This window comes from Nonomuraea composti, assembly GCF_012034275.1.
Taxonomy (GTDB): domain Bacteria; phylum Actinomycetota; class Actinomycetes; order Streptosporangiales; family Streptosporangiaceae; genus Nonomuraea; species Nonomuraea composti.
Genome location: NZ_JAATEP010000057.1, coordinates 1 through 57671, shown reverse-complemented (window position 1 = coordinate 57671; position 57671 = coordinate 1). Strand labels below are relative to the sequence as shown.

47 protein-coding genes and 3 pseudogenes (1 of these 50 running past the window's edge) are annotated in these 57671 nt (G+C 73.4%); 24 read left to right on the top strand and 26 right to left on the bottom strand.

Going from position 1 to position 57671, the window contains the following annotated elements; translation table 11 throughout:
• Positions 1 to 67, top strand: partial view of a SulP family inorganic anion transporter gene (locus tag HCN51_RS47450; RefSeq protein ID WP_168018492.1) — the end only. The gene continues 1652 nt to the left of window position 1, outside the view; 67 of the gene's 1719 nt are visible here — the last part of the coding sequence; its start codon lies off the left edge, out of view; it ends in the stop codon at positions 65 to 67.
• Positions 68 to 114: 47 nt separating this feature from the next.
• On the opposite strand, the gene HCN51_RS47445 is transcribed toward HCN51_RS47450, so the two are convergent.
• Together HCN51_RS47445 and HCN51_RS47440 are read right to left on the bottom strand one after the other, a co-directional pair.
• Entirely contained in the window at positions 115 to 1026 is a 912-nt protein-coding gene (locus HCN51_RS47445; RefSeq protein WP_168018491.1) for an ADP-ribosylglycohydrolase family protein, read from the bottom strand.
• Positions 1027 to 1077: 51 nt separating this feature from the next.
• Positions 1078 to 1398 (bottom strand): hypothetical protein, encoded by a 321-nt coding sequence (locus HCN51_RS47440; RefSeq protein ID WP_168018490.1) that lies wholly within the window; start codon positions 1396 to 1398, stop codon positions 1078 to 1080.
• Between the two features lie 10 nt (positions 1399 to 1408).
• Here HCN51_RS47440 and HCN51_RS47435 point away from each other — a divergent pair, with 10 nt between their 5' ends.
• A complete protein-coding gene (locus HCN51_RS47435) occupies positions 1409 to 2752 on the top strand; it encodes a hypothetical protein (RefSeq protein ID WP_168018489.1) in 1344 nt (447 codons plus the stop codon).
• Here HCN51_RS47435 and HCN51_RS47430 read toward each other — a convergent pair whose 3' ends face one another.
• Entirely contained in the window at positions 2753 to 3742 is a 990-nt protein-coding gene (locus HCN51_RS47430; RefSeq protein ID WP_168018488.1) for a sugar-binding transcriptional regulator, read from the bottom strand.
• Positions 3743 to 4116: 374 nt separating this feature from the next.
• Between HCN51_RS47430 and HCN51_RS47425 the strand changes: the two genes are divergently transcribed.
• The 9 genes from HCN51_RS47425 to HCN51_RS47385 are packed head-to-tail and all read left to right on the top strand — an operon-like array spanning position 4117 to position 14317.
• Positions 4117 to 5118: a sugar phosphate isomerase/epimerase family protein gene (locus tag HCN51_RS47425; protein ID WP_168018487.1), complete on the top strand. Its 1002-nt coding sequence runs from the start codon at positions 4117 to 4119 to the stop codon at positions 5116 to 5118.
• A complete protein-coding gene (locus HCN51_RS47420; RefSeq protein ID WP_168018486.1) occupies positions 5115 to 6008 on the top strand; it encodes a transketolase in 894 nt (297 codons plus the stop codon). Before HCN51_RS47425 ends, HCN51_RS47420 begins: the two co-directional genes overlap by 4 nt.
• Positions 6005 to 6964 (top strand): transketolase family protein, encoded by a 960-nt coding sequence (locus tag HCN51_RS47415; RefSeq protein WP_080045871.1) that lies wholly within the window; start codon positions 6005 to 6007, stop codon positions 6962 to 6964. The genes HCN51_RS47420 and HCN51_RS47415 overlap by 4 nt, the downstream gene beginning before the upstream one ends.
• Positions 6957 to 8465 carry an FGGY family carbohydrate kinase gene (locus tag HCN51_RS47410; protein ID WP_206068719.1) on the top strand — a complete coding sequence of 503 codons (1509 nt, stop codon included), beginning with the start codon at positions 6957 to 6959 and terminating at the stop codon, positions 8463 to 8465. The genes HCN51_RS47415 and HCN51_RS47410 overlap by 8 nt, the downstream gene beginning before the upstream one ends.
• Positions 8462 to 9085, top strand: coding sequence for a DUF2291 family protein (locus HCN51_RS47405; protein ID WP_168018485.1), 624 nt, complete (start codon positions 8462 to 8464; stop codon positions 9083 to 9085). The genes HCN51_RS47410 and HCN51_RS47405 overlap by 4 nt, the downstream gene beginning before the upstream one ends.
• Positions 9082 to 10602, top strand: a complete 1521-nt coding sequence (locus tag HCN51_RS47400) for a sugar ABC transporter ATP-binding protein (protein ID WP_168018484.1) — start codon at positions 9082 to 9084, stop codon at positions 10600 to 10602. The genes HCN51_RS47405 and HCN51_RS47400 overlap by 4 nt, the downstream gene beginning before the upstream one ends.
• Positions 10599 to 11741: an ABC transporter permease gene (locus HCN51_RS47395; RefSeq protein WP_168018483.1), complete on the top strand. Its 1143-nt coding sequence runs from the start codon at positions 10599 to 10601 to the stop codon at positions 11739 to 11741. Before HCN51_RS47400 ends, HCN51_RS47395 begins: the two co-directional genes overlap by 4 nt.
• A gap of 30 nt (positions 11742 to 11771) precedes the next feature.
• Positions 11772 to 12767 carry a D-ribose ABC transporter substrate-binding protein gene (locus HCN51_RS47390; RefSeq protein WP_168018482.1) on the top strand — a complete coding sequence of 332 codons (996 nt, stop codon included), beginning with the start codon at positions 11772 to 11774 and terminating at the stop codon, positions 12765 to 12767.
• Between the two features lie 14 nt (positions 12768 to 12781).
• Positions 12782 to 14317 carry a DUF1593 domain-containing protein gene (locus tag HCN51_RS47385; RefSeq protein ID WP_168018481.1) on the top strand — a complete coding sequence of 512 codons (1536 nt, stop codon included), beginning with the start codon at positions 12782 to 12784 and terminating at the stop codon, positions 14315 to 14317.
• Positions 14318 to 14338: 21 nt separating this feature from the next.
• On the opposite strand, the gene HCN51_RS47380 is transcribed toward HCN51_RS47385, so the two are convergent.
• Positions 14339 to 15556 (bottom strand): FAD-dependent monooxygenase, encoded by a 1218-nt coding sequence (locus HCN51_RS47380; protein WP_168018480.1) that lies wholly within the window; start codon positions 15554 to 15556, stop codon positions 14339 to 14341.
• Between the two features lie 14 nt (positions 15557 to 15570).
• The gene (locus tag HCN51_RS47375) at positions 15571 to 16518 is read right to left on the bottom strand and encodes a zinc-binding alcohol dehydrogenase family protein (protein ID WP_240973996.1); all 948 of its coding nucleotides are present in this window, start codon (positions 16516 to 16518) and stop codon (positions 15571 to 15573) included.
• Between the two features lie 69 nt (positions 16519 to 16587).
• On the opposite strand from HCN51_RS47375, the gene HCN51_RS47370 reads away from it, so the two are divergent.
• Complete coding sequence (locus HCN51_RS47370) at positions 16588 to 17223, top strand: TetR/AcrR family transcriptional regulator C-terminal domain-containing protein (RefSeq protein WP_168018479.1); 636 nt, start codon at positions 16588 to 16590, stop codon at positions 17221 to 17223.
• Between the two features lie 17 nt (positions 17224 to 17240).
• Here the strand turns inward: HCN51_RS47370 and HCN51_RS61880 are convergent, their stop codons facing one another.
• Complete coding sequence (locus tag HCN51_RS61880; protein ID WP_277350267.1) at positions 17241 to 17369, bottom strand: hypothetical protein; 129 nt, start codon at positions 17367 to 17369, stop codon at positions 17241 to 17243.
• Entirely contained in the window at positions 17366 to 17542 is a 177-nt protein-coding gene (locus tag HCN51_RS61875) for an SDR family oxidoreductase (protein WP_206068718.1), read from the bottom strand. The genes HCN51_RS61880 and HCN51_RS61875 overlap by 4 nt, the downstream gene beginning before the upstream one ends.
• Before the next feature lie 70 nt (positions 17543 to 17612).
• On the opposite strand from HCN51_RS61875, the gene HCN51_RS61870 reads away from it, so the two are divergent.
• On the top strand, positions 17613 to 18059 hold the full coding sequence (locus HCN51_RS61870; RefSeq protein ID WP_168018478.1) for a LysR family transcriptional regulator: 447 nt from the start codon (positions 17613 to 17615) through the stop codon (positions 18057 to 18059).
• 165 nt (positions 18060 to 18224) lie between these two features.
• Positions 18225 to 18527, top strand: coding sequence for a type 2 periplasmic-binding domain-containing protein (locus HCN51_RS47350; protein ID WP_168018477.1), 303 nt, complete (start codon positions 18225 to 18227; stop codon positions 18525 to 18527).
• Here the strand turns inward: HCN51_RS47350 and HCN51_RS47345 are convergent.
• The 4 genes from HCN51_RS47345 to HCN51_RS62725 all read right to left on the bottom strand — a co-directional run bounded on the left by HCN51_RS47345 (position 18517) and on the right by HCN51_RS62725 (position 22231).
• The gene (locus HCN51_RS47345) at positions 18517 to 18762 is read right to left on the bottom strand and encodes a hypothetical protein (RefSeq protein WP_168018476.1); all 246 of its coding nucleotides are present in this window, start codon (positions 18760 to 18762) and stop codon (positions 18517 to 18519) included. The two genes, HCN51_RS47350 and HCN51_RS47345, sit on opposite strands and share 11 nt — an antisense overlap.
• A gap of 36 nt (positions 18763 to 18798) precedes the next feature.
• Positions 18799 to 20106 carry a phospholipase A2 gene (locus HCN51_RS47340; protein ID WP_168018475.1) on the bottom strand — a complete coding sequence of 436 codons (1308 nt, stop codon included), beginning with the start codon at positions 20104 to 20106 and terminating at the stop codon, positions 18799 to 18801.
• Between the two features lie 287 nt (positions 20107 to 20393).
• A complete protein-coding gene (locus HCN51_RS47335; protein WP_168018474.1) occupies positions 20394 to 21056 on the bottom strand; it encodes a response regulator in 663 nt (220 codons plus the stop codon).
• A complete protein-coding gene (locus HCN51_RS62725; RefSeq protein ID WP_168018473.1) occupies positions 21053 to 22231 on the bottom strand; it encodes a histidine kinase in 1179 nt (392 codons plus the stop codon). Before HCN51_RS62725 ends, HCN51_RS47335 begins: the two co-directional genes overlap by 4 nt.
• A gap of 150 nt (positions 22232 to 22381) precedes the next feature.
• Between HCN51_RS62725 and HCN51_RS47325 the strand changes: the two genes are divergently transcribed.
• Complete coding sequence (locus tag HCN51_RS47325; RefSeq protein WP_168018472.1) at positions 22382 to 23488, top strand: serine hydrolase domain-containing protein; 1107 nt, start codon at positions 22382 to 22384, stop codon at positions 23486 to 23488.
• 3 nt (positions 23489 to 23491) lie between these two features.
• Here the strand turns inward: HCN51_RS47325 and HCN51_RS47320 are convergent, their stop codons facing one another.
• From HCN51_RS47320 to HCN51_RS47305, 6 genes and pseudogenes are all read right to left on the bottom strand, one after another.
• Complete coding sequence (locus HCN51_RS47320) at positions 23492 to 24292, bottom strand: hypothetical protein (protein ID WP_168018471.1); 801 nt, start codon at positions 24290 to 24292, stop codon at positions 23492 to 23494.
• 48 nt (positions 24293 to 24340) lie between these two features.
• Positions 24341 to 25315 (bottom strand): threonine ammonia-lyase, encoded by a 975-nt coding sequence (locus tag HCN51_RS47315; RefSeq protein ID WP_168018470.1) that lies wholly within the window; start codon positions 25313 to 25315, stop codon positions 24341 to 24343.
• On the bottom strand, positions 25312 to 31104 hold the full coding sequence (locus tag HCN51_RS47310) for an amino acid adenylation domain-containing protein (protein WP_428981579.1): 5793 nt from the start codon (positions 31102 to 31104) through the stop codon (positions 25312 to 25314). The genes HCN51_RS47315 and HCN51_RS47310 overlap by 4 nt, the downstream gene beginning before the upstream one ends.
• Positions 31087 to 32325, bottom strand: a pseudogene (locus tag HCN51_RS63210) (amino acid adenylation domain-containing protein); the annotation flags it as partial. The pseudogene HCN51_RS63210 and the gene HCN51_RS47310, both read right to left, overlap by 18 nt.
• 138 nt (positions 32326 to 32463) lie before the next feature.
• A pseudogene (locus HCN51_RS63205) lies at positions 32464 to 33627 on the bottom strand (condensation domain-containing protein); the annotation flags it as partial.
• Between the two features lie 134 nt (positions 33628 to 33761).
• The gene (locus HCN51_RS47305; RefSeq protein WP_168018468.1) at positions 33762 to 38717 is read right to left on the bottom strand and encodes a non-ribosomal peptide synthetase; all 4956 of its coding nucleotides are present in this window, start codon (positions 38715 to 38717) and stop codon (positions 33762 to 33764) included.
• A 901-nt stretch (positions 38718 to 39618) separates the two neighbouring features.
• Between HCN51_RS47305 and HCN51_RS47300 the strand changes: the two genes are divergently transcribed.
• Positions 39619 to 40164 (top strand): DUF4365 domain-containing protein, encoded by a 546-nt coding sequence (locus HCN51_RS47300; RefSeq protein WP_168018467.1) that lies wholly within the window; start codon positions 39619 to 39621, stop codon positions 40162 to 40164.
• A gap of 93 nt (positions 40165 to 40257) precedes the next feature.
• Positions 40258 to 40941, top strand: coding sequence for an FCD domain-containing protein (locus HCN51_RS62720; RefSeq protein WP_206068717.1), 684 nt, complete (start codon positions 40258 to 40260; stop codon positions 40939 to 40941).
• Positions 40942 to 41127: 186 nt separating this feature from the next.
• Here HCN51_RS62720 and HCN51_RS47290 read toward each other — a convergent pair whose 3' ends face one another.
• Positions 41128 to 43464, bottom strand: coding sequence for a beta-galactosidase (locus tag HCN51_RS47290; RefSeq protein ID WP_346434051.1), 2337 nt, complete (start codon positions 43462 to 43464; stop codon positions 41128 to 41130).
• A gap of 97 nt (positions 43465 to 43561) precedes the next feature.
• Here HCN51_RS47290 and HCN51_RS61855 point away from each other — a divergent pair, with 97 nt between their 5' ends.
• Complete coding sequence (locus tag HCN51_RS61855; protein WP_277350266.1) at positions 43562 to 43684, top strand: hypothetical protein; 123 nt, start codon at positions 43562 to 43564, stop codon at positions 43682 to 43684.
• An 8-nt stretch (positions 43685 to 43692) separates the two neighbouring features.
• Here the strand turns inward: HCN51_RS61855 and HCN51_RS47285 are convergent, their stop codons facing one another.
• From HCN51_RS47285 to HCN51_RS47275, 3 genes are all read right to left on the bottom strand, one after another.
• Positions 43693 to 44082: a hypothetical protein gene (locus HCN51_RS47285; RefSeq protein ID WP_080045892.1), complete on the bottom strand. Its 390-nt coding sequence runs from the start codon at positions 44080 to 44082 to the stop codon at positions 43693 to 43695.
• 193 nt (positions 44083 to 44275) lie between these two features.
• A complete protein-coding gene (locus HCN51_RS47280; protein ID WP_168018466.1) occupies positions 44276 to 44506 on the bottom strand; it encodes a hypothetical protein in 231 nt (76 codons plus the stop codon).
• Positions 44507 to 44658: 152 nt separating this feature from the next.
• Positions 44659 to 44865 (bottom strand): cold-shock protein, encoded by a 207-nt coding sequence (locus HCN51_RS47275; RefSeq protein ID WP_080045894.1) that lies wholly within the window; start codon positions 44863 to 44865, stop codon positions 44659 to 44661.
• A gap of 360 nt (positions 44866 to 45225) precedes the next feature.
• Between HCN51_RS47275 and HCN51_RS47270 the strand changes: the two genes are divergently transcribed.
• Genes HCN51_RS47270 through HCN51_RS47260 form a run of 3 tightly spaced genes read left to right on the top strand, consistent with a single transcriptional unit; the run spans position 45226 to position 48263 of the window.
• Positions 45226 to 46182: a D-alanine--D-alanine ligase gene (locus tag HCN51_RS47270; protein WP_168018465.1), complete on the top strand. Its 957-nt coding sequence runs from the start codon at positions 45226 to 45228 to the stop codon at positions 46180 to 46182.
• A complete protein-coding gene (locus tag HCN51_RS47265) occupies positions 46179 to 47555 on the top strand; it encodes a UDP-N-acetylmuramoyl-tripeptide--D-alanyl-D-alanine ligase (protein WP_168018464.1) in 1377 nt (458 codons plus the stop codon). Before HCN51_RS47270 ends, HCN51_RS47265 begins: the two co-directional genes overlap by 4 nt.
• A gap of 15 nt (positions 47556 to 47570) precedes the next feature.
• Complete coding sequence (locus HCN51_RS47260) at positions 47571 to 48263, top strand: aspartate/glutamate racemase family protein (protein ID WP_168018463.1); 693 nt, start codon at positions 47571 to 47573, stop codon at positions 48261 to 48263.
• 92 nt (positions 48264 to 48355) lie between these two features.
• On the opposite strand, the gene HCN51_RS47255 is transcribed toward HCN51_RS47260, so the two are convergent.
• The 4 genes from HCN51_RS47255 to HCN51_RS47240 form a co-directional block, all read right to left on the bottom strand.
• Positions 48356 to 49444 carry a D-alanyl-D-alanine carboxypeptidase family protein gene (locus HCN51_RS47255; protein WP_168018462.1) on the bottom strand — a complete coding sequence of 363 codons (1089 nt, stop codon included), beginning with the start codon at positions 49442 to 49444 and terminating at the stop codon, positions 48356 to 48358.
• Positions 49445 to 49671: 227 nt separating this feature from the next.
• A complete protein-coding gene (locus HCN51_RS47250) occupies positions 49672 to 50091 on the bottom strand; it encodes a hypothetical protein (protein WP_168018461.1) in 420 nt (139 codons plus the stop codon).
• Between the two features lie 691 nt (positions 50092 to 50782).
• Positions 50783 to 51163, bottom strand: a complete 381-nt coding sequence (locus HCN51_RS47245; protein WP_168018460.1) for an anti-sigma factor antagonist — start codon at positions 51161 to 51163, stop codon at positions 50783 to 50785.
• 165 nt (positions 51164 to 51328) lie between these two features.
• On the bottom strand, positions 51329 to 51736 hold the full coding sequence (locus tag HCN51_RS47240) for a pyridoxamine 5'-phosphate oxidase family protein (RefSeq protein ID WP_168018459.1): 408 nt from the start codon (positions 51734 to 51736) through the stop codon (positions 51329 to 51331).
• A gap of 280 nt (positions 51737 to 52016) precedes the next feature.
• Between HCN51_RS47240 and HCN51_RS47235 the strand changes: the two genes are divergently transcribed.
• The 3 genes from HCN51_RS47235 to pta all read left to right on the top strand — a co-directional run bounded on the left by HCN51_RS47235 (position 52017) and on the right by pta (position 57210).
• A complete protein-coding gene (locus tag HCN51_RS47235; RefSeq protein WP_168018458.1) occupies positions 52017 to 54434 on the top strand; it encodes a phosphoketolase family protein in 2418 nt (805 codons plus the stop codon).
• A 129-nt stretch (positions 54435 to 54563) separates the two neighbouring features.
• Positions 54564 to 55094, top strand: a complete 531-nt coding sequence (locus HCN51_RS47230; RefSeq protein WP_168018457.1) for a DoxX family membrane protein — start codon at positions 54564 to 54566, stop codon at positions 55092 to 55094.
• 76 nt (positions 55095 to 55170) lie between these two features.
• Entirely contained in the window at positions 55171 to 57210 is a 2040-nt protein-coding gene (gene pta, locus HCN51_RS47225; RefSeq protein ID WP_168018456.1) for a phosphate acetyltransferase, read from the top strand.
• Between the two features lie 7 nt (positions 57211 to 57217).
• On the opposite strand, the pseudogene HCN51_RS47220 reads toward pta, so the two are convergent.
• Positions 57218 to 57671, bottom strand: a pseudogene (locus HCN51_RS47220) (acetate kinase); the annotation flags it as partial.

Below are 57671 nucleotides of genomic sequence, written 5' to 3'. Positions count from 1 at the left end.
GGAGGCCATCGCCGCGGCCCGCCGCCATCTCCACCAGGCCGGCATCCTTCCCTCTTCGGCCGGCTGAACCTCGTCACACCGTTCCGCCGCGCGAAGGGATCGGGAAGGCCGAGGTCATACCCGGCCCTGGAAGGGGTGGAGTGCGGGAGCCCCGGCCCAGTCCGGCAGGGGCTCGCAGCGGCTCTTCCACCGCGGCGGCAGGTGGACGTCCTCGGCGGCGGCGACGATGCCTCCGACGATGGCGCACGTGGTGTCGATGTCCCCGCCGGCCGCCGCCGTGGTCCACAGGGCCGCCTCGTAGTCGTGGCGGTGCCGCGCCGCCACCCACAGCGTGAACGGCACCGTGTCGTGCGCGGCGACCCGCCGTCCGTTGCCGAGCGCCCGGGCGGCGAGCAGGGGGTCGCTGATGGTGAGGAGCCGCCGGGCCCCCTCGATGCCGTCGCGGACCAGGCTCGCGGGCACGTGCCGGCTGATCCGGTCGAGGAAGGGCCCGGCGGGCAGGCCGGGCTCGGTCGCGGTCACGGCGGTCGCCACCGCGACGGCCACGGCCCCGGCCACCGCCTCGGGGTGGGTGTGGGTGACCTGCGCCGACAGGCCGGCCTGACGGACGGCTTCGGCCAGGTCGCCGGCGAACCAGGCGCCGAGCGGCGCCACCCGCATCGCGGCGCCGTTGCCCCACGAGCCCTTGCCGTCGAAGAGCCCGGCGGCCAGCGCCCGCCAGCCGGCGCCTTCGCGGACCAGCCGGAGCATCCGGTTCGTGGAGGGGCCGTATCCGCGGTCGAAGTCGTGGCGGGCGGCGAAACTCGCCGCGAGCTCGTCCTGGTCGATGGTGCCGTGCTCGGCCAGGACGCGATAGACGGAGCACGCCATCTCGGTGTCGTCGGTCCACTGCCACGGGCCTGGTGGCAGGGAGCGAGAGGAGAGGGCGTGCCGGTTGGCGGGGACGAAGAACTGGGAGCCGAAGGCGTCACCGAGGGCCAGGCCATGGAGCGAGGCCGTGGCCCGGGCGAGGGGATGTGCTGACATCGCTTCTTATTGTGGCGGATGCCGGGCCCCGCTTCCCCGGCGCCGCTTCCGTCAGGAGAAGGCGTTCGACAGACGCTGCAGGTCGGCGGCGTGGCCGAGCGGTGAGCCGTCCTCGACCCATCGGGGAAGCGTCGCGGGGTTGAACAGGTGCTCGGCGGCGAGCAGCGCCGCCCCTGTGACGCCCTCCATGTGGTCCATCGACGCGGCCCTGACCTCCAGGCCCTGCCCGGCCAGATCGGTGACGCGCCGCAGGATGACCTCGCGGAACACGTCGAGGAAGTAGCCGCCGGTGCGCAGGACGCCGCCGCCGAGCAACGGGCTGAGCGAGGAGGCGATCGAGGAGGGCTGGCGCAAGCCGCTCGCCGTCCCCATGGAGGATCTGGTGGCGGTGCTGCCGTACGTCGCCTTCGTGCAGGCCAAGTTCTTCGACATCGACGAGGAGCTGAACGACCCGCACATCCCGTGGCGCGAGATCCTCCGGACCCTGGTCGAGCACGGCTACGACGTCTACCTGTCCAGCGAGTACGAGGGGGATCGGGCGCCGTACCGCTCGATCGAGCAAGCCGGACAGGAGATCCACGATGATGTGAGCGCGTTATGGGGCCGCCTATTGGCACACGCTGATCAAGGCCATGACGCGGATGGAGGCATTGCCGTGACAATAGCTCCAGGCCGGTGGAAGAGGATGACCGCGATTATGCTGGTCGCCGTGCCCATGGCCCTGTTCAGCGCCATACTCGCCGGGCAGGCGACCGCGCACGTGTCTCCGCGCGAAGGCATTTCCTGGGACTTGGGTGCGGCGGATGCGTTGCTCTATGACTCCGAGTCGGCGGCGCCGGTCACGCAGGACGGCAATGGTTATGAGTTGTACCCGCTGAAAGACCGCTCCGAGCCGCGGAAGCCCTACACCCGTGACGAGATCGAGGGCCTGTTTCCTGAGGGCGGCAGGGCGATACCCGTCAACGTCGACGACGGGCCCCGGCAGGACTGGCCCGGCGTGGTCGCGGAGCTGGACCTGAAGGATCCGTTGACGCGTGGAATGTATCCGCTGGAAAGCGGCAGGTATCCGGCGGCCAAAGGCGAGCTTCTCGTCGTGGCGAGCGAATATGACGATATTCGAGCGGCTGTGGGCGGATTCCAGCCCGGGAGCAGATTCGCCGAGACGGTGAAGATCGTGGGGGTGGCCAAGGACATTCGACGGCACTGGCTCCCTTCCACTGTCTCCTTTCCCGGCAGCGGGCTGGTGGAGAACGGCGGGCGCCGGCACCAATGGCTGGTGGACACGCCGCAGCCCCTTGGCTGGGAGCAGGTAGGCGCGCTGAACCGAAAAGGGCTCTACGTCAGGTCCCGGGCGGTCGTCAACAACCCGCCGCGGCCGGATGAGCGAGCCGAAGCCTTGGACCGGGAATATCACCTGACGCAGCCGGACTATTCGAAGGCCCTCATCTGGGGTGTGGCGGTCTGTGTGGTGCTGGTGTATCCGGGTCTGGTCTTTCTGCTGCGGGGCCGGCGGCGGCTCATCGTGGTCCAGCTGATTCTGGCCGTCCCCGTGAGCATCGGGCTCGGCCTTTTGTGCGCGTCATGGCTGATGCCTTCTTTCGCGGAATCGGCCACCGGCCCTTTCGAAGTGCCTTGGCAGCAGGTTCTGGTCGTGGCCGCCGTGGGGGAGGCCGTCATCGCGCTCGCGCTCCCCAGGGCGATCGGCCGGGCCGTGTTCGGGAGCTGACTACGGCGTTCCCTCGTCGAGGAGCGCGCGGGCGGTCGCCACGTCGGTGATCAGGACGTTCACCCAGCCGCCGCTGATCGCCGCGCGGATGGCCGCGTGCTTGCGCTCGCCGCCGGCCATGCCGATGCGGCGGGGGATGGCGCGCAGGACCTCCGGGTCGATGCCGACGACGCGGCTGTTGAGGTCGCTGTGGATGAGCTGGCCGGCGGTGTCGAAGTAGCGCTGGCAGACGTCGCCGACCGCGTGGGCGGCGATGAGCTGGTCCTGGTCGGCGGGGGCGATGGCGTTGCCGCTGTCGCGCAGCAGGGGGGAGGGCTGCACGCTGCCGATGCCGACGAGGGCCATGGTGAGGCTCTGCCACTCCTTGGTGATCGACTGCATGGCGGTGTCGGCGACCAGGCTGCGGCGGGTCTCGGCGGTGCTGACCAGGCCGGGGGCCTGCACGTAGACGGGCTCGGCGCCGATCAGCTCGGCGAGGTGGCTCAGCAGCCGGTTGGCCTTGGCCTGGACGGCGCCCTCGCCGACACCGCCGGCGAGCTGGACGACGCGGTCGGCGCCGGCCACGCGCAGCGGGTGCAGCCGCTCGGCGACCGACAGGAGGGTCTGGCTCCAGGGGGAGATGCCGATGCGTTCGCCGCCGGCCAGGGTCGATTCGAGGTAGGCCGCTCCGGCGGAGCCGATGCCGGCGATGATCTCCGACTCGTCGCCCTCGACGTCGACGACGACGGCCTCCCGTAACCCGTACCGGCTCTCCAGGCCCTGCTCCAGGGCCAGGTGCACGCCCTGCGAGACGACGACCACCGTGCGGACGATGCCGATCTCGCCGGCCCGCTTCAGCAGGCGGGACACCTTCGTCTGGGAGATGTGCAGGGCGTCGGCGATGTCGGCCTGGCGGATGCCCTGTTCGTGGTACATGTGCGCGACCTTGGTGATCAGCCGCACCCTGCCGTCGGAGGCGGACCGGCCGGCGCCGCTCGCATGGACAGCCATCAGGATCCGTCCCCTTCGTCGTCGCGGAGTTTCCTCGCCTGACATTGTCCACGCGCGGCGTCACTCCTCGTACATGCCGCACTGAGGCGTTCGCGGCCCGCTGCTCCGCGTTCTGCGCGGCGGGCAGGTCGGGGCCGCGTGTCGCGTCGGGAACGAGCGGTTCTCACTACGGAAGGTCGCTCAGAGTCATTGACAGACATGCACGGATCAGCCAATCTACGGACACGGAAAATTATGCACTATCGCATAATTATGCACCACTGGGAGACTGCGATGCGCCGGCACTGACGGGGTGGAGGAGCCTCCACCCGGCCTGCTCCTGGAAGACCTGCCCGCCGAGCGACAAAGCGGATGACGAGCGAGGAGTGATCGACATGACTGATCTGCCCACCTTTGGTGCTGGTATCTGGCATTTCGCCACCTACAAGGACCGTTACGCCACCGACGGCTACGGGCCGCCGGTCGGGCTGCTGGAGCAGATCGACCGCGCGGGCGCCGTGGGCGAGCTGTCGGTGGTGGACCTGAACTGGCCGTTCGTGGGTTTCGACGGGACGCTCGACGACGTCAAGGCCGCGCTGGCGAACAACGGCCTCAAAGCGATCGCGGTCACGCCTGAGATCTACACGCGTGACTTCGTGAAGGGCTCGTTCACCAACCCGGATCCGGCGGTGCGCAAGAAGGCGCTGGCGTTGATGCACGACGCCACCGAGGTGGCGCTGGAGCTGGGCTGTTCGTACGTGAAACTGTGGCCGGGCCAGGACGGCTGGGACTACCCGTTCCAGGTGAACTACCACGACGTGTGGCAGCTCGCCCTCGACGGCCTCAAGGAGCTGTGCTCGGCCCACCCCGAGATCAACTACGTGATCGAGTACAAGCCGCGCGAGCCCCGCGTGAAGATCGTCTTTCCGAGCGTGGCCCGCACGCTGCTCGGCATCGAGCGCATCGGCCTGCCGAACCTGGGCATCCTGCTCGACTTCGGACACTCCCTCTACGGCCAGGAGACCCCGGCCGACGCCGCCCAGCTCGCCATCGACCACGGGCGGCTGTTCGCGATCGACGTCAACGACAACATGCGCGGCTGGGACGACGACATGGTGGTCGGCTCGGTGCACCTGGTGGAGACGTTCGAGTTCTTCCACACCCTGCGCAGGAACAACTGGGACGGCGTCTGGCAGCTCGACCAGTTCCCCTTCCGCGAGGACAGCGTGCAGGCCGCCAAGCAGGCGATCCGCTTCCTGAAGGCGATCCACCGCGCGCTCGACGTCCTCGACGACGACGCGCTCGCGCGGGCGCAGGCCGCGCACGACGCGCTGGCCGCCCAACGGCTCGTGCAGAACGCGCTGCTGACCTCGATGGCCGGGCTGGAGAGCGCATGACGGACCTGGCCGTGCACGAGCACGTCGGCCTGCCCGTCTTCGAGCGGCTCGGCCCGCACGCGAGCCGGGCCGAGCAGGTCGCGCACCTGGCCGAGGCCGCCCGCCAGATCCGCATCCAGGACCTCAAGCTCGTCCACCACGCCCGGGCCGGGCACATCGGCGGCGACTTCTCCGCCATCGACATCCTGACCACCCTGTACGGGGCGGTGCTCGACATCAGCCCCGACCGGGTCGCCGACCCGGAGCGCGACCGGTTCATCCTGAGCAAGGGCCACGTCGCGGGCGCGCTCTACACGACGCTGGCCGCGTTCGGGTTCCTGCCGGTGGCCGAGCTGGCGACGTTCCTGCAGCCGCTGTCGGCGCTGAACGGCCACCCGAACCGGACGAAGGTGGCGGGCGTCGAGGCCAACACCGGCCCCCTCGGGCACGGGCTGCCGGTCGCGGTCGGGCACGCGCTGTCGGCCAAGCTGGACGGCTCCCCGCGCCGCACCTACGTCCTCGTGGGCGACGGCGAGCTGCAGGAGGGCAGCAACTGGGAGGCGATGATGGCCGCCTCCCAGCACCGGCTCGACCGGCTCACCGTGATCGTCGACCGCAACCGGCTCCAGCAGGGGGCGGCGGTCAAGGAGACCAACGACCTCGACCCGCTGCACGACAAGGCCACCGCCTTCGGGTTCGCCGTGGCTGAGGTGGACGGGCACGACCACGGAACGCTGCTGGACGTGCTGGCGCAGGTGCCGGCCCAGCCGGGCAGGCCCACCTTCGTGATCGCCCACACGCACAAGGGTCATCCGATCTCGTTCATGAGCGACAACGTCGCCTGGCACCACAAGGTGCCGGACGAAGCCGAGTACCACCAGGCGCTCGCCGAACTGGAGGACAAGCCATGACCCCGCCCCCCTCGGTCGCCGACCGGCCCCGCTTCGACTGCCGGGACGCCTACGTGGCGACCCTGTCGGAGCTGGCGCACGAGGACCATCGGATCGTCGGCGTGGTCAACGACTCGGTCGGCTCCAGCAAGCTCACCGGCTTCCGCAGCTCCTTCCCCGATCGGCTGATCAACGTCGGCATCGCCGAGCAGGATATGGTCGGCGTGGCCGCCGGCCTGGCCAACGGCGGGCGCATCCCGTTCGTCTCGGCGGCCTCCTGCTTCCTGACCGCGCGGGCGCTGGAGCAGATCAAGGCCGATGTCGCCTACTCCAACCACAACGTCAAGCTGTGCGGCATGAGCCCCGGCCTGGCCTATGGCGAGCTGGGTCCCACCCACCACTCCATCGAGGACATCGCCTGGCTGCGGGCGATCGACAACCTGACCGTCATCGTCCCGGCCGACCCGGTCGAGACGAGCGCCGCGCTGCGCTGGGCCGCCCAGGTGGAGGGGCCGGTGTTCGTCCGGGTCAGCCGCATGAGCGTGCCGCAGGTCAACGCCGACGACTACACCTTCACCCCCGGCCGGGCGGTGACGTTGCGCGACGGCGGCGACGTGACGCTGATCGCCAACGGCACCGTGCTGTGGCGCGCCCTGGTGGCCGCCGAGCAGCTCGAAGCCGAAGGGATCTCGGCGCGGGTGCTGTCGATGCCGACGGTCAAGCCGCTCGACGTGGACGCGGTGGTGGCGGCGGCGCGGGAGACCGCGGGCATCGTCACCGTCGAGGAGTCGACCATCGCCGGCGGCCTCGGAGGTGCCGTCGCCGAGACCGTCGTCCAGCACCACCCGGCCCGCGTCACCATCCTCGGCATCCCCGGGTTCGCCCCCACCGGCTCCGCGGCCTTCCTGCTCGACCGTTACGGCATGTCCCCCGAAGGCATCGCCGACGCCGCACGGAGCCTCGCCCGCCATGGCTAGCCCGCTCATCCTGGCCATCGACCAGGGCACCAGCTCCACCAAGGCCCTCCTTGTGGACGGCGAAGGGCGCGTGCTCTCCCGCGCGTCCGCACCGCTCGCCGAGACCCAGCCCCGGCCGGGCTGGGTGGAGCAGGACCCGGAGGAGCTGTGGCAGAGCGTGCGGCAGGCGGTCGCCGCATGCGTCACCCCCGACCGGGCCCGCCGGGTCGCCGGCGTCGGGATCAGCAACCAGCGCGAATCCCTCGTCCTGTGGGAGCGCCGCACCGGCAAGCCGCTCGGGCCGCTGCTGAGCTGGCAGGACCAGCGCACCACCGGCCGCTGCCGCGAGCTGGCCGCCGAGGCCGAGCTGGTGCGCTCGGTCAGCGGGATGCCGCTGGACCCGATGTTCTCCGCGCTCAAGGCGCGCTGGCTGCTCGACACGTACGGGCGGAGCGAGGTCTGTCTCGGGACGGTCGACTCGTGGCTGCTCAGCCGCTTCGGCGGGGAGCACGTCATCGAGGCCGGCAACGCCTCCCGCACCCAGCTCCTCGGCGTCGAGACCGCGCGGTGGGACCCGGGGCTGCTGGAGCTGTTCGGGGTGCCGGCCGAGGTGCTGCCGCGCGTCGTGTCCTCGTTCGGGCCGTTCCCCGCCGTCCGCGACCTCGCGCCGCTGCCGGACGGGGTGCCGGTGCTGGCCGTCCTGGGAGACTCGCACGCGGCGATGTTCGCCCACGCCGGCTGGCGGCCCGGCGTCGTCAAGGCGACCTACGGGACCGGCTCGTCGGTGATGGCCATCGGCGGTGGACGGTCGGCGGGGCTGTGCCGCAGCATCGCCTGGGACCTCGGCGACGGGCCCGTCCCGGCCGTCGAAGGCAACATCCGCGCCACCGGCCGGACCATCACCTGGCTGTCGGAGCTGCTGGGCGTGCCCGCCGAGACGCTGCTGGCCGAGGCGGAGGGCGCCGACGCGGACGGGGTGACGTTCGTGCCCGCGTTCGGCGGGCTCGGCGCCCCCTGGTGGGAGCCGGACGCCACCCCCGTCATCACCGGCTTCTCCCTCGGCACGCGGCGCGCCCAGCTCGCCGCCGCCGCGCTGGAGGCCGTCGCCTTCCAGGTCGAGGACGTCGTGACCGCCGTCGAGGAGGCGGCCGGGCAGGTCCGCGTCCTCATGGCGGACGGCGGGCTCACCCGCAGCGCCCGGCTCATGCGGCTCCAGGCCGACCTCAGCGGGCGCACCGTGGCGCGCTCCGGCGAGCACGACCTGTCCGCGCTCGGCGCCGCCGACGCCGCCGGGCTCGCCGCCGGGCTCTGGACGACCGAGGAGCTGGAGTGCCGCCCGAGGCCGGCCGAGGAGTTCCGGCCGGCGGCGGACGGCTCCTACCGGCGGGCGCGCCACGCCACCTGGCGTGCGGCGGTCCGCCGGGCCCGGCCCTGCCAGGAGAGCCAGGACGCCCGCGAGGAGAGCCAGGACGCCCGCGAGGACAGCCGGGCCCGTCCCGACGAGGAAAGGAGCAGCACATGACCGCGAGGGTGCCGGCCCGCTGGATCGCCGGCGCGGCGGTCGCCGCGCTGGTCGTGCTCATGGCGGTGGACACGGAGTACCGCACCGCCGAGACGGCCGCCGCGGCGGCGCCCGCGACGTTCGACCCGGCCGCGTTCGGCGCGCGGAACTACGAGGCCAAGGTCGTGCCGGCCATCAAGCAGTCCGCCGTGGACCTGCCGGTGCTGCTCAAGGCGCTGGCCGAGGACAAGGAGGCGGCCGGGCGGACGTACGGCAAGCGCCAGGGCACCGGCCCGTACACCTTCGCCGTCAAGGGCAGGGGCGAGGCCGGGCAGGCCCGCTCGGGTCTGCTGCCGGTGACCGTCGAGGGCGTGCCGCCCGGCACGCGGGTGTCGCTGCAGATCGGCCCGGCCATCAACGGCACCGCGCTGCGCGACGCCGCCGGCTTCATCACGTTCGGCCAGTTCACCAACCAGGTCGAGTACGCCGACGCGGCGACCGCGCTGAACGACGAGCTGCGCGCCACGCTCCTCAAGAGCCTGGACGCGGCCGCCCTGGACGGCAAGGAGATCTCGTTCACCGGCGCGTTCACCCTGCTCACCCCGCAGACGGTGACGATCACCCCGGTGGAGATCTCATGACGCTGCGGGCCCGCGAGGTCACCAAGGTCTACGGCGGCACGCACGCGCTCAAGGGCGTGGACTTCGCCGTCGCGCCCGGCCGCGTCACCGCGCTGTTCGGGGAGAACGGCGCCGGAAAGTCCACGCTGATGAAGATCCTGGCCGGGATCGAGCAGCCCACGACCGGCCACGTCGAGCTGGACGGCAGGCCGGTGCGGCTGGCCTCCTCGCGGGACGCCGCCGACCAGGGCATCGCCATCATCCACCAGGAGCTGAGCCTGTGCCCGAACCTCAGCATCACCGACAACCTGTTCCTGGCCCGCGAGCTGCGCACCCCGTTCGGCGCGGTGGACCGCGGGGCGCAGCGCGAGCGCACGCTCGCCGTGCTGCGCACCCTGGAGGAGGACCTCGACCCGGACACGCCGGTGGCCGACCTGCGGCTCGGCCAGCAGCAGATCGTGGAGATCGCCCGGGCGCTGCTCCAGGACACCCGTGTGCTGATCATGGACGAGCCCACCTCCGCGCTCACCGCGCCCGAGGTGGAGGTGCTGTTCAGGGTCATCCGAGACCTGACCTCGCGCGGGGTCGCCGTCGTCTACATCTCCCACCACCTGGACGAGGCGCTCGACATCGCCGACGACGTGGTGGTGCTGCGTGACGGCACGCTGGTGGCCACCGCCGAGGCGGCCGAGGTGGACCTGCGCTGGATCGTCGAGCAGATGGTCGGCCGCGACCAGGACACCCTGTTCCCCGACCGCGACTCGCAGGCGGGGGAGCCCGTGCTCGACCTGCGGGAGCTGGTCGTGACCGACCCCGCCAACCCCGACCGGCTCGCCGTCGGCGGCGTGAGCCTGACCCTGCGCGCCGGGGAGATCGTCGGCGTCTACGGGCTCATGGGCTCCGGACGTACGGAACTGCTCGAAGCGCTCGCCGGGCGCATCCCGCCCGCGTCCGGCGAGATCGTCCTGGCCGGCGAGCCGCTGACCCGGGCGGGCATCCGCGACCGCATCCGGCGCGGCCTCATCCTCGTCCCCGAGGACCGGCAGCGCGACGGGCTCGTGCAGACCATGACCGTCGGCGAGAACCTGTCGCTGGCCGGCCTCTACCAGTACGTGCGGCGGCTGTTCGTCTCGGCCGCCCGCGAGGGCGCGGCCGTGCGCCGCGTCATCACCGACATCACCGTCAAGACCAGCGGCGCCAAGGCGGCCATCGGCTCGCTCAGCGGCGGCAACCAGCAGAAAGTCGTCATCGGCAAGGCGCTGCTGACCGGGCCGCGCGTGCTGCTGCTGGACGAGCCGTCGCGCGGCGTGGACGTCGGCGCCAAGGCCGACATCTTCCAGCTCATGGCCGTGCAGGCGCGCCGCGGGCTGGCCGTGTTGTTCACCACCTCCGAAGCCGAGGAAGCCCTGCACATCCCCGACCGGCTGCTCGTGCTCGCCCGCGGCACCGTCGTCGGCGAGTACCGGCGCGGAGAGATCGATCGGGAGGAACTCATGCGCGTATCCGACGGCGCCACGAACGGAGGTGCGCTCCGATGACCTCGACCACGTCCACGCCGGCGGCCGAGACCGCCCGGCCGGACCGGGCCGCCGCCACGGCCCGCCGGCTGTCCCTCCTGAACGTGGCCTTCGAGCTGCGCGCGTTCATCGCCCTGGCCGTGCTCATCGTGGTGTTCAGCGTGCTGTCCGACGCGTTCCTGACCGTCCCGAACCTGATCACCATGACCAAGCACGTGGCGATCAACGCCGTGATCGCGCTCGGCATGCTGCTGGTCATCCTCAAGGGCGGCATCGACCTGTCGGTCGGCTCGATCGTCGGCCTGTCCGGCGTGGTCGCCGGCGAGCTGCTGGGCGGCCTGCACGTCGGCGGCGTGATCGCCTATCCGCCCGTGTGGGTGGTGATCGTGCTGTGCGTCGGCGTCGGCGCGCTGGTCGGCGTCGTCAACGGCGTGCTCGTCACCCGCTTCAACGTGGCGCCGTTCATCGCCACGCTCGGCATGCTGTACGTGGCGCGCGGTGCCGCGATGCTCATCTCCGACGGCGCCACCTACCCCAACCTGGCCGGCAACCCCGCCTTCGGCAACACCGGCTTCGGCCTGCTGGGCAGCGGCCGGCCGCTCGGCCTGCCCACCTCCATCTGGATCATGATCGTGCTGGCGGTGGCGGTCGTGCTGCTGCTGGCCAAGTCGCCGTTCGGCCGCTGGCTGTACGCGACCGGCGGCAACGAGCGGGCCGCCGACCTGTCCGGCGTGCCGATCCGCCGGGTCAAGACCATCGTGTACGTGATCTCGGGCGCGTGCGCGGCCGTGGCCGGGCTCATCATCGCCTCCGAGCTGACCTCGGCCGCGCCGCAGGCGGGGGAGACGTACGAGCTGAACGCCATCGCCGCCGTGGTGATCGGCGGGGCCGCGCTCAGCGGCGGCCGGGGGACCGTGCGCGGCACCCTGGTCGGCGCGTTCGTCATCGGCTTCCTGGCCGACGGCCTGGTGATCCTGGGCGTCTCGACGTTCTGGCAGATCCTCATCAAGGGCGCCGTGATCATCCTCGCGGTCATGCTCGACCAGGGCCAGCAGCGCTTCAAGCGCCGGGGGGCCGCCGCCGCGGCGGTCGCCGCGACCCGGCACCACGACCAGCCGGCACCGCCCCCGAGCGTCGCGGCGACCGAGCACCACGACTAGACAGCACCACCCCCCACAAGGAGAACCATCATGCGCCGTGTCCTCACCATGGCCCTGTCCCTGACCATCGGTTGCGCCGCCCTGACCGCCTGCGGTGGCGGTGGCGGCGGCGAGCAGCCCGCGGCCGGCGCGTCCGCGAGCGGCGGCGCCTCGGGCGCGGCCGGCGGGCTGATCGCCGTCATCACCCCGTCCCACGACAACCCGTTCTTCAAGGCCGAGGCCGACGCGGCCAAGGCGCAGGCGGAGAAGCTCGGCTATCAGACGTCCGTGGCCTCCCACGACGACGACCCGAACAAGCAGAGCGAGCTGATCGACGCCGCCATCTCCCGCCAGGCCAAGGCGATCATCCTGGACAACGCCGGCGCCGACGCCTCCATCGGCCCCGTCCGCAAGGCCACCGAGGCCGGGGTGCCCGTCTTCCTCATCGACCGCGAGATCAACGCCACCGGCATCGCCAAGGCGCAGATCGTCTCCAACAACTCGCAGGGCGCCCAGCTCGCCGCGCAGTCGTTCGTCGAGGCGATGAAGAGCAAGGGCAACTACGTCGAGCTGGTCGGCAAGGAGTCCGACACCAACGCGAGTGTCCGCTCCAAGGGCTTCGCCGACGTCATCTCCCAGTACCCCGACATGAAGCAGGTCGCCAAGGAGAGCGCCAACTGGGACCAGCAGGAGGCGTTCACCAAGATGGAGACCATCATCCAGAAGAACCGCGACATCCAGGGCGTCATCGCCGGCAACGACACCATGGCCCTGGGCGCGGTGGCCGCGCTGAAGGCGGCGAACCTGCTGGACAAGGTCACGGTCGTCGGCTTCGACGGCAGCCCCGACGCCATCGCCGCCATCAAGGCGGGCGAGATGCACGCCACCGCCCTCCAGCCCGCCGCGCTCGGCGCCACCAGCGCCGTGGACCAGGCCGACCAGTTCATCAAGACCGGCAAGACCGGCAAGGAGGAGAAGCAGTCGATCGACTGCGAGCTGGTCACCAAGGACAACGCCGACGACTTCGGCGTCTTCGCCCGCAAGTAGAGCGGAGCACAGCGATGGGACAGACCGCGACCTTACTGAGCCGCCTGCTGATCTGCGCGCTGACCGTCGTCGGCACCGCCGCCGCGGCGCCGCCCGCCGTGGCCGGCGACGCCCGTCACGGCGACGCGGACCGCAGGCCACGCGTGATCCTCATGCACGACCCCGAGCTGGACGACCAGAACACGCTGATCCGCTACCTGCTCTACAGCAACGAGTTCGACACCGAAGGGCTGCTGTACGCCAGCAGCGGCGTGCACTGGGCCGGCGACGGCAAGGGCACCACGTGGTTCGTCCCCGGCCGCGAGTACGACCGGCCAGGGCTGAACCTCTGCCCGTGCACCTCCTGGCGGTGGAAGCCCGGAGAGCGGTTCATCCACGAGGCCGTCGACCTGTACGCGCGGGCGTACCCGAACCTGAAGGCGCACGCCCGGGGCTACCCGAGCCCCGGCGAGCTGAAGTCGAAGATCCTCGACGGCAACATCGCGTTCGACGGCGACATCTCCACGGACTCTCCCGGCTCCGACCTCATCAGGCGCAAGCTCCTCGACGACGAGCCCGGCCCGCTCCACCTGCTCACCGGCGCGGGCCAGAGCACGATCGCCCGCGCCCTGAAGTCCATCAAGGACCAGTACGAGGGCACGCCGCAGTGGCCGGCGATCTACCGCAAGGTGTCGCGGAAGGCCGTCATCCAGTCGTGGGGAGACCAGGACGACACCTACGCCCGGTACATCGGGCCGAACTGGCCGGATGTCGAGTTCCGCCAGATGGCCACCACCATCTGGGGCTACGGCGCCCGCCGGGCCGTCCTGCCGCAGGACGCCGAGCTGCTGTCGGCCGCCTGGACCAGGGCTAACGTCTCCGAGGTCGGCCCGTTCGGGCCGTTCTACCGGGTGTGGGGCGACGGCAGGCAGATGGTGCCCGGCGACATCTTCGACTTCTTCGGCTTCTCCGGCGTGACCGCCGAGCAGCTCCGGGAGCAGGGCTACATCGTGTGGACCGCCCTCCAGGAGAAGGGGTCGTGGATCTCCGAAGGGGACACCTCGATCTTCATGAACCTCCTGGACAACGGCCTGCGCGCCGGCACCGACGCGAGCTGGGGCGGCTGGGGCGGGCGCGCCGGCACCGACGTCGGCCCCGGCGGCACCCCGTCCGCCGACTACGCCGCCACCCGCTGGTTCCGCGCCGCGCAGCACGACTTCGCCGCCCGGCTGAAGTGGACCACCACCCCCGCGTTCTCCCAGGTGAACCACCAGCCGGCCGTCAGCGTCGCCGGGCCGCTGGACCGCGACGTCCGGCCCGGCCGGACGGTGACGCTGAACGGGCGGGTCACCGACCCCGACCGCGACGCCGTCACCGCCACCTGGTGGCAGTACACCGACGCCGGCACCTATCCCGGCACGGTCGAGGTGACCCAGCGCGACGGCGCGGCCCGGGTCCGCGTCCCGCGTGACGCGCGGCCCGGCCAGACCATCCACCTCATCCTGCAAGGCACGGACGCCGGCACCCCGGCGCTCACCTCGTACCAGCGGGTGGTGCTGAGCGTGCGGTGAGCAGCCGGGCGGGGCGCGCCGTCACGACGGACCTTCCTTCGCGGCGGCGCGGGCCCTGGCGAGCCGACGTTCCCGGGCCCTGGCGAGCCGGCGTTCCCGGGCCGCGCACGCGAGGCGCACGACCACCGAGCGGACGGCCTCGGCGGGGCGGTTGGACGGCACGAACAGCTGCCGCTTCAACCGGGCGAGGCGCTGGTGCCGGGTGATGGGCGGGCGCAGCCGGGACTCCCAGGCGGCCAGCGCGGCGCGGAGGTCGCCGGGGCTCTCCCGCAGGGCCCGGCCGAGCTCGGCGCCGCCCCGCAGGGCGAAGGTGGCGCCCATGCCCGAGTACAGGTTCAGGCACCAGGCCGCGTCGCCCACCAGCACCACCCTTCCCCTGCTCCATCGGGGCATCTTCACCTGGTGCACCGAGTCGAACAGGAAGTCCGGCGCCTGCTCCAGCGCGTTCAGGGCGTGCCGCACCACGGGGTCGTCCATGTCGGAGAACGCGGTGCGCAGCCGCTCGATCCTCGACCCGGTGAACTGCCCTGCGACGTCGTCGGTGCGGTAGGTCAGCAGGGCGGTCGGCGGCCGGTCGGCGAACCCGAACACCCACGCCCCCCGGCCCGCGCGGGCGCTGATGACGCTGTCGGCCGCCGCGAAGGACGGCACCTGCTCCTCCAGCGGGAACGCGCAGATCATCGCGTTCCACGCGGTCATGTACTCCTCGTGCGGGCCGAAGACCATGCGGCGCACGCCCGACCGCATCCCGTCGGCGCCGACGACCAGGTCGAAGCTCTCGCGGTGCCACGTGGCGGCGCCGGTCTCCTCCAGCAGCACGCGGGCCCTGGCGCCGGTGTCGTCGATCTCGACGGGTTTCGTGGCGAACCGTACGGGGATGGGGTCGCTCGTCCCGTCCCCCTGGACGCCCTCCCAGAGCGCGGCCTCGATGTCGCCGCGGACGACCGCGGCGGGCGCGCCCGGCTGGTGCAGGAAGCCCAGGCCGGGCTCGCGGGCGCCGCGCCGGGTCAGCGAGTACGCCTTCCCGCCGTCCGGCGGGTTGCGGGTGTGCAGGTGGGCGGCGATGCCGAGGTCGGCGGCGGCCCGCCGGCCCTCCGGCATGAGGCCGACGAAGTAGCCGCCCCTGCGGCGGCCGGGGGCTCGTTCGACGATGACGGGCTGCCAGCCGGCCTGCCGCAGCCCGATCGCCGCGGCCATGCCGGCGATCCCGAGCCCGACGACCAGTGCGCGTCTCTCCATGGTGCCGCTTCTCCTCAAGATCGGTCGGGGACGACGACGGCGCGGGTGGGCCCCTGGTGCGCCCACGCCTCGCCGACCCGGCTGAGCGGGAAGGCGGTGTACGGGGCGTCGAAGGTGCCGTCGGCGAACCGGGCGATGACCTCGGGGAACGCGGCGATCATCGCGGCCTTCGAGACCGAGCCGGCGCCGCTGCCGCTGATCCGGATCGGCCGGCTGCGCAGCAGGGACGCGGGCAGCGCCGCCTCACCGCCGGCGAGCGAGCCGATCTGCACGTAGTCGAGCGCCGACCTGCCGGTCCTGCCCAGCGCGGCGAAGGCGGCCTCGGCGACGGGGCCCCACACGAAGTCGAGCACGAGCGTGGGCTGCGCCTCGGCGACGGCGGCGGTGAGGGCGGCCGCCCCGGCGTCGGGTGCCGTGAGCGGAACGGTGACGGCGCCGAGGCCGCGCAGCCGGTCCAGCGCCTCGTGGTCGCGCCCGGCCGCGATGACGTGCTGCGCGCCGAGGGACAGCGCCGCCCGTACGGCGAGGCTGCCCGACATGCCGGTCGCCCCCAGCACGAGGACGGTGCCAAGCCCGCCCGCCTCCTTCTGGTGCTCGACCAGCGGGATCCAGCCCGCCGTGGCGGGGTTCATGCCGGCGGCGACGGCCAGCGGGTCGGCCCCGGCGGGCACCTCCACCTCGAACGGGGTGACCAGCCACTCGGCCATCGTGCCCCACGGCGCGCGGGCGAGGCCCGTGTAGACCAGCCGGCCGTCGTCGGTCCTGGCGACGGCGTCGACGCCGGGCACGAGGGGGTAGGTCGTGCCGCTGCCGTAGTGGCGGCCGGCGGCCAGCCCGCGGACGACGTGGTGGAGGCCGGCGCCGACGAGCCTCAGCGGCGCCTTGCCCGGCTGCTGCTCCGGGTCGGGGAAGTCGGCGCAGACGGGCGCCGATTCGGGGGTGGTGACGACTGCGGCACGCATGACACGCTCCTGAACTTAGTTCAATTCCGACGTCACCCACCGTGCCTGAACTTTGTTAAGCTGTCAACCGTGGCGAAGGGCATCACGCGGGAGCGGATCGTGGCGGCGGCGTTCGAGCTGCTCAACGAGAAGGGCATGGACGCTCTGACCGTCCGCGCGCTCGCCTCCCGGCTCGGCGTGGGCGCCCCCGCGCTCTACTGGCACGTCCGCAACAAGCAGGAACTGCTGGACGAGATGAGCACGTCCGTCATGCGGCGCGTCATCGAGGCCCTGGAGAAGATCGACCACGGCGCGGGCTGGCGTGCCGACCTCGCCGCCTACGCCCGCGTCCTGCGCTCGGAATACCTGCTCTACCGCGACGGCGCGCGCATCTTCAGCGGCACGCGCTACTCCGACGCCGAGGTGGTGCGGGCGAAGGAGCACTGGCTCGGGCGCCTGACCGCGGCCGGGTTCTCGCTGGCCGCGGCCGACGACGCCATCGACCTGGTCGGCGCGTTCGTGGTCGGGTTCGTGATCGAGGAGCAGGAGCGCAGCCAGTCCGCGGGCGCCGACCCGGCCCGCTACTCGCTGGCCGGGCGCGACGCGTGGCTCGGCGAGGGCGCCGACCTGGTCAAGGCCGCCGGGCACCTGCGCGACGACGGCGATCGCCGGTTCGACCGGCAGCTCGGCGTCCTCCTCGACGGGCTCGCGGCCCAGCTGCGCTGACCGCCCCGGGGTCCGGCTCAGCCGGCCAGCGCCGGCTTGATGCTCTCTTCGGCGAACGCGCGGAACGTGGTGGGCGTGGTGCGCGCGGCGGTGCGCGGCAGGGCGTTGTTGACGCCGCGCTCGCCGGCGAGATCCATGTCGATCATCGACTGGGCCATCGCCTCGGAGAAGCCCCGGGGACCTGCCGCTCGTCGCCGAGGATCCCGGCGTTGTTGACCAGGACGTCCAGCCGTCCGTACCGGGCCGCGACCTCCTCGGCCGCCGCCGCGACGGTGCCGGCGTCGGTGACGTCCAGGGCGATGCTCCTCGTTCCCGTCATGCGGCCAGCTCACCAGCCGGCAGTCGGCGGCCCCAACACCGATGGAGCCTCGCACCCATACCCTGAAGGTATGGATTCGCGGGAGCTGGCCTACTTCGTCGCGGTCGCCGAGGAACGCAACTTCACCCGGGCCGCCGACCGGCTCGGCATCGCCCAGCCGCCGCTGTCCCGGACGATCCAGCGCCTGGAGCGCCGGCTCGGCGTCCGCCTGCTGGAGCGCACCAGCCGCCACGTGTCGCTCACCCGCGCCGGCGAGGTCCTGCTCAAGGAGGGCCGCAAGGCGCTGGACGGCCTCGCGGCGGCCGAACGGCTGGCCCAGCGCGCCGGGCGGGCGCTCACGGTGGTCACGAAACCGGGCGGCGACGCCGGCCTGCTCGGGCCCCTCCTCGACCGGTTCGCCGCGCACCCCGACGCGGTCGAGGTCGAGGTGCTCATCTGCGGCATCGGCGAGGAGCAGGCCCTGCTGCGCGGCGGGACGGCCGACCCGCGCTGCTGCGCCTGCCCCAGGCCGACCTGACCGGCCTCGCCACCGAGGAGCTGCTGACCGAGCGCGAGATGGTGGTGCTGCCGCGCACCCACCGGCTCGCCGGGCGGGCCGCGGTCCGACCTGGCCGGCGAGACCTTCCCGCGCTGGACGGCGCGGTGGCCGGGCACGGGGCCGGTCATCAGCGACACGGGCCAGGTGGCCGAGCTGATCGCGCTCGGCCGCATGGTCGCCGTGCTGCCCGAATCGGTCGCCCGGAACCTCGGCCGCGGCCTGGCCGCCGTGCCCCTCGACGGCCGCCGGACGACGCTGCTCGCCGTCTGGCGCGAGGAGCGCCGCGACCGCGCGCTCGCCGCGCTCGTCCGCACCGCCGCCGAGGTCGCCATGCCGTTCCGCACCGCCACCGAGGTCGCCGTGACGCGCTCGGCGTCGGCGGCCTCGGCGGCGGGGTCGGCGGGGTCGGCGGGATCGGGCGTCGTCGGACGCGCGGTCACGTCCTGAGGCCGCCGAGGATCACCCACAGCACGCCCGCCTGAACCAGGCCCGCCACGTCGATGGCCAGCATCCAGGCGATCCCGCTCAGGCTGGTCAGGGAGACGAGATAACTCAGCGGGAGGGTCATCACGGTCTGCGCCATGACGAAGACGTCCGGCACGCCGCTCCGCGACGCCAGCCACCCGGCGAGCCCGAGGAGCACGACCAGCGCCGCGTAACTCCCCGCTATCCAGGTGGCCACTGCCCTCCCTCTCAATTCCCCTCCCGTGTCGTCTGGCTAACTGGTGGCGTCGGCGCCGTTCTTCGGATCGCCCAGCCGCACCCCTTGGCGATAGGTCCAGGCCCACGCCGTGCAACCGAACGGCGAGCCGTAAGCGGCGCAGGTGCGGTCGAGCAGCGTGGTGTAGAACACGTCGTCCACCGCCGACTTCTTGTCGGGCGTCATGTGATAGGTCGCGCCCTTGTAGTAGTTCCCGATGACGCCGAAGCCGTAGTCGTGCATGTCGCAGGCGACGGTGAAGTCATACCCGCCCGGCTGGTTTCCGGTCGGCGACGAGCAGTGGTCGTAGGTGATGCCCATGACGGTGTGGCCCGTGGGCGTGGTCCTGGTGCTCGAGCTCCGCCAGCCGTAGTGGGCGACAGACGCGGCCCTGCACTCCGCCTGCGTGTACCACATCCACTGGGAGGCGTTGGGGCAGGTCGGCGGGTAGTTCATGATGCCGGCGGACGGGCTGTCGGCCGCCTTCACGAGGGTGGCCTTCGGCTCCCGCGCCCCGGAGAAGTCCAGGCTCCACGTGCCCGTGCCGGGCGACTTGAGCCGCGTCAGGTTCCCGGCCTGGTCGTAGGTGTAGGTCGAGACCGTGGAGGTTCCGCCCTTCTGCAGCGTCACGCTGCGCAGGTGGCCCTTGCGGTCGTAGCCGTAGGTCTCCAGCGTCTGGGCGGCCTCGTCCTTCGACTTGCTCTCCACCGACTTGAGGTGCCCGGCGAAGTCGCCGAGGCCGTCGGCCGTGGCCGTGGTCGTCTCCGCGTAGCTCAGCGCGAGAGTCCGCTGCGGGCCGGTGCCGGTGTCGAGGTCCGCGACGGCGGTCACGCGGCCCTTTTCGTCGTAGGTGACCTTGGAGGTGCCGGACGATCCCGCGCCGACCGTGGTCACGCGCCAGTCGCCGCCGACCCGCTCCCAGGTGAGCACCAGCGTGGTGTCCGCGCCCAGGACGATCGTCTCGGTCGCCTGGTCGGCGCCCACGGTCAGGGTCGATCCCGTGCTCGCCTTGTACGTCTTCTGGTCCGTGCCCGCCACCCGCGCGTACCGGATCGTCTCGCCCTCATGCAGGTCGGCGACCTGGGCGGCGGAATCGTCGGCGTCGAGCTGCCGGCTCGTCAGGCCGCCGAGGACGTCGGCCCGCCAGCCGGGGCCGAGCACGGACAGATCGGGGCGGGGCCGCGGCAGTTTCGCCGCCTGAATTTCACCGTCCGTTTGTCTGGTGAGGCGGTATTCGCGGTCGAAAGCGCCGGCGAAACCATTGCGCTCCGCGAACTGGAACGTGCGGGTCGCCGGGACGTAGAGCCCAGGACCTGTGATCTGCACGGCTCTGGTGGGCTGGGAAGGGGCGGCCGATGTCTCTGCGGTAGCGGGAGAAAGGGCGCTCACGACCGTCGCCGAACATAACGCGACAGCGATCGCGGCATGCAGGATGCGCATGCGGGTAATCTTCCTTTCGGTTGTGACCGGGGCCGGATGGTGCTCGGCCTAATGGGTGATCACCGTCGAGAAGTATTACTGGTGTAAAGAGACCTGTCAATGTTCGATAAATGGCGGACATGGCTATTCCGGGCGCTATTTAACCACGGTTTTCAGGCGGCTTGAATTCGTCGTCAGCGGTCGGAAGGGCGGACCAGATCGGTCTCGTAGGCCAGGATCGCCAGCTGGGTGCGGTCCCGCAGGCCCAGCTTGTTGATCAGGTGCGTCACGTGCGTCTTGACGGTGTGCGGGCTGATGAACAGGCGGCGGGCGATGTCGCCGTTCGAGTGCCCGGCGGCGACCAGCTTCAGGATCTCGTGCTCGCGTGGCGTCAGCCCCGACAACCGGGCTTGGGCATCGTGCGCGCGCGGGGGCCTGTGGGCGAACCGCTCGATCACCCGGCGGGTGACGCCCGGCGACAGCAGCGCCCCGCCCGCCGCGACGGAACGGACGGCGCCGCGCAGCTCGTCGGCGCGCACGTCCTTGGTGAGGAAACCGCTGGCGCCCAGGCGCAGCGCCTCGAAGACGTGCTCGTCGGTGTCGAACGTGGTCACGACGATCACCCGGCAGCCCGGCACCTCCCGCAGGATGCGTTCCGTGGCGGCCAGGCCGTCGAGGCCGGGCATGCGGATGTCCATCAGCGCCACGTCCGGCCGGTGCGCGCGGGCCTGACACACCGCGTCGTCACCGGTCGCGGCCTCACCGGCCACTGTGATGTCGGGCGCCCGGCCGAGCAGGGTACGGAACCCGGCCCGGACGAGCGCCTGGTCGTCGGCTATCAGGACGGTGATGGTCATCCCGGCCGCCCGGGTGGTGCCGGTATGACGGCTCGTACGACGAAACCGGCCTTGGTGGGGCCGGCGGTCAGCGTTCCACCCAGGGAGGCGACGCGCTCCCGCATGCCCGCGATGCCGTGCCCGGCGCCGCGGCCGTTGTCGGCGACGGTGACCTGGACGTCGCCGGTCGTGTGCCGGACGACGACCTCGGCGTGGCGGGCGTCCGCGTGCTTCACGGTGTTCGTCAGCGCCTCCTGGACCACCCGGTAGACCGTCCAGGCGAGCGGCGCCGGCACCGGTGCGCCCTCCTGCCGCACCGTCACGTCCAGCCCGGTGGCGCGGGCCAGCTCCACCAGCGCGGCCAGCTCCGTGGGCGCGGCCAGCTTCCCGGGCGCGGGCGGCTCCGTCTGAGGGGGCGGCTCCGTCTGAGGGGGCGGCTTCACCTGGGCGGATGGGCCGCCGCCGGGGGCGCTGGGGTCGTCGCGGAGGGCGCCGATCAGCGTGCGCAGCTCCGCCATGGCCTGCCCCCGGGCCTGCTGGGCCACCCGCACCGCCTCCCTGGCCGCGGCCGGGTCGGCGTCGAAGGCGTCCTCGGCCACGGTGAGCTGCACGCCGAGCACGGCCAGCGTGTGCGCGACGACGTCGTGCACGTCGCGGGCCATCGCCACGCGCTCCGTGGCCCGCAGCCGGGCGTGCGTCTCGTCCTTCAGCCGCCGCTCGGCCCGATGGGCGGCCGACCCGGCCAGGACGAGGGCCAGCCACAGCGCCTCGACGGCGAGCACCCGCCCCGACACGGCCGACCCCGCCGCCAGGAACAACGCCCCGCAGCCCGCCGCCCACCCGAGGTGCCCGCGCAGCACGGCCCGCGCGTACGCCAGGCTGGCCGGCCACACGAACGCCCCGGCCGTCAGCCCCGCCACGGCCAGCCCGAACACCAGCGTCGCCGAGGCGCCCAGCACGGCCCGCGGCCACCGCCGCCCGGCGACGTGCAGGACGGGCAGGGACACGGCCAGGGACACGAGCCCCGCCCATGACGTCCGGCCGCCGAGCAGCAGACTTCCCGCGACGACTCCGGCCCCGGCCGCCACCGCCCACCAGTCGACCTTCACCCGCACGAGGCTGACCGCCACCCACCCGCCGGCCTTCACCCGCACGACGCCGGCTCCGGTCGCCGCCGCCCACCTGTCGACCTTCACCCGCACGACGCTAACCGCCGCCCACCCGCCGGCCCAGACCCGCGCGGCCGAAATACGCGAAAGGATGACATCCTCAGCCGCAGGCGCAGGACCGCACCGCACCCCTGCTCCGATGTGCCGCCCCGGCCGCGACGCCTAGGTTCGGCGGCCATGAGAAGCCTCATCGCGCTGATCCTCGCCGCCACGCTCAACGTCGCCGCCCCTGCCCCTCAGGACCTCCGTGGTGCCGTCCAGGCGGTCGTGGACGCGGGCGCACCCGCCGCCGTGCTGGCCGTCCGTACCGAAGAAGGGCCGGAGGACGTCGCCGCAGGGGTCGCCGACACCCGCACCGGCCGCCCCGCGAGCACGGGCGACCGTTACCGCATCGCCAGCATCACCAAGACCTTCACCGCCGTGCTCGTCCTCCAGCTCGCCGCCGCGCGCGCGATCGACCTCGGCGCCCCCATCGGGCGGTACGTCGAGGGCGTCCCCGGCGGTTCCCGGATCACCATCAGGGACCTGCTCCGCCACACCAGCGGCCTGCCCGACTTCTACGACGCGCTCGGCCTGAGAACGTCGGCCGACTGGCGACGGCGCCGCCTCGAACGCCTCACCGACGACCGCCGCCTGTCGCTCGCCTTCGGCCTCGAACCGGCCCCACCCGGCGCCCCGGAGGCGACGTACTCGAACACCAACTACGTGCTGCTGGGCAAGCTCGTCGAGCACGTCACCCGCCGGCCGTACGCCGACGAGGTCGCCGGCCGCATCATCCGGCCGCTCCGCCTGCGCGACACCTACTACGCCGACGGGCAGCCCGCCATCCGGGGCCGCCACCTGCACGGATACATGCCCGGCGACCTGCCGGGCGAGCCGGACGCCGACTACGCCCACCTGACGGACTTCACCACCCAGACCGTCAACCAGAGCGGCCCGGCCGGCTCGATGATCTCCACGGTGCACGACCTGACCCGCTTCTACCAGGCCCTGTTCACCGGGCGGCTGCTGCCCCCCGCGCTCATGCGGGAGCTGACCGGCACCGTGCCCGTGCGCGGCAACCCCCTGCCGTGGGTGCGCGGCTTCGGGCTGGGCGTGCACCGGTACGACTTCGGCTGCGGCCCCGTGTACGGCCACATCGGCGGGGTCCGCGGCTACACGGGCATCGTCGTCAGCACCGCCGACGGCCGCCGCCAGGCCGCCATCGCCGTCACCCTCAACCCCAACCCGGCCGCCGTCCTCCCTGCTGCGGTCAAAGCCGTCACCGAGGCCATCTGCCCGTGACCGTCACCAGCCGCTGTCGATGAGGCGCTCGGGCGGAGCCGTGATCTTGACGGGGGATCCCCAGCCTCGGTAGACGATGTTCATCGTCATGGTGCCGGCGTCGCCGCCCTCTGGCTTGGTGAACTTCATGGTGGCGTGGAAGCGCCGGGGGAGATGGTCGGGGCCCGTCCAGAGCTTCCAGGTGATCTGCCCGCCGTAGGACCCCATGTCCTCGGTCCCGAACGAGATCCCGGCCTGCCTCTCGCCCAGGTCGAGCACCGTCACGGTGCCGCTGTGGAGGGTCGTCCGCACTCCCTCGACGGTGCCGCCATCGGCGGTGGCCGCGTCGTAAGAGGCGGCCAGGTCGAGGAAGCCCGGGTTGATCCCGTTGACCAGGTCCTTGCCCCAGACCACCCCGGCGAGGTTCTGCCAGGCGTCCCATTTCCCCAGCTTGGGCGGCGACTTCCAGATGTACTTGCCCTCGTCGGAGCGCACGTAGCTCTGCGAGTAGTAGTACCGGCCCATGGTGATCTGCCGTGACCGGCCCGTCGCGGCCGGCTCGCGGGAGATCACCGTGAGGTCGGCGGCGTACATGCCCGCGGCGTTGAAGCGGTACGCGCCGGAGATCGACAGGTCGTCCGAGGGCGGAGGGCCGCCGCGTCGCCTGACGGAGAAGCGCACGCTGCTCTTCTTCGCGAACTGCTTCTTGATCGCGGTGACGACGGAGCCGAGCGACTCCGGCGCGGGAGCCGCCTGCACGGCGCCGCCGGGGATCGCCACGCTCAGCACGCCGGCGACGACCAGCGCGGCGCTCACGCGTTTCATGCGCTGATCGTCCCAGACGATGATCACCATCTCGTCACGGCAAGAGGGTCAAGACAGGTGCACCAGCGGTTCCTCCCTGGTCTCCGTGCCGACCGCGACGTTGCCGCCGGACAGGACCGCGACCACCGGCCCCGGCGGCAGGTGCGCCCGGTGGGTGAGGTAGGCGGCGGTGGCGACGGCGCCGCTGGGCTCCGCGCGTTCGCCCAGCTCGCGCCAGAGGAGGGCGGCGGCGGTGTCGATGGCGTCCTCGGTGACGGTCACCATGTCGTCCACGTACCGGTGGATGTGCTCCCACGCCAGCGCGCCCAGCACCGGCGCGCGCAGCCCGTCGGCGCGTGTGCGGTAGGTCAGCTCCACCGGCCACGCCGTGCGCGTGCCCGCGCGGAAGCTGGCCGCGCCGTCGGCGGCCAGCTCGGGCTCGACGCCGATCACCCGGATCGCCGGGTCGGCGGCCTTGACGGCGACCGCGATCCCGGCCAGCAGGCCGCCGTTGCAGACGGGCACCAGGACGGCGCCCGCGTCCGGCAGGTCCAGGCGGATCTCGGTGCCGGCGCTGCCGTGCCCGGCGATCACGTCGAACGCGTCGGAGCCGACCACCGTCGCGCCGAACCGGTCGGCCAGCGCCAGGCACGCCTCCTCCCGCAGGGCGGGCGGCACGATCACCACCTCGGCGCCGAGCCGGCGCGCGGCCCGCACCTTCAGCTCCGGCGCGGTGTCCGGCAGGACGACGGTCGCCCGCACCCCCTGCTCGGCGGCGGCGTAGGCGATGGCCTGGGCGTGGTTGCCCGACGACTGCGCGATCACGTGCTGGACGCCGCGCCCGGCCAGCCGGCCCACGGCGTTGACCGCGCCGCGCACCTTGAAGGAGCGGGTGGGCTGCCGGTTCTCCGGCTTGACCCAGAGCCGTTCGCCGGGCAGCCGCAGCAGCGGCGTGCGCCGGACGTACGGGGCGATGCGGTCACCGGCCGCCCGGATGTCGGCCGCGGTGACAAGCTTTGTCCGCGCCGTCCCTTCCGCGTTCATGCGCTCAGCACCCTCTCCTGGACGGCGTCCAGGTCGGCGGCGGACTCCGACGGCGGCGCGGCGTCCGGGACGTGGTCCTCCAGGTGGTGCAGCGGCCGGTACCAGAGCCCCACCAGCCCCCAGACCACCAGGAACACGCCGCTGGCGAGCAGCACGGCGCCCGCGCCCCCGCCGGGCCCGCCGGCCAACCGGCCGGCCCAGGCCGCGAGCGGGTCGGCGGCGAGGAAGCCGAGCGGCTGCATGGCGGTGGCGATCATGATGTTCACCGCGAGCACCCGCCCCTGCAGCTCCGGCCCCACCTTGACCTGGATGATCGACAGCCAGTGCGCGTTGCCGATGCTCATGCACGCCAGCCGGACGAACAGCCCGGCCGCGACCAGCCACACGACCGGCCACACGCCCATGAGCACCACGCCGATCCCGGACCCGACGACGAAGCCGATCATGCCGGTGGCCCGCCGCCGGGTGCCGCCCCACACCAGCACGACGCCGGTGCCGACGGCCGCGCCGACGCCGCCGACGGCGGTGACCGCGCCGAGGTCCGCGGAGGTGCCGATGGCCAGCACGACGGGGGTGACGAGCACCCACATCAGGGCGGTGCAGAAGTTCACCACCGCGAAGTAGAGTGCCATGACGAGCAGCGGCCGCCGCCTGCGCAGGAACCGCCACCCGCCGGTGAGCGCCGCCGTGAACGTCTCCTCGCGCCGGCGGAACAGCCGGTCGGGGAAGCGCACCAGCAGCAGCGTCAGCACGCCGACCGCGAACGTGGCCACGTCCACGGCGACGACGGCCGACAACCCGAACAGGCCGATCAGCGCGCCGCCCGCGAGCGGCGCGACCACGTTGCCCGCGCCGAAGCCCACGTTCGCCAGCGCGTTGGCCTGCGGCAGGTACGGTTTCGGCACGAGCTGCGCGATCGCCGCCAGCCACGCGGGCTGCTGGAACGCCGACACGACCGAGGTCACGCCGACGATGAGGCAGACGTTCCAGAACTCCAGCCGCCCGGTGGTCAGCAGCAGCACCAGCGCCACCATCGCCAGCCCCGACAGCGCGTCGCAGGCCAGCATGATCTTGCGCCGGTCGACCCGGTCGGCCAGCGCGCCGCCGAGCGGGGTGAGCAGCACGGCCGGGATCTGCGCCAGCATCGTGACCAGCGCCAGGTCCAGGATCTCGCCGCTGCGCTGGTAGGCCCACACGCCGAGCGCGAACGAGCTGAGCGCCGTGCCCAGCGCCGAGACGATCTGCCCGGCCGCGACGGTGTAGAAGGGTTTCAGGCCGGTACGTTCCGGCGGGCGCACCGGGTCGGGCAGCGTTCCGGCCGCCCAGCGGGTCAGGTGCGCCAGCACGAGGGCGGCCAGCGGCTCGGCCTGGTGGCGCAGGAAGTAGTGCCCGGCCCTGGGCAGCACGGCCCGCTCCACCCGCGGCGCGAACGCCGCCCACTCGGTGTAGCGCTCCTCGTGCAGCTCGGTGGCGCGGTCCCGCTCCCCGACCAGACTCAGGATCGGCGCCCGCAAGGGCACGGCCTTGCCGGCCCGCTCAAGACCGCCCTCACGAGCGCCGTCACCGGCGGCCTCGCCGCTGAGTTCGCGGGTGAACCACTCCTGCGCCTGGTCGGCGTCATGCCGCATCGCCCGTACGGCGGTCCGCTTGGCGGCCTCGTCCATGTCGTCGAGCAGCCCGCCCGAGGCCCGCAACGCGTCGCGGAACATCCGGTCCGACACCCACCGGTCGCCGCCGAACAGCCGCCTGACCAGGCCGGGCAGCCGCGCCGCCGGGAAGCTGGCGGCGGCGATCACGCCCAGCACGGGCACGCCGTCCGCCTCCAGCCGGCGGGCCAGCGCGACGGCGGGCGCGGAGCCCACGCAGTGGCCGTAGATCGCCACGGGAGCGGACGCGGTGGCGGCCACCTCGGCGGCCAGCACGTCCACCAGCTCCTCCAGCGGCAGCGGCGGCTCGTCCGGGCGGGCGGGGTCGTGGCCGGGCAACTCGGCGGACAGCACCTCCACCCGGTCACCCAGCGCCTGGGCCAGCGGCTGGTACACCGCCGCGGACCCGCCGCCGTACGGCACGCACACCAGCGTGAACGCGCTGGTCCGGCCGCCGCCGAGGCGGTGCAGCAGCCCGCCGCCGTCCTCGCGCCCCAGGAACGCGGCCAGGTCGGCCACGGCCGGCCGGGTGAACAGGTCGATCACCCGCAGCCCGTGGCCGATCTCCTTGACCGCGCGCACCGCGGCGAACGAGTCGCCGCCGAGGGCGAAGAAGTCGTCGCCCGCGCCCACCCGATCCACGCCGAGCACTCGGGCGAACACCCCGGCGACCAGCTCCTCGGCCGGCGTCGAGGGCGCCGCGTACGCGGCCTGCTCGGCGACCGGCTCGGGCAGGGCGGCCCGGTCGATCTTCCCGTTCGGGTTGAGCGGCAGCCGGTCGAGGGGGACGACGTGCGCCGGCACCATGTAGTCGGGCAGCCGCTCGCGCAGCGCCGAGCGCACGGCCGCGGCCTGCACGCTCGCGGGCGTCACCCAGGCGGCGAGCTGCCTGGCCTTGCCCTCGCCGACGGGCAGCACCACGGCCTCCGCGACCTCGGGCAGGGCCCGCAGCGCGGTGGTGACCTCGCCCAGCTCGACGCGGTAACCCCGTACCTTCACCTGGTCGTCCACCCGCCCGCGGAACTCGATCCGCCCGTCGGAGGCGACGCGCAGCAGGTCGCCGCTGCGGTAGCAGCGGCCCTCCCCGGTCAGCGGGTCGGGGACGAACCGCTCGGCGGTCAGCTCCAGCCGGCCGATGTAGCCGCGGGTGACGCCGGGGCCGCCGACCACCAGCTCGCCGGGCACGCCGGGCGGCACCGGCCGCAGGGCCGCGTCCACCAGGTGCCCGTACACGCCGGGCAGCGGGCGGCCCAGCGGCACGATCCCGGTCCGCCGGTCGGCGGGCACCTCCTCGGTGTCGCACACCAGGCAGATCATCGTGGACTCGGTGTGCCCGTAGTGGCTCTGGATCCTGAGCCCCGGCCGGGCGGCCCTGGCCCGCTCCACCAGGTCCCACGGGCACGCCTCGCCCGCCAGGATCAGCAGCTCGCGCGGCAGGACGGCGGCCAGGTCGCCGCCCGAGGCCAGCAGCTCCAGGTGGCTCGGCACGCACTTGATGACGTCCACCTGGTGCTCGGCCAGGTAGCCGGCGAACGCGGCCGGGTCCATCGCGGTCTCGCGCGGCACCAGGTGCACCGTCCCGCCCGTCGTCAGCGCGCCGAACACGCAGGTCAGGCCGAAGTCGGCGGCCGGCGTCGAGACCACCGCGAACGACCCGCCGGGCACGCCGATGCGCGGCAGCATGCCGCCCAGGTAGTTCAGGACGCCGCCGTGCTCGGCCGCCACCGCCTTGGGCGTGCCGGTGGAGCCCGACGTGAAGATCACGTGGTGCAGGTGCTCCGGCCGGACGTCCACCTCGGGGCGCGTGTCCGGCAGGGACGGGAGCCGGTCGAGCGCCAGCACCCGCCGGCCGTCCCCGACCAGAGGCGCGAACTCGCTCACCGTCACCACGGCCCGCACCCCGGCGGCCTCCAGCATCGCGGCGATCCGCGCCGCCGGGTACGCCGGATCCATCGGCAGGTAGCCGCCGCCCGACTTCTGGATGCCGAACAACGCGCACGCCAGGCCCGCGCCCGGCTCCAGCAGCACGCCGACCGGCTCGTCCGCGCCCACCCCGGCCGCCAGCAGCCAGTGCGCGATCCGGTTCGCCTCCGCCTCCAGCTCCCCGTACGTCAGGGCACGATCGGCGCCCACCACGGCCGGGGCGCCCGGCGTCTCGTCCACCCAGCGCTCGACCAGGTGGTGCACCGCCCCGGCGGGCGGCTCCGGCGCCGGCCCGCCGGCCACGACCGGGCCCGTCACCGGCTCCAGCGGCACCGCGCCGACGGGCGCGTCCAGGTCGGCGAGCAGCCCGTCGAGCAGCGCCGCGTACCAGCGCGTCAGCTTGGCCGCCGTGCCCGGCTCGAACAGGTCCGTCCGGTACGCGAGCCCGCCGCGCAGCGGCACGCCCGGCCCGTCGTCGACCACGTGCCAGCTCAGGTCGAACTTCGTGGTCAGCTCCGGCAGGTGGATCTCGGACGCCTCCAGCCCCGGCAGCTCCGGCCCCGCCACGCCCGGCAGGTAGTTCAGCATCACCTGGAACAGGGGCGTCGCCGCCAGGTTCCGCTCCGGCCGCAGCCGGTCCACCACCCGGTCGAACGGCGTGCCCGCGTGCGCCAGCGCGCCCAGCGCCGACTCCCGCGCGCGGGCCAGGAGGTCACGGCCCGTCGGGTCGCCCGCCACGTCGGTCCTGACGACCACGGTGTTGAGGAAGCAGCCGACCACGCCCTCGGTGTCCGGATGGTCGCGGCCCGAGACGGGCACGCCCACCGCGATGTCCGTGCTCGCCGACAGCCGGGCCAGCAACGCCTGCAGCCCGGCCAGCAGCACGATGAACGGCGTGGAACGGTACGCGGCGGCCACCGCCCTGATCCGCTCGCTCAGCCCGGCCGGCAGCTCCAGGTCGATCGCCGCCCCACCCGGGTCGGGCACCGCCGGGCGCGGCCGGTCGGTGGGCAGGTCGAGCACCGGCGGCAGGCCGTCCAGATGGCCGGCCCACCAGTCCAGGTCGGCCGGGTCGGGGGTCGGCGGCACCTCGGCGTACTGGGCCGGGGGCGGCGCCAGCGGGGGGCGCAGGCCGAGGCGGGCGGCGTACAGGGCGGACAGCTCCGACAGCAGCAGGCCGCGCGTCCACGCGTCGGTGGCTATGTGGTGGAAGGTGAGCGAGAGCACATGCTCCCGCTCCCCGCTCGCCGCGCCGCCGTCGCTCACGAGGAGCAGCACCGCGCGCATCGGCGGCTCGCGGTCCAGTGCGAACGGTGTCGCCAGGTGCGCGGCCAGCACGTCCTCGACGTCCGAACGGTCCACGCGGGCCGTGGAGACCGGCACCTCGGCGGCGTCCCGCACCACCATCACCGGCTCGGGGCCGGAGTCGTCGATCACGCCGCGCAGCACGTGGTGCCGCTCGGCCAGGTCACGCACCGCGCCCAGCAACGCCTCCACTCGCAGCGGGCCGCGCAGCCGCAGCGCGACGGGCACGTTGTAGGCGCTGCTGTCCGGTTCGAGCTGCGCCAGGAACCACAGCCTGGCCTGCACCCCGGACAACGGCACCGGCCCGCCTACCGGTCCGTCCGCTTGTCCGACCCCTGGCCCGTTCGCCGGCTCGCCGGTCAGCGTGCGCCGCGCGCGTACGGGGGTGGCGGAGGCCGGGCGGGGGAGTGCGGCGGCCAGGTCGGCCAGCACCGGGTGCTCGAACAGCAGCCGCACCGGCACCGCCGCCCCCAGCCGCTCCCGCAGCCGCCCCGCCGCCCGGGTCGCCGCGAACGAGTGCCCGCCGAGGGCGAAGAAGTCGTCGTCCGCCCACACCTCGGCGAGCCCGAGCACGTCCGCCCAGACCTCGCCCACCAGGCGCTCCTCGGGAGTCGCCAGCGGCACCCGCACCGCCGGCCCCGCCTCAGGCACGGGCAGCGCCGCCCGGTCCACCTTGCCGTTCGGGGTGAGCGGCAGCGCCTCCAGCACGCCGATCGCGGCCGGCACCATGTAGTCGGGCAGCCGCTCCCGCAGCGCCGCCCGCACCTGGGCCGCATCGACCGTGGCCGGCGTCACCCAGGCGGCCAGGCGCCGCTCCAGCCCGTCGCCGACCGGCTGCACGTACGCCTCCGCGACCTGCGGCAGGGCCCGCAACGCCGCGGCGACCTCGCCCAGCTCGACGCGGAACCCGCGCACCTTCACCTGGTCGTCGATCCGCCCCAGGAACTCGACCAGCCCGCCCTCGGTCACCCGGACCCGGTCGCCGGTCCGGTACCAGCCATCGGTGAAGCGTTCCGCGGTGAGGTCGGGCCGCCCCAGGTAGCCGCGCGCCACGCTGGGCCCGCCGATCCACAGCTCCCCGGGCACGCCGGTCGGCAACGCCCGTCCGGACGGATCGGCCACCCGGCACACCACGTCGGCCAGCGGCCGCCCCAACGGCGCCCGGCCGTGACCCTGACGCGAGCCTTGACCCGCGTCCCGGCCCGTCTCCGCGCCCGTGTCCTCGCCCAGCTGGGCCAGAGCCTCGCCGGCGTCGCAGGCCAGCACTGACACCGTGGTCTCGGTGGGGCCGTAGTGGATCTGCACCTCCAGGTCCGGCCGCGCCTGCCTGACCCGCGCCACCAGGTCCGCCGGCACCGCCTCGCCGGCCAGGATCAGCAGCTTCCCGGGTAACGCGGCCGTGCCGAGGAGTTCGAGCTGGCTGGGCACCATCTTGATGGCGTCCACGGGGTGCGCCGCCAGGCGGGCGGCGAACGCGGCCGGGTCCGTGGCCGTCTCGTGGTCGATCAGGTGGAGGGTGGCGCCCGTGGTGAGGGCGCACCACACGTTCGTCATGCCGAGGTCGGCGGCGGCGGTGGAGACCAGCGCGAACGAGCCGAGCCCCGCGGGGATGACCTCCGCCACCGCGCCGAGATAGTGCGTGATGTGCCGGTGCTCGACCGCGACGCCCTTCGGCCGCCCGGTCGATCCCGACGTGTAGATGACGTACGCCAGGTGCTCCGGCCGCACGTCCACGCCGGGACGCTCGCCGGACGCCTGCGCCGCGTCGGCCAGTTCGGCGTCCGTGAGCACGATCCGCGCGCCGGCGTCGGCCACCACCGCCCGGTTGCGCCGCTCCGGGTAGACGGGGTCGAGCGGCAGGTAGGCCGCGCCCGCCTTGAGCACGCCGAGCAGGGCGACCACCAGCTCGGGCCGCCGCTCCAGCAGCACCCCGACCGGCTCCTCGGGCCGCACCCCGCGCTCCAGCAGCCAATGAGCCACCTGGTTGGCACGCCGCTCCAGCTCCGCATACGTGAGCGAGCCGTCCGCGACCGTGCCCGTGGGCGAGCCGGCCCGCGCCGCGCCAGCGAGCGAGCCGTCCGCGACCGCGTCCGTCGGTAGGGCGATCGCGATCGCGTCCGGGTGGAGGTCGGCCATCCGCTCGACCAGCGTGTGCAGCGGCACGTCCACGGGCAGGTCCGCGGCGCGGCCGCGCAGGTCGTCGCCGGACGGCAGCCGTACCGGCGCGTCCGGGGCGGTGAGCATGCCGTCCAGCAGCTCCAGGTACCAGCCGGCCAGCCGCCGCACGGTGGCCTCGTCGAACAGGTCCGTGCGGTAGCGCAGCTCGCCGGAGAAGCGGGTGCCGTCGTCGCCCAGCTCCAGGTTCAGGTCGAACTTGGCGGTCGGCGCGGGCGGCGTCCCCACCTCGACCTCCAGCCCGGGCAGCGACACGGGCGCGCCGGTGTCGTAGACGTTGAGCATCACCTGGAACAGCGGCGTGACCGCGAGGTTCCGCTCGGGTTGCAGCCGCTCCACGACCCGCTCGAACGGCGTGCCGGCGTGCGCGAACGCGTCCAGCGCCGCCGCGCGGGCCCGCGCCAGCAGCTCCGCGCCGCTCGGGTCGCCCGAGGTGTCGCCGCGCACGACGAGGGTGTTGATGAAGCAGCCGACGACCCGCTCGGCGTCGGGGTGGTGCCGGCCCGCGTGCGGCACCCCGATCGCGATGTCGTCGGTGCCGGACAGCCGGCTCAGCAACGCCTGCAGCCCGGCCAGGAACACCATGAACGGGGACGTCCCCGTTACCGCCCGTACCTTCGCCGACAGCGCCTCCGGCACCTCCACCGGGACCGCCGCACCATCCCAGGTGGGCACGGGCGGGCGCGGCCGGGCCAGCGGCAGGTCGAGCACCGGCGGCAGGCCCGCCAGGTGCCCGGCCCACCAGTCGAGGTCGGTGTCCGGCCGGCCGGCCTCCCACGCGGCCACGTCCGCGTACTGCAGGGACGGGGGAGCGGGGGGCGGCTCCAGGCCGAGGCGGGCGGCGTACAGGTGGGCGAGGTCGTCCAGCAGGACGCGCTCCGACCAGGCGTCGGTGGCGATGTGGTGGAAGGTGAGCGCGAGCACGCACTCGTCGTCCCCGACCCTGAACACCGTGGCCCGCAGCGGCGGCTCCGCGTCCAGCCGGAACGGCCGCCACGCGTGCCCGGCCAGCTCCCGCTCCAGCTCGGCCGGCTCGACGTCCACCACGGACACGGGGACGGTGGCGGCGGGGCGCACGCGTCCGTCCTCGATGACGCCGCGCAGGATCCAGTGCCGCTCCGCCAGGTCCGCCACCGCGCCGGTCAGGGCGGCGACGTCCACCGGGCCGCGTAACCGCAACGTCAGCGGCACGTTGTAGGCGGGGGTGTCCGGTTCGAGCTGGGCCAGGAACCACAGCCGCTCCTGCGCCGGCGACAGCGGCATGTCGGTCGCCGACGTCGCCGGGATGCCCGGGGCCTTGCCGTTCTGCTCAGTGGCGGCTGCCTGCTCGTTCTGCTTGAGGGCGGCGGCGAGCCTGGACCGGACGAGCTGCGCGATCCGGTCCTCACGTACCTCGGTCATCCCTCGATCCCCTCCATCAGGTCGGCGGCCAGCAGCTCCTCCAGCGCGGCGGCGAAGTCGGCGAGCACCGGGCGGTCGAACAGCAACCGCACGGGCACGGCGACCTGCAACATCTCGCGCAGGCGGGCGGCCACCCTGGTCGCGGCGAACGAGGCGCCGCCGAGGGCGAAGAAGTCGTCGCCGGCCCAGACCTCGGGACGTTCGAGCACCTCGGCCCAGACGGCGGCCACCAGCAGCTCGGCGTCGGTGGCGGGCGCGGTGCGCGGCGGTTCGGGGCCGGTGTCCGGCTCCGGCAGCGCGTCCCGATCGACCTTGCCGCTGGGCAGCGTGGGCAGGGCCGGCAGGGCGACCCACCGGCGCGGCACCATGTGCCCGGGCAACCGGGACCGGGCGTGCCGCTCGATCGCGGCCAGGTCCGCCGTCTCCGGCACGACGTAGCCGACCAGGTGGGCATCCGCCCCCGCCCCCGCCACGGTCACCACGACGTCGCTCAACGCGGGCCCGGTGGTCCCGGCGTCGGCCCTCGCCGGCCCGGTCGGGGCAGCACCGGTCGTCCCGGCGTCGGCCATCGCGGGCTCAGGCAGTGCGGGCTTGGTCGCTGCGGGCCTGGCCGGCTCGCGCAGCACGGCCTCGATCTCGCCCAGCTCGATCCGGTACCCGCGGACCTTCACCTGGTGGTCGCGGCGGCCGTGGAACTCCAGCGTCCCGTCCGGACGCCAGCGCACCAGGTCGCCGGTGCGGTAGCAGCGGCCGCCCGGCGCGAACGGGTCGTCCACGAACGCGGCCGCCGTCAGGTCCGGCCGGCCCCGGTAGCCGCGCGCCACCCCGGCGCCGCCCAGCAGCAGCTCGCCGACCGCGCCCGGCGGCACCAGCCGCAGCCGCGCGTCCACCACGTACGCCCGCTCGCCCGGCATCGGCGCCCCGATCGGCACCCGGTCGCCCTCGTGCGCCCGCACCCGGTGCAACGTCGAGGTGACGGTCGTCTCCGTGGGCCCGTACGCGTTCCACAGCTCGCCGACGCGCAGCAGGATCTGCTCGGCCAGCGCCGGATCCAGCGCCTCCCCGCCCGCGACCGCGCGCAGCGCCGGGCCGCCCGCCCAGCCGGCCGCGACCAGCATCCGGTACGAGGTCGGCACCAGGTCGATCACCGTGGCCCCGCTCGTCGTGATCAGCTCGGCCAGCGCGTGCCCGTCGGTGGCCGTGGCCCGGTCCACCACGACGGACGTGCCGCCGGCGGCCAGGACGCTCCACAGCTCGGAGGCGGAGGCGTCGAAGCTCAGCGGCGCGACCGCGGGCTGCACGTCGGCCGGGCCGAGCCGCAGCGTCGAGATCATCCCGGCCACGAGCGCGGCCAGCCCGCCGTGCGTCACCTCGACCCCCTTGGGGGCGCCGGTGGAGCCGGAGGTGTAGGTGACGTACGCCAGGTCCTCGGAACGCACCTCGGGCAGGTCAGCGCGCGGCCCCGCCGCCAGCCGGTCCGCGTCGAGCACCACCGGCCCGTCCGCTCGGAGCGCCGCCGGGAGATCGGCGTCGTGCGCCACCGGCCCGTCCGCGTTCTCCGCTTCGCCGCGCGTCAGCACCACGCGGGCGCCCGCGTCGGCGATCAGCAGGCGCAGCCGCTCGGCCGGGTGTTCCGGGTCCAGCGGCAGGTACGCCGCCCCCGCCCGCCACACCCCGAGCAGCACCGCCGGCAACACCCGGTCCCGTGGCACGCGGACCCCGACCACGTCGCCCCGCGACACCCCGTGCGCCAGCAGCCCGGCGGCGATCCGGTCGGCCCGGTCGTTCAGCTCCGCGTGGGTGAGCACGGCACCATCGGGACCGGCCACGGCCGTGCCCGAAGCATGCGCCGCGAGCATCACCGGCACTGGAGGCAGCTCACCCGGCAGCGCCGGCCCGGCCGCGCGGTCCAGCAGCGCCGCCCGCTCGTCCGGCGTGACCGGCTCGAACGTGGCGACCACCAGGTCAGGCTCGGCAACCACGCGCCGCAGCACCCAGAGCAGCCGATCCAGGTACGCCCCGGCCGCCTCCCGCTCGAGCAGCGCGACCGCGTACTCCAGGTGCAGCTCGGCCCCGGCGGCCGTCCGGTTGACGAGGACGCTGAACTCGTGGACCGCCGCCCCGGACCCGACCTCGGTGAGCAGTTCGAGGCGGCCGGCGCGGACCGGCACGTCGGCGTGCTGCATGGCGAGCAGGACGGGGGCGCGGGGCAGGTCCGCGGGTGGCACCTCCTGGTGGACGAGCGCCCGCGTGGTGGCCTGCCCGGCCTGCCGGACGAGGTCGCGGAAGGTCGGCGCGGCGTCGGGCCGCAGGCGTACCGGAACGGTGTCGATGAGCGGCCCGACGACGCGGGCCAGCTCGGGCCGGGCGCGCCGCGCGGCGACCATGCCGACCAGCGTGTCGGGCTCGCCGGTGAGGAGGGCGAGCGCGGCCACGTACACGGCGAACGGGGTGGCGCCGCAGGCGCGGGCCAGCGCGGCGATGCCGTCGGTGAGCTCGCCGGGCAGCGGCCTGATCAGCCGGGACGTCGTCAGGTCGGCGGGCGGCGGCCCCGCCACCGGCGCCCCGGCCAGCTCGTCCCGCCAGAACGCGCGCAGCCGGGCGAGGTCGGGCCGGTCCTCCCGCTCGCGTACGGCGAGGCCGGGCCGGTCCTCCTGCCCGCGGACCGCGACATCGGGGCGGTCCTCCTGCTCGCGGACCGCGACGTCGCCGAGCTGCACCGCCGGCTCGGGCACGGGCTCGCCCGCGAGCTCGGCGGCCAGTTCCTCCATGAGCACGCCCACGGAGCCGCCGTCGAAGGCGAGGTGGTCGGTGACGAGCACCAGCTCGGCCGCGTCGTCCGCGACGGGGCACAGGCTGGCGCGCAGCAGCGGCACCTCGCCGGTCACGTCGAACACGTGCTCCGCCGCGGCCTGCGCCACCTTCACCGGGTCCGCGCCGGCGGGGTGCTCGACGAGGGGGACGGCGACGGGCGGGTGCACGACCGCGTACGGGACGCCGTCCTCCCCGACGGAGACCGTGCTGCGCAGGGCCTCGTGCCGGCGCAGGACCGCGTCCAGCGCGGAGCGCAGCGGCGCGCTCCCGCTCAGCCCCCGCACGCGCAGCCGCACGGACACGGTGGTGACCGGGCTGTGCGGGTGGAGCTGGCGCAACGTCCAGAACTCGCGTTGCGCGGCGGTGAGCGGATGCCGGGTGCGGCCGGTGCGCCGCACCGGCGCCGAGCCGGGGTCGCGCAGGCGCGCCGCCAGCCCGGCCGCGGTCGGCTCGGTCAGGAACGCCGCCAGGGGCACGGTGTGCCCGAGCCGCCGCGACAGCTCGGTCACGACCCGGGCGGCGGCCAGCGAGTGCCCGCCCAGGTCGGGGAACCGGTCGTGCACGCCCACCTCGGGCAGGCCCAGCACGTCGGCGATCACCTCGGCCACCTGGCGCTCGTCCTCCGTGCGCGGCGCGACGAAGGCGGCGTCGCCGGTCCGGGCGGCGCCCAGCTTGGGCAGGGCCGCGCGGTCCACCTTGCCGGTGGGGCCGATCGGCAGCTCGTCCTGGACGCCGATCCTGGCCGGGACCAGGTGATCGGGCAGGCGGTCGCGCAGCCAGTCGCGCAGCTCGGGCTCGGTGACGCCGGAGGCCGCCACGTGCGCGGCGAGGTAGGCGATGCCGTCGCCGTCGGTGTGCGACAGGACGACGGCGCGGCGTACGGCGGGATGGCGGTCCAGCGCCACCTCGACCTCGCCCAGCTCCACCCGGTAGCCGCGGATCTTGACCTGGTCGTCGGCGCGGCCCACGTACCGCAGCTCGCCGTCCACCCACCGGACCAGGTCACCGCTGCGGTAGACGCGGGTGCCGTCCGGCTCGGTGCGGAACGCCGGCGACTCGTGGCCCAGGTAGCCGCGGGTCACGCCGGGCCCGCCGATCCACAGCTCGCCCACCTCGCCGTCCGGGACGGGCCGGCCGTCGGTGTCGCGCACGCTGAGCAGCGCGCCGGCCATCGGCTCGCCCAGCGGCGGCTCGCCCTGGTAGTCGCGGGTGACCTCGAACATGGTGGAGCCGGTGGTGCACTCGGTGGGGCCGTACATGTTGAGCACCCGCCGTACACCAGGGTTGGCGAACATGCGCGCGACCAGGGCGGCCGTCAGCCGTTCGCCGCCGGACAGCACCATGCGCACGCCGTCCGGCAGCGGCTCGCGCAGCAGCACCGACAGCGCCGACGGGACGCCGAAGACCGTGCGCACCTCGTCGCGGGCGGGCAGCGTGGGCAGCGACAGCACGGTGTCCGCCATGATGACGGTGCCGCCGGCGTACAGCGGCGTGAAGATCTGCGTGATGGAGGCGTCGAAGCAGATGGAGGAGCCGGCCAGCATGCCGCTCAGCTCCTCGGCGGTGTAGTGGGACGCCTCCCAGCGCACCAGGTTCATGGTGTTGCGGTGCTCCACGACCACGCCCTTGGGGCGGCCGGTGGAGCCGGAGGTGTAGATGACGTACGCGGCGTCGCCCGGCTCGCCGGGCACCTCGGGCCCGTGCCCGGCGGGCGTGACGTCGTCGACGAGCACCGTGCCGGCGCCGGTCAGCGCCGCGGTGTCGCGCCGCACGGCCGAGGTGACCACCGCGCTCACGGCGGCGTCCTCGGCCATGAACCGTAACCGCTCCGCCGGGTACGCCGGATCCAGCGGCACGTAGGCCGCGCCCGCCTTCAGCACCCCGATCAGCGCGGGCACCAGCCACTCGTCGCGGTCGAGGCAGATGCCCGCCAGGTCACCGCGTCCGACACCCCGCGCGGCCAGCGCGTGGGCGACCCCGTTGGCCCTGCGGTCGAGCTCGGCGTAGGTCAGCCGGGTCGTGCCCGCGACGACGGCGACGCGATCGGGCGTCCGCCGGCACTGCTCCTCCAACGCCTCGTGCAGGCGGCGGGGCGAGTCTGTGAGAGGGCGGTTCGCGCCCGTCACATCCGTAGTCATGTGTCCTCTTTCCAGCAATGGTCGAACGTGCACGGATGGGCGGCTCCCGAAAGGGCCCATCCCTCGGTGACCGTCATCGCGGGCCCGGGCGAGGTCGTCGCCGGGCGGGCGGGGTCGTGCGAGCGGTCAACTGTCGCGGGGCCGGCGGGGCGCGGGTCGTCTGCTGATCACTGCTCCCTTCGCCGAAGACCAGGGGCGTCCGCACAGCAGCATGGGTGACGCGGCTTGCCGCTGACTTGGAACCTGCCGTGATCTTGCTTGCAGGAGGGGCGCGTCATCGGCCGATCGGCTCGGAACGGCTCGACCGGCGATAGGGGACGCACCGGCGCGCAGCGTCGACCAACACGCGCAAACCTCCTGGACCGGCGACGGGTGTACGTCGGGCTCCGGACCTGAACGAGGCACGCGACCTCGCCCCCGCACCGGGGCGCCAGCCCACCATGATCCTCTTCACCGGGGCCGAACCGCAATCGGTATCAGCGTGCGAACACGGACATCACGTGGAGGGAGGTGATCGCCAGTACCTCTCAGCCCTTCCGCCGCCGGACGACGCCGGAGAGCAGGACGGCCCCGGTGAGGGCCCAGCTCGCGAGACGAACCACCCGCCGGGCCCGCCCCATGGCCGAGCAGCGAGACAGGGGAGGCCGGCACCGCGCCGTGGCGTTGGTTCGAACGGCCTTGGAGAAGGAATGTCTTATTCCCGGAATGAATGGCCGGCTTCACGCAACGATATGGCACCCTCGTTCGGTCGCGAGCGATTTCACACATTCAGGGTGTCCGTAAAGGCCGGAGAAGTGATGCTTCTCGGGCGTCGTCAAAGCGAAATCTCTCTCCTCTTGGCGGCGCGAAAGATACTCTCTAGCGTGCTGCGGATCGGGCGGTCGGTGGTGAGGGAGACTGCGTGCTGGACCAGCGGAACCATCAAGGCAAGTTCGCCGAAGACTATGTGAGGGTGCTTGCTTCGGCGGCGGGTCTCCTCGTCTATCAGGACGATCTCGACTACGACGGCATCGACCTGGGCTTTCGATATCCAGGAAGGGCGGGATATATCGCCTCGCCCGCCATCGAGGTACAGGTCAAGTCATGGTCGGCGCCGCTGTGCAAGGGGCCGGATCTGCAGTTTCGCGGGCTGAACGAGGTGCAGTACAACAAGCTCGTCGCCGGTCCGTTTCTCGTCCCGCGTTACCTGTTCCTCGTCGTGGTCCCTTCCGAGAGCGACCGTTACGCGCGCGTGGAGACCGAGGGGCTGACGTTGAGCCGGCTCTGCTACTACCGGGGGTTCGAGGGCGAGCCGCCCATCGCCGACCCGAGCACCAAGCGGCAGGTTCCCATCCAGGTGCCGCTGGGGAACGTTCTCACGGTCCGCGCGTTACGCGAGCTCGTCGCTCGGCAGAATGCCACTCCGCCTCGCTGGAGTCAAAATAAAGAGGATTACTTCCTGCACTAGTATGTTTTTGAGGAGACGGAGGAGGTGGCCGGAGGCGCGGGCGTGGCATGATTCCGCCATGACGGAGATCGGCAGATCGGGGCGCATGACCGGGTGGTCAGCAGCCTGGGCACCGCCATCGTCAACGGCGACCTCGCCCCTGACGACGACCTCGACGTGGCGGCGCTCCAGGAGCGCTTCTCGGTGAGCAGGACCGCCGTGCGCGAGGCGCTGCGCGTGCTCGCCGCCAAGGGCCTGGTGGGCGCGCGGCCCCGGCGCGGCACCTTCGTGGCGCCGCGCGGGCACTGGGCGCTCCTCGACGCCGACGTGCTGCGCTGGCGCTTCGCCGACCGGGTGGACGAGACGTTCCTCGACGAGCTGGGCGAGGTCCGGCTCACCGTCGAGCCGGTCGTGGCCCGCATGGCCGCCCTGCGCCGCACCGACCGCGACCTCGCCGACCTGGAGGACGCCCTGGCCGCCATGCGCACGGCGGCGGGCCGGGTCGCCGTCGATCACGTCGAGGCCGACCTGGCCTTCCACCACGCGCTGCTGCGGGCCGCGCACAACGAGCTGATGACGCAGCTGGCCACCGCGATCGAGGCGGGGCTGCGGCTGCGCGACCAGTTCGTGCCCGCCACGCTCACCAGCGACTCCGCCGACAAGCACGCCGAGGTGCTGCTGGCCGTGCGCAAGCAGCGGCCGAAGGCGGCCGAGAGCACGATGCGGGCGCTCATCGAGCGCTCGATCGCGGACGTCGAGCTGGCCAAGAAGGTGCACGGGGAGCAGGCACAGCACTGAACGGCGGCCTGCCGGGCTCTCGTCGTTACCTGGGCCACGCCGGCGACCGCCACCGCCTGCTCCACGGCGGCCATCGCCCGCGCCCCGGCGCCGGCCAGGGTCTCCATCACCGCGTTCAGATGGCGGGACTCGGCGCTCTGATGACGGCGATGACGGGCAGCGCGGCCGGCGCCTCGTCCAGGGCGGTCATCCCGCGTCCTCGACGATCACGGTGCGGGGCACCGGGACGAGGGTGACCGAGCGCAGCTCCAGGGCCGGACGGGCGGCGGGCTGCACCTGAGGCGAGAGGAACACGGGGGCGTCCGCGCCCAGCGGCAGCAGCTTGATCTCGATCCCGTGCTCAAGCACCTCCTCTCGGAAGCGGCGCAGCCCGATCTCCCAGGCGGGGCCGTACCAGAACTGGTCGGCCACCAGCCGGCCGCCGATGTAGGCGCGGCCCACGTCGCCGGTCCAGTCGAGCCGCAGCAGCACCTCCTCCTCGCCCGTGAACGCCTCGCGGGGGACGGTGACGCGGTACACGGCGGCCTGCTCGAAGTCGGCGTCGGTGGGCGCGGAGGCCCGTCCGGAGGCGGGATCGATGACCGGGGGCCGCGCCGGTCCCGCCTGCCTGACCTCCTCCACCTTGGCCTCGGGCGCCCGGCCGCCGCCGGTGGCCGCCGGCAGCAGGCCGAACACGCCGTCGGTGCCCGTCGCGGAGGGCGGGGCGGGGAAGATCCGTACGTCGGAGGAGCCCTCGCCGTAGACGACCAGGCGGCCTTCCTCGATCACCACGGGCCGCTCGCTCAGCACCAGCCGGTCGGCGCCCCACAGCCGCCCCTGGGCGGCGGTCAGGGCCTGGCCGGCGTCCAGCACCAGGACGGCCGCGCGGGCGCCGGCCGCGTCACGCACCCGCAGCAGGCAGCCGGTGCCCGGCGTGAGGTCGGAGACCACGAGGTGGTCGCCGTCGCGCTCCACCGTCGCGGGGCCCTCGACCTCGGTGGTGGCGTCGAAGACGAGTTCCACCGGGATGCCGGCCGTCTGGCAGAAGACGTGCACCGGCTCGTCGCCCTCCAGCACCCCCATGGGCTGCGCGGTGGCGGTCAGCAGCAGGCTCCCGCCGACCGGGCGGGCCAGCGGCCAGACGAAGTACGCCCCGGACGGCACCGTCACCGGCTCGCGCGGCACGACCAGCTCGCGCCCGCCCAGCTCGACCGCGAACCGCACCTCCTCGTGGGCGGGCAGCGTCTCGACCGGCTGGTGGTTGTTGACGAACAGGAACCCCGAACGGCCGTCGGAGCGCACGCACCAGCGCAGCGTCTCCCGGTCGGCGGTGTCGGCGGGGGCGTCCGGCGGCATCGTCAGCGTCATGGTGGCCAGGTCGGGCCCGTCGGCGGCCAGCCACAGATGCTGCAGCCGCAGGTGCCGGAACGAGTCGCGGAACTGGCCGTACTCGCCGAGCGGCGCCTGGAAGTCGTAGTTGATCACCGGGCAGTCGTTGGGGTAGCCGGTGGCGTGCGACTCCTGCAGCGTGGACAGCGCGCCGATCTTCTGGGACGCCCCGTGGTACATGTAGTAGCCCTGCCACACCGACCCGCTGCCCAGCTTCACCAGCCCGAGCGCGGCGATGTCGGGCGCCTCGATGATCGGCCGGCGGTGGTAGGAGGTGTACATGCCGCCGCCCAGCTCGCACGTGGCGAACGGGTAGCGGGCCAGGTGGCTCTCGTCCGAGCCGGTCACCTCGGTGGTGCGCAGGTCCGCGCCGATCGAGTCGTCGTCCCGGCCGGGGCCGAAGAAGTAGTGGGCCCGGCTCTGCTGCGGCCAGCCGTCGTGCGCGGTGTCCCACGCCGCCTCCGGGTAGCCGCCGAACAGCGGGATCACCTCGTCCGGCGGCAACCGCGCGTGTCCCCACCCGGTCGCCGTCCACAGCGGCGCGTCGATGCCGGCCGCCTGGGCGATCCGCTTCAGCGTGACGAGGTGGCCCGGCTGGTCGTGCAGCTCGTTCTCCACCTGCACCGCCACCACCGGGCCGCCGTGCCCGCGGGTCAGGCCGGACAGCTGGGCGCCGATCTGCTCGAACAGCGGCCGGACCAGCTCGATGTAGCGGGGGTCGTCGGTGCGTGGCACGCAGCCGGTTGCCGGCACCCAGTCGGGGAAGCCGCCGTTACGCGACTCGCCGTGCCCCCACGGGCCGATCCGCACCACCACGTCGAGCCCCAGCTCGGCGCAGGTGGTCACGAACCGGCGCAGGTCGCGGTCGCCGCTCCAGTCGAAGACGCCGCGCCGCTCCTCGTGCAGGTTCCAGAAGATGTACGTGGCGACCGCCGTCACCCCGCCCGCCCGCACCTTCAGCAGCTCCTCCCGCCACTCGCCGGCGGGATAGCGGCCGTAGTGGAACTCCCCCATGATCGGGAACCAGGGCCGGCCGCCCCGGCTCAGGTGCCGGGAGTTCACGGTGATCGCGTCGGGCTGGTGGGGGAGGTCGCCCAGCCGCAGGTGGCCTTCCATGGGTGGGGGGATCAGGCCGGGGATGTCGAGTCGTCGCACGGCTGCACAGTACTGTGACTGCGCGAAAAAACTACTAGTTAGGGTGTGGCGCCGGCCGCCCCGCCGGGTCCGTCAGGGCAGGCGCTCGAAGCGCGGGATGCGCGGCCGGCCCGCGCTCGAACCCGTGCGCGGCCAGCTCGCCGGCCCCGTGCTCGCGGCGCGGCTGTGGACCGCGACCGCCGACCTGGCCGGCCTCGATCCGTGCGCGTTCCTCCGGTGAAGGACGGGTCAGAAGCGGGTGGCGCGCACCTCGAACACGGTGAAGTCGTCGATCGTGCCCCGGCTCTGCAGCAGGAACCCGACCAGGCAGGCCACCGCCTCCACTCCTTGGGCGGCGCGCGCCTGCCCGGTCAGGAGGAAGACGAGCGGCGTCGAGGGCTGGTCGATGGCGAAGTGCCGGTCGTGGCGGTGCACGTCGTGCAGGACCTTGATCGGGATCGGCCGGGGTGAGGTGAACCACACCACGGCCGCCCACAGCGGCAGCGCCGGGTCGGGCTCGACCGCGGCGTCGTAGCACGCCACGCAGCCCTGGCCGACGTGCCGCCCGTGGGGGCACGTCCAGTGGGCCGCGTCGTGGTGGGACCGGTCGCCCGCGCCGAAGGTCGCGGTCTCGACCACGCGACGGCGTGCGGTGCGGGTGCTGGGCTGGCTGATGATGAGTCCTCCGGATGGTCGCAGAGCCGATCGGCGACGAGGCCCGCTCGCCGGTGCGGACGGAAGCGCCCGGCCCCGCGCTGGGCGGCCCGTCCCGCTGGACCATCCTGCTCGCTCACGCGGGGTCAGGCGAGCACCGGCGGCGGAGCGGCGCTCGTCACAGCTTCACGAGTTTCGCGTACGGGGAGGCGATGCGATACGTTTCCGCGCCGAAATCGATGAGAACGGTGTCATCCTCGCCAACCGCGAGGACCCGGCCCAGACCGTATCTGTCGTGGCTCACCCGATCTCCAGTCGTGAACTGCTCGATCGGTGGCGGCGGAATTTCCGGAGTGTTGAAAGGGCTGCCCGGCGGGCGTCGCCGGACGGCCGGCGAAGTACGTCTCATTGGACAAGTATGCGCCCCACCGGCGAATAAATCGAGCCCACGGCGAAATGTGCGGGATCCCACAGGGCCGGACCCGGCCGGACGGGCCTGCTCAGGACAAGCGGAAACCGGGCCCCGGCCTGCGCCCGGACCCGGCGTCGCACCGTGCCAGGTCAGGCGGGAACGATGTTCTCCGCCTGCGGGCCCTTCTGACCCTGAACGACGTCGAAGGCCACCTTCTGGCCCTCGGTCAGCTCACGGTAGCCGCCGTTGGCGACGATGTTGGAGTAGTGCGCGAACACGTCGGCGCCGCCGCCGTCCTGCGCGATGAAGCCGAAGCCCTTTTCCGAGTTGAACCACTTCACAGTGCCGGTGGCCATGTCGATCTCCTTCAGACAGTGCCGAAAACGAGAGAAATCACACCTCGTGAAATCTCGTGCCGCCGTGATGCGCCCATCCGGAAATTGGCCGGAAAACAGAAAACGCGCCCGTAGATTACTCCGTCAGGCGCGCATAAGTTTTTATGGGTACCATAACTGCAACGTACATCAGGCTAACACACTTTCTCCGTGCCCATCGCTGCTCGCGAAAAATCCCCGTGCCCGGCGCCGTGACACAACCATGACACGGCGCTGACGAGCCGAGGACATCGCCGTCCCACAGTGATGGGGATCGACCGGCGCCCGCGTCCCTGCGGCGCGTCCGGCTGTCCCCGTGCCACTGAGGAAGGCTGATCGAACGTGACAGAACGCTTGCGCGTCGCCGTGCTGGCGGGTGGGCCGTCCGCCGAGCACGAGGTGTCGCTGCAGTCGGCGCAGGCCGTGCTCGACGCTCTGCCGAGAGACCGGTACGAGCCCTTCCCCGTCATCATCGACCGGCAGGGCAGGTGGCCGGTCGAGCTGCGACGCGACCTCGCGGACGTGGTCTTCCCCGTGCTGCACGGCCCGTTCGGGGAGGACGGCGTCGTCCAGGGCCACCTTCAGACGCTGGGGCTGCCGTACGTGGGCTGCGGCGTCCTGGCCTCGGCCGTGGCGATGGACAAGGTCGCGATGCGGCGCACGTTCCTCGCCGAGGACCTGCCCGTCACCCCGTACGTCTGGTTCACCGAGCACGACTGGCGCACCACCACCGACCCGTGGGCCCTGGTGAAGTCGCTCGACTGGCCGATGTACGTCAAACCGGCCAACATGGGCTCCTCCATCGGCATCTCCCGCGTCACCTCCATGGACGAGCTGCGCGCCGGGGTGGACCTGGCGCTGGCCCACGACCGGGTGGTGGTCGTCGAGCAGGGCGTGTCCGCGCGCGAGCTCATCTGCGGCGTGCTCGGCGACTACGACACGCCGCGGGCCTCGGTGCCGGGCGAGCTGATCGTCTCCGGCGAGTGGCTGGACTACGAGGCGAAGTACCTCAGCCGGGCCGAGATCGCCACCATCCCCGCCGTGCTGCCCGAGCGGGTGGCCGACGAGGTGCGGGAGCTGTCCCTGCGCGCCTTCCGCGCGATCAACGGCTACGGCCTGGCCCGCGTCGACTTCTTCTACGAGGAGGACTCGGGACGCCTGTACGTCGGCGAGATCAACACCATGCCGGGCTTCACCGCCCGCTCCGTCTACGCGCGGGCGTGGGCGGCGAGCGGCGTCCCGTACCCCGACCTGCTGCGCCGCCTCATCGACCTGGCGCTCGCCAGGAGCACCGCATGATCCCCATGACGCTGGACGAGATCGCCCGGGTCGTCGGCGGCCGGCCGCACGACGTACCCGACCCCCGGTCGCTCGTGACGGCGCCCGCGGCGGTCGACTCACGCGAGGTCGTGCCCGGCGGACTGTTCGTCGCGACGGCCGGCGCCAACGTCGACGGCCACGACTTCGCGGCCGCGGCCGTCGCGAGCGGCGCCGCCGCCGTGCTGGCCACCAGGCCCGTCGGCGTGCCCGCCCTCGTCGTCGAGGACGTGCAGACCGCGCTCGGCCTGCTCGCCCGGCACGTGCTCGGCCGCCTCGGGCCGGCCGTGATCGGCCTGACCGGCTCCGTCGGCAAGACCACGACCAAGGACCTGCTCGCCCAGGTGCTCGAACGGCACGGGCCGACCGTCGCCACCGACCGCTCGTTCAACAACGAGCTGGGCCTGCCGCTCACCGTGCTGCGCGCCGACGCCGCCACCCGCTACCTCGTGCTGGAGATGGGCGCGAGCAGGAAGGGCGACCTGACGTACCTGACCGGCATCGCGCCACCCCACGTCGGGCTGGTGCTCAACGTCGGCAACGCCCACGTGGAGCGCATGGGCGGCGGCCTCGCCGACGTGGCCCAGGCCAAGGGCGAGCTGGTCGAGGCGCTGCCGCCGGGCGGGCTCGCCGTCCTCAACGCCGACGACCCGCACGTCGCCGGCATGGCCGGCCGCACCAAGGCCCAGATCCTCTGGTACGGCGGATCCGCGCCGGTCCGCGCCGAGAACGTGCGGATGGACGGCGCGGCGCGGCCCGCGTTCGAGCTGGTGACGCCCACCGGCCGGGCCCCCGTCACGCTCGACCTCATCGGCGTCCACCAGGTGAGCAACGCCGTCGCCGCGGCTGCCGTCGCCACCGCGCTCGGCCTGGACGCCGCCGGCATCGCCGAAGGGCTCACCGCCGCCCGGCGCCGCTCCGCCGGCCGCCTGGAGATCGTCGAGCGGCCCGACGGCATCACCATCGTCAACGACGCCTACAACGCCAACCCCGAATCCATGCGGGCCGGGCTGCGGGCGGCCAAGGCGCTGGCCGGCACCCGACGTACCGTCGCCGTGCTCGGCGCGATGGGCCAGCAGGCGGACGCCTCCCGCGCCCGGCACGCCGAGATCGGCCGGCTCGTCGCCGACCTCGGCTACGGCGTGCTGATCGCGGTCGGCGGGGGAGACCCGCTCGCCATGGCCGAAGCGGCACGGGCCGCCGGCCAGGGCGTCGCCGTCCACACCGCCGACGACGCCGCCGCGGCCGTCACCCTCGCCACCGCGCTGCTCCAACCCGGAGACGTGGTGCTCGTCAAGGCCTCCAGCGAGATCGGCCTCGCCGCCTGCGCCCGCGCGCTCGCCGCCACCAGTTAGAGGAACGGAGTCTCATTGCGCACCATCGGCCTCATCGGCGGACTGAGCTGGGAATCGACCGTCATCTACTACCAGATCATCAACCAGCGGGTCCGCGAACGCCTCGGCGGCAGCCACTCCGCCAACAGCCTCATCTGGTCCGTCGACTACACCACCGTCGAGGACCTCATCTTCGCCGACCGCTGGGACGACGTGAGCGCGCTGCTGACCGGCGCGGGCCGGAAGCTGGAGGAGCTGGGCGCCGACGTCCTGCTCGTCTGCAGCAACACCTTCAGCCGCGTCAGCGACGACGTCGCCGGCGCCGCCCGGGTGCCCGTCCTGCACATCGCCGACACCGTCGGCGCGGAGGTCCGCGCCCGGGGGATGCGCAAGGTCGGCCTGCTCGGCACCCGCTTCACCATGGAGCAGCCCTTCTACCGCGACCGGCTGGCCGCCCACGGCTTCGAGGTGATCGTCCCGGGACGGGAGCAGCGGGAGCTGGTCCATCGGGTGATCTTCGAGGAGCTGGTGCGCGGGGTGATCAGCGAGCCGTCCCGGGACGCGTACGCCCGCATCGTCGCCGACCTCGCGGACGACGGCGCGGAAGGCGTCGTCCTCGGCTGCACGGAGATCGAGCTGCTGCTCAGCGAGAAGGACACCGCCGTCCCGGTGCTGCCCAGTGCCCGCCTGCACGCGGAGGCCGCCGCCGCCTTCGCCCTGGCCGGCTGACACCCACCTCCCGCCCGCAGGGTGCCGCCCATGCCACACCCCGGCGTCCCCGCCCGCAGGGTGCCGCACCCTGCGGGCGGACGCTCCGGCCGCTACCGCGGAGAGGTGGCGGGGGCGCGGTCGACGGTGGCGGCATCGGGCGTCCCGCCGGGATCGAGGGATCGGCGGGCCGCCGTGATCAGGCGCCTGCTCGCCGCGAACGCCGCCGCCTTCCGCTCGGCGAGGGAGTCACCGTCGTCGCCCTGCCGCAGCACCACCCCGAGGATCAGCCGGTCGCGGTCGCCGGACGCGGGGCGGGCGGCCCACAGCAGCGCCGCGCCCGCCGCCGAGCTGGTGCCGGTCTTGAGACCCACCACCCCGGGCAGCGCGAGCAGCTTGTTCGTGTTGACGATCGCGCCCGGGACGCCCGGCACGGTGACCCGGGGGGTGGCGACGATGTCACGCAGCACCGGGTTCTTCATGGCCTGCTCGGCCAGCCTGAGCTGATCGGCCGCCGTGCTGACCGTGGTGTCCTCGTAACCGCTCGCCCCGGTGTAGACGGTGTCCTTCATGCCCAGCTCGGCGGCGGTCGCGTTCATCCTGGCGACGAAGGCGCGCTCGGAGCCGGCGTCCCAGCGGGCCAGCAGCCGGGCGGCGTTGTTCCCCGACGGGATCAGCATCAGCTCCAGGAGCTGCCGCTGCGTGAAGCTCTGGCCCTGCCTGATCGGCACCGTCGACTCGTCCCGGTTGGCGGACTCGGCCGCCGCCTGCCGGTCCACCCGGATGGACGGCCCCTGGGCGTTCCCGCTGAGCGGGTGGTCGCGCAGGATCACCAGGGCGGTCATCACCTTGGCCAGGCTCGCGATCGGCACAGGGCCCGGCCCGCCGTGCGTGCGGAGGCTGCCCTCCTGCCCGGCGATCGCGACCGCCGCCTGCCCCGCCGCCGGCCAGGGCAGCGCCGCCGGAAGGGCCGGCGTCCGCGCGTACGTGCGGGCAGGAGTCGCGACCCTCGTGCCGGTCGAGGCCGGTCGCGGCGGGCCGGCGCCCGGGAACGACGGCGGCTGAGCCGGCGTGCCGCTGTAGACCATCCAACCGGCGGCGAGGACGGCGGACACGGCGACACCGAGCACCACCATGACGCCAGAAGGGCGGGCCGCCGGCGACGATCGCGGCCGGAGCGGGAACGTGCGTGATGCGTCCATGACGATTCACGATCGGCGCCGAATGTACGCACGCCGTGCGCCGCAGGTCACCGTTTCTCGACGGCCACCACCGCTGCCGCCGGCCGTGACACGGCGATGACGCGACGCGGACGAGCCCAGGACACGACCGCCCGGCAGCGGTGACGCGGACACGCATCCTGACCGCCCGAGACGGCGGCCGACGGCGGTGACGCGGATGTGCGTTCTGGCCGCCGCCGGGCGTGCCGTCAGGCCCCCGCCGTCGGTTCCGTCGCGGTGAGCTGGGCGTGCAGGCGCTCGCACTCGTGGACGAAACGGATCGTCCGGCGGCTGCGCGCGAACTCGGCCACGACCGGGATCTCCCCGCGCGCACCCGCCCAGCGGGCCACGTCGGCGGCGAACGCGACGAGCTCGGCGTGGGTGACCGTGATGCGCTGCCCCTCGGCGGGCAGGTCGCCGCGCGCGGCCATGCTCAGGATCAGCGGGATCATGCCAGGAACGCGTCCGGCCAGGAGGTAGGCGAGGATCACCGCCGTGGACTCGCCCAGCGGGCCCTCGGCGATGTCCAGGCTCGCCGGCTCCGCCGGGGCCGCCCACTCGCCCCAGTGGCCGCGCAGCAGGAACGGCAGGAAGTTGACGGCCACGACCTCGCGGTGCGAGGGCAGCATGGCGGGCCAGGCCCGGAGCGTGCAGCCGGGGCGGGACGAAGACGACGGTGACCCGCACCAGCGGCTCGTCAGGGCCGGGTGGGGGCACCTGCTCGCCGGCCCGCATCGCCGCGATCCGGGCGGGGTCCACGCCGAGCTCGGCCATGCGCTCGTAGGCGTCGTCGAGGATGAAGGACGGCATGGCCTCCGCGGAGTCGTCGTACCGGACGCCGGGCCGCGTACGGACCGGATGGGGATGCCCCCGCAGGGGCTCGTCGTCGTCGCGGCCCTCTGCGACGCCGGCGGGGGAGTCGTTCAGGTGGACGCGGCCGTTGACGAAGGGGATCGGCCGGTCGCCCTCGTGCGCCACCGCCGCGCCCGGCCCGTCGTCGCTGGTCCAGGTGATGAAGATGGCGCGCAGCGGGGCGTCGTCGTCGAGGAAGCGGGCCGGCCGGCGGTGGCCGAAGCTGCTCCCCATGATCCGCCGGGGCGACGGCTCCGGTTCGGGCTCCTCGCCGCGGGTGAGGGGGCGCACGCCCACGGAGTAGTTCGCGCTCTCCCCGTACTTCTGCGGCCCGATCGGCGGCGGCACCGGCACGCTGCCGGGGGTGACGAGGCGACCGTCGATGAGGGAGGAGGGCGCGGCGTACGTGTACGCCTGCGTCGCAGAAGTCATGGCCGGGACGATAGATCGCCCCACCGACAAACCGGGTCAGCTGACCGGGCCGCCGACGGGGGAGGGGCGGGCGGCCTGGAGGGCGGTGCGGATGGCCTGCTCGACCCCCTGGTGCACGTTGAGCATGCCTTCGACCTCGGTGACGCGTAGCAGGCGGGCCGGCCCGGGCTGCACCGACGCGAGGTGGAGGGCGGCGCCGTCGCGCTGGGTGGCGAGGTGGGTCTGGAGCAGGACGTGCAGGGCCGAGCCGCGCATGTACGGCACTTCGCTCAGGTCGAGGACGATGTGGTCGCCGTGGTGGCACGTGCGGCTGATGTAGTCGTCGAGCAGGTGAGCGGTGGTGGTGTCGATCGTGCCAGCCACCGCGATCACGGTGACGCCGGGCAGGTGCTGGGAACTGAACGTCAGCGACGGCACAGCGGCGGACCTCCATCAGAGCCCAGGGGGGACGGGCATGTGTCCGGGTAACGTTCACACTACGCCTCCCCTGGTGCCCCTGCGCTACCCCTGCGGCGGCCTTCGGGCGCGAAGATCTCCGGGTTATCCGGGTTTGCCGCGAAAGTCCTTGCGGGCCAGGGCGCTCTACGGCTGCCGGATGCGGCGGCCGGTGGCCTCCACCGAGGTGATGACGATGAAGTGGTCGCGGCCTCGTGCCCACGGCGTCAGGGGAAGTTCCCGCAGCTGGGCGATCTCCACCGGGTCGTCGGCGACGCGGGCGTAGCCGACGACCGTCACCGACCAGCCGCTGCGTGCCTCCATGTCGAAGTCGTCCACCTCGAAGGCCACGACCGAGCGGCGGGTGGCGGCGGCGAGCTTGGAGCCGGCCGCCGTGCGGATGACGATGTCCTGGTCGTGCAGGCAGAAGTTGACCGGCTGCACGGCGGGCAGGGCGCGGTCGGTGAAGACGATTCGCCCGATCGGGCGGGAGGGCAGCAGGCGCATGCACTCCTCGTGGGTGAGCACCTGCAAGCCGGCCGAGTCGAGTTTCATCCCTGCAGCCTGCCCTCCGTCCCGCCCGCCGGGTCAGGGACGAAAGTCCCGCGCCGCCCGCCGATCGCCCCCGGTGGCCCAGGCCGGAAGGACCGGCGGGGGGCAGCACGGCGTTGGCCAGGGTACGGCGCGCGGGAACGAGGGACGTCGGTCCGCACCTGGCGGACCGCGAGCACACCCGTGGCGGTCATGAGGACTTCCGGCCCTGTCGGCGGGGGCGGCGCCCGGGATCTCATGGTGCGGGCTGCCCGCCCCAACACCGACAGAAGGGAACGTGCTCATGACCGCGGTTTCGGAGGAGCAGGTGCGCAAGGCCGTCGACGAGGAGCTGCTGCGCAGGCTGGCCGCCCCGGAGGACAGGGAGGTCGAGCAGCTGGACGCCTGGTGGCGGGCGAACAACTACCTCACCATCGGCCAGATCTACCTCCAGGGCAACCCGCTGCTGCGCGAGCCGCTGGAGCCGCGGCACATCAAGCCGCGGCTGCTGGGCCACTGGGGCACCAGCCCGGGCCTGTCGCTGATCTACGCGCACGTGTCCCGGCTCATCCGGCACACCGGCCAGCAGACGATCTACCTGGCCGGGCCGGGGCACGGCGGGCCGGCGCTGGTGGCCGCCGGATACCTGGAGGGCACCTACAGCGAGATCTACCCGCACGTCGGCCAGGACGAGGCCGGGATGTTGCGGCTGTTCCGGCAGTTCTCCAGCCCGGGCGGCATTCCCAGCCACGTCTCGGTGACCACGCCGGGCTCGATCCACGAGGGCGGCGAGCTGGGGTACGTGCTGGTGCACGCCTTCGGCGCCGTCATGGACAACCCGGACCTGCTGGCCGTGGCAGTGGTAGGCGATGGCGAGGCCGAGACGGGGCCGCTGGAGGGGTCGTGGAAGGGCGTGTCGTTCCTCAATCCCGAGCGGGACGGCGCGGTGCTGCCGATCCTGCACCTGAACGGCGCGAAGATCGCGGGCCCGACGGTGCTGTCCCGCAAGGACCCGGCCGAGGTGCGGAGCCTGCTGGAGGGGCACGGCTACGAGGTGCTGGAGGTGGCGGGCTCGGACCTGCCGGGTATGCATCACCGCTTCGCGGCGACGCTGGCCGAGGCGTGGGCGAAGATCCGCACCATCCAGCACCTGGCCCGTACCGGCGAGTGGGACGGGACCCGCCCCCGGTGGCCGCTGATCGTGCTGCGCTCGCCCAAGGGGTGGACCGGGCCGGAGCAGGTGGACGGCGTGCGGATGGAGGGCACGTGGCGCTCGCACCAGGTGCCGCTGTCGGGGGTGCGCGACAACCCGGAGCACCTGGCGATCCTGGAGCGCTGGCTGCGCTCGTACCGGCCGGAGGAGCTGTTCGACGCCACCGGCGCGCCCGCCGAGGCGGTGCGCGCGCTGGCGCCGGTGGGTGAGCTGCGGATGAGCGCCAGCCCGCACGCCAACGGCGGCCTGCTGACCCGCGACCTGGCCCTGCCCGACTTCCGCGACTACGCCATCGACGTGCCGAAACCGGCGCGCACGCGCGCCGAGTCGACCCGGCGGCTCGGCGAGCTGCTGAGGGACGTGTATCGCGACAACCCCGACAGCTTCCGGCTGTTCTGCCCGGACGAGACCAACAGCAACCGGCTGGGCGCGGTGTTCGAGGTCTCCGACCGGGCCTTCGCCGAGCGCGTCACCGCCGACGACGTGGCGATCGGCCGCGACGGGCGGGTCATGGAGGTGCTGTCGGAGCACAACTGCCACGGCTGGCTGGAGGGCTACACGCTGACCGGCCGACACGGCATGTTCGCCACGTATGAGGCGTTCGCGATGGTCAGCGCCTCGCAGACGGTGCAGCACGGCAAGTGGCTGCAGGAGGCGACCCGGCTGCCGTGGCGGGCCAAGGTGCCGAGCCTGAACGTGCTGCTCACCTCGACGGCCTGGCGCAACGACCACAACGGCTTCTCCCACCAGGGGCCCGGCCTGATCCAGGTGGTGCTGACCCAGCGCGGCGACGTGGCCCGCGTCTACCTGCCGCCGGACGCCAACTGCCTGCTGTCGGTGGCCGACCACTGCCTGCGCTCGCGCTCGTACATCAACCTGATCGTCATCGACAAGCAGCCGCAGCTGCAGTGGCTGAGCATCGAGGAGGCGGTGGAGCACTGCGCCCGCGGGGCCGGGGTCTGGGAGTGGGCCGGCACCGACGACGGCGCCAGCGACCCGGACATCGTGCTGGCCTGCGCGGGCGACGTGGTGACCATGGAGACGGTCGCGGCGGCGCAGATCCTCAAGGAGCGGCTGCCCGGCTTCAAGGTACGGGTGGTCAACGTCGTGGACCTGATGACGTTGCCGCGCCCGAAGGACCACCCGCACGGCATGAGCGGCACCCTGTTCACCGAGCTGTTCACCGACACCGTCGATGTCGTGTTCGCCTTCCACGGCTACCCGGGCGCGATCCACCAGCTCGTGCACGGCCGCCCGGACGCCGACCGGTTCCGGGTGCGCGGCTTCATCGAGGAGGGCACGACCACGACACCGTTCGACATGACGGTGCGCAACCGCGCCTCCCGCTACCACCTCGTCATGGACGCGATCAACAACGCCAAGCGGCTGCCGCGCGGCGCCAGCGACCTGATGGCGTGGTGCGAGCGCAAGCTCGCCGAGCACCAGGCGTACGTGGTCGAGCACCTGGAGGACCTGCCCGAGGTGCGCGACTGGGCCATGAAGGACTGATCGGCCCCGATGCCTGAGGACCAAGGTCCTCAGGCGCCGGGCCGTCCGGCACTGAGCACCGGCCGCGAAAGACGATGTGATGAAGGTGCGCAAGGGAAACCCGACAAGAACAGGAAAGGGAGGCCCGCCATGGCCACCACCATCAACCGGCCTGTGATGCACACCAGTGTGGGCCAGGCGGAGCACAAGAACCCCGTCGACTACGTCTGGGCCGCCGCCCGCATCGCGATCGGCTGGATCTTCCTCTGGGCCTTCCTCGACAAGACCTTCGGCTTCGGCTTCGCCACCCCGGCCGCCAAGGCGTGGATCAACGGCGGCAGCCCCACCACCGGCTTCCTCAAGGGCACCGGCGAGCACGCGCTCGGCGGCTTCTTCTCGGCCCTGGCCGGGCAGGCGTGGGTGGACTGGCTGTTCATGGCCGGTCTGGCCGGGGTCGGCCTGGCGCTCGTGCTCGGCATCGGCACCCGGATCGCGGCCGGCGCCGGCACCGCGATGCTGCTCCTGATGTGGGCGGCCGAGCTGCCCCTGACCACCAACCCGTTCATGGACGACCACATCATCTACTCGATCGTCCTCGTCGGCCTGGCCCTCGCCGGCGCCGGCACCACCCTCGGTCTCGGCAACCTGCCCATCGTCCGCCGCACCCCGTGGCTCCGGTAGCCGCCCCGATCCCGCGCCCGCCCCGCCCCCGGGGCGGGCGCGCTGCCGTGTCTCCAAGAGGTCAAGAATGGGTGCCATGACGCGGTCTGTGTATGTTGCGGCGGGTGAGGCGGGAGCCAACAAGGCGACCGTGGCTCTGGGGCTGGTCGAGCTGCTGTCCCGGCAGGTGGGGACGGTGGGCGTGTTCCGGCCGGTGGTGCGGGCGGGCCGGGAGGACGCGCTGGTCAACACGATCAGGAGCAGGTTCCAGCTCGCGCTGCCGTACGAGGCGTGCGCGGGCGTCACCTACGACGACGTGCACGCCGACGTGGAGCGCGCGGCGGGCGAGATCGTGGCCCGCTTCCGCGCGCTGGCCGGGCGGTGCGACGCGGTGGTGGTGGTCGGCACCGACTACACCGACGTGGGGGCGCCCACGGAGTTCGGGTTCAACGCGCGGCTGGCCGCCGACCTGGGCACGCCCGTGATCAACGTGGTGAACGCGAGAGACCGCAGCGCGGCGCAGGTCGCCGCGGCCGTGGAGCTGTCGGCCAGGGAGCTGGCCCACCACCACGCCCGCGAGCTGGCGGTCGTGGTGACCCGGGCCGGCGAGCGGCCGGCGCTGGAGCACCCGACGCCGGTGTTCGTGCTGCCGGAGACCCCGTCGCTGCGCGCCCCGACGGTGGCCGACCTGCTGGACGCCTGCGAGGGCCGGTTCTTCCTCGGCGAGCGGGACGGCCTGGGCAGGGAGGCGAGCGCGCTGATGGTGGGCGCGATGTCGCTGCCCGGCATCCTGGAGCGCCTGACCGAGGGCGCGGCGGTGATCATCCCGGCCGACCGGGCCGCGGCGCTGCTGCCCGGGCTGATCGCCGCACACAAGGCGCCGGGCTTCCCCGCCCTGTCGGCGGTGCTGCTGACCGGCGGCACGCGGCTGCCGGCCCCGGTGGAGCGGCTGCTGCGCGGCATGGCGATCCCGCTGCCGGTGATCGCCACCGACCACGACACGTTCGACACCGCCACCCGCCTGTCGGCGGTGGAGGGCCGGTTCACGCCCGAGGCGGGCGGGAAGATCGACACGGCGCTGAAGCTGTTCGCCGCGCACGTGGACGGCTCGCTGCTGCTGGAGCGCCTCGACATCGCCAAGACCGACGTCGTCACGCCCCTGATGTTCGAGTACGAGCTGCTCGACCGGGCCCGCGCCCGCCGCCGGCACATCGTGCTGCCCGAGGGCGAGGAGCCGCGCATCCTGCGCGCCGCCGACATCCTGCTGCGGCGCGGCGTGGCCGAGCTGACCCTGCTCGGCGACGAGGAACGCATCCGGGTCCAGGCCGCCCAGCTCGGCCTCGACCTCGACGCGGCCCGCGTGCTCAGCCCGTTCGACCCCGAGCTGCGCGAGCGGTTCGCCCGCGCGTACGCCGAGGCGCGCGCCCACAAGGGCATGACCGTGGAGCTGGCCCGCGACACCGTCACCGACGTGTCCTACTTCGGCACGCTAATGGTGCACACCGGCCTGGCCGACGGCATGGTGTCGGGCGCGGCCCACACGACCGCGCACACGATCAGGCCGGCGTTCGAGATCCTGCGGCTGGGGCTGGTCTCCAGCGTGTTCTTCATGTGCCTGGCCGACCGGGTGCTGGTCTACGGCGACTGCGCGGTCAACCCGGACCCGACCGCCGAGCAGCTCGCCGCCATCGCGATCGCCTCGGCCGGCACCGCCGCCCGGTTCGGGGTGGAGCCGCGGATCGCGATGCTGTCGTACTCGACCGGCGCCTCGGGCGCGGGCGTGGACGTGGACAAGGTCCGCGCCGCCACCGAGCTGGTCCGCGCCCGCCGCCCCGACCTCCAGGTGGAGGGGCCCATCCAGTACGACGCCGCGGTGGACCCGGCCGTCGCCCTGGCCAAGATGCCGGAGAGCCAGGTGGCCGGGCGCGCCACCGTCTTCGTGGTGCCCGACCTGAACACCGGCAACAACCTCTACAAGGCCGTCCAGCGCAGCGCCGGCGCCGTGGCGGTGGGGCCGGTGCTGCAGGGGCTGCGCAAGCCGGTCAACGACCTGTCGCGCGGCGCGACGGTGGCCGACATCGTCACCACCGTCGCGGTCACCGCCGCCCAGGTGCACGACGACGAGCCGCCGGCCTGAGAGGGCTTCAGGCGGGGCACCGCTCGAGGGTCTGGCGGGCGATCTCCCCCTCCTCGTCGGTGGGGACGACCAGGACGGGCACCTCGGCGCCGGGCGGGGACACCGCCCGCTCCCCGGTCGCGTCGGCCTCGTTGAGCGCGGCGTCCACGGCGATGCCGAGCCGCTCCAGCCCGGCCAGGGACTCGGCGCGGGTGGCGGCGTCGTGCTCGCCCACCCCGCCGGTGAACACGATCGCGTCCACCCGGCCGAGCAGCGCGTAGGAGGCGCCGACGTACTTGCGGATGCGCCGGGTGTAGACGGCCAGGGCCAGCCGGGCCTCGTCGTCGTCGCGGGCGCGGGCCTGGCGCATGTCGTTGGAGCCGGTCAGCGCGAGCAGCCCGCTGCGGTGGCTGAGCGCGTGCTCCACCTGCTCGGCGTCCAGGCCGGCGGTGCGGGCGAGGTAGCCGGCGAGGGCGGGGTCG

Coding starts and splice junctions, on each gene's coding strand:
- HCN51_RS47230 (WP_168018457.1), top strand. CDS start 54,564: ATGGCCACCACCATCAACCGGCCTGTGATGCACACCAGTGTGGGCCAG.
- HCN51_RS47385 (WP_168018481.1), top strand. CDS start 12,782: ATGGGACAGACCGCGACCTTACTGAGCCGCCTGCTGATCTGCGCGCTG.
- HCN51_RS47265 (WP_168018464.1), top strand. CDS start 46,179: ATGATCCCCATGACGCTGGACGAGATCGCCCGGGTCGTCGGCGGCCGG.
- HCN51_RS47280 (WP_168018466.1), bottom strand. CDS start 44,506: ATGAGACGTACTTCGCCGGCCGTCCGGCGACGCCCGCCGGGCAGCCCT.
- HCN51_RS47440 (WP_168018490.1), bottom strand. CDS start 1,398: ATGGGGACGGCGAGCGGCTTGCGCCAGCCCTCCTCGATCGCCTCCTCG.
- HCN51_RS47445 (WP_168018491.1), bottom strand. CDS start 1,026: ATGTCAGCACATCCCCTCGCCCGGGCCACGGCCTCGCTCCATGGCCTG.
- HCN51_RS47400 (WP_168018484.1), top strand. CDS start 9,082: ATGACGCTGCGGGCCCGCGAGGTCACCAAGGTCTACGGCGGCACGCAC.
- HCN51_RS47275 (WP_080045894.1), bottom strand. CDS start 44,865: ATGGCCACCGGCACTGTGAAGTGGTTCAACTCGGAAAAGGGCTTCGGC.
- HCN51_RS61855 (WP_277350266.1), top strand. CDS start 43,562: ATGCGCGGCCGGCCCGCGCTCGAACCCGTGCGCGGCCAGCTCGCCGGC.
- HCN51_RS47320 (WP_168018471.1), bottom strand. CDS start 24,292: ATGAAACGCGTGAGCGCCGCGCTGGTCGTCGCCGGCGTGCTGAGCGTG.
- HCN51_RS47375 (WP_240973996.1), bottom strand. CDS start 16,518: ATGCGTGCCGCAGTCGTCACCACCCCCGAATCGGCGCCCGTCTGCGCC.
- HCN51_RS47420 (WP_168018486.1), top strand. CDS start 5,115: ATGACGGACCTGGCCGTGCACGAGCACGTCGGCCTGCCCGTCTTCGAG.
- HCN51_RS47235 (WP_168018458.1), top strand. CDS start 52,017: ATGACCGCGGTTTCGGAGGAGCAGGTGCGCAAGGCCGTCGACGAGGAG.
- HCN51_RS47255 (WP_168018462.1), bottom strand. CDS start 49,444: ATGGACGCATCACGCACGTTCCCGCTCCGGCCGCGATCGTCGCCGGCG.
- pta (WP_168018456.1), top strand. CDS start 55,171: ATGACGCGGTCTGTGTATGTTGCGGCGGGTGAGGCGGGAGCCAACAAG.
- HCN51_RS61870 (WP_168018478.1), top strand. CDS start 17,613: ATGGATTCGCGGGAGCTGGCCTACTTCGTCGCGGTCGCCGAGGAACGC.
- HCN51_RS47305 (WP_168018468.1), bottom strand. CDS start 38,717: ATGACTACGGATGTGACGGGCGCGAACCGCCCTCTCACAGACTCGCCC.
- HCN51_RS47380 (WP_168018480.1), bottom strand. CDS start 15,556: ATGGAGAGACGCGCACTGGTCGTCGGGCTCGGGATCGCCGGCATGGCC.
- HCN51_RS47250 (WP_168018461.1), bottom strand. CDS start 50,091: ATGCTGCCCTCGCACCGCGAGGTCGTGGCCGTCAACTTCCTGCCGTTC.
- HCN51_RS47325 (WP_168018472.1), top strand. CDS start 22,382: ATGAGAAGCCTCATCGCGCTGATCCTCGCCGCCACGCTCAACGTCGCC.
- HCN51_RS47240 (WP_168018459.1), bottom strand. CDS start 51,736: ATGAAACTCGACTCGGCCGGCTTGCAGGTGCTCACCCACGAGGAGTGC.
- HCN51_RS47410 (WP_206068719.1), top strand. CDS start 6,957: ATGGCTAGCCCGCTCATCCTGGCCATCGACCAGGGCACCAGCTCCACC.
- HCN51_RS47395 (WP_168018483.1), top strand. CDS start 10,599: ATGACCTCGACCACGTCCACGCCGGCGGCCGAGACCGCCCGGCCGGAC.
- HCN51_RS61875 (WP_206068718.1), bottom strand. CDS start 17,542: ATGACGGGAACGAGGAGCATCGCCCTGGACGTCACCGACGCCGGCACC.
- HCN51_RS47315 (WP_168018470.1), bottom strand. CDS start 25,315: ATGAACGCGGAAGGGACGGCGCGGACAAAGCTTGTCACCGCGGCCGAC.
- HCN51_RS47405 (WP_168018485.1), top strand. CDS start 8,462: ATGACCGCGAGGGTGCCGGCCCGCTGGATCGCCGGCGCGGCGGTCGCC.
- HCN51_RS61880 (WP_277350267.1), bottom strand. CDS start 17,369: ATGATCGACATGGATCTCGCCGGCGAGCGCGGCGTCAACAACGCCCTG.
- HCN51_RS47390 (WP_168018482.1), top strand. CDS start 11,772: ATGCGCCGTGTCCTCACCATGGCCCTGTCCCTGACCATCGGTTGCGCC.
- HCN51_RS47430 (WP_168018488.1), bottom strand. CDS start 3,742: ATGGCTGTCCATGCGAGCGGCGCCGGCCGGTCCGCCTCCGACGGCAGG.
- HCN51_RS47415 (WP_080045871.1), top strand. CDS start 6,005: ATGACCCCGCCCCCCTCGGTCGCCGACCGGCCCCGCTTCGACTGCCGG.
- HCN51_RS47425 (WP_168018487.1), top strand. CDS start 4,117: ATGACTGATCTGCCCACCTTTGGTGCTGGTATCTGGCATTTCGCCACC.
- HCN51_RS47335 (WP_168018474.1), bottom strand. CDS start 21,056: ATGACCATCACCGTCCTGATAGCCGACGACCAGGCGCTCGTCCGGGCC.